Origin of the sequence: Caballeronia sp. INML2, assembly GCF_023631365.1 — a bacterium.
Lineage (GTDB): Bacteria > Pseudomonadota > Gammaproteobacteria > Burkholderiales > Burkholderiaceae > Caballeronia > Caballeronia turbans.
Genome location: NZ_JALQDH010000111.1, coordinates 225,047 through 280,730, shown reverse-complemented (window position 1 = coordinate 280,730; position 55,684 = coordinate 225,047). Strand labels below are relative to the sequence as shown.

At 65.0% G+C, this 55,684-nt stretch carries 45 protein-coding genes and 2 pseudogenes (1 of these 47 only partly in view); 7 read left to right on the top strand and 40 right to left on the bottom strand.

The window, feature by feature from the left end; all coding sequences use genetic code 11:
* Window positions 1-247: 247 nt before the first annotated feature.
* From NCT32_RS33760 to tssB, 17 genes are all read right to left on the bottom strand, one after another.
* Window positions 248-4,135 carry a type VI secretion protein IcmF/TssM N-terminal domain-containing protein gene (locus tag NCT32_RS33760; protein WP_250478493.1) on the bottom strand — a complete coding sequence of 1,296 codons (3,888 nt, stop codon included), beginning with the start codon at window positions 4,133-4,135 and terminating at the stop codon, window positions 248-250.
* Window positions 4,132-4,821: a DotU family type IV/VI secretion system protein gene (locus NCT32_RS33755; RefSeq protein ID WP_250478492.1), complete on the bottom strand. Its 690-nt coding sequence runs from the start codon at window positions 4,819-4,821 to the stop codon at window positions 4,132-4,134. The genes NCT32_RS33760 and NCT32_RS33755 overlap by 4 nt, the downstream gene beginning before the upstream one ends.
* A gap of 1 nt (window position 4,822) precedes the next feature.
* Entirely contained in the window at window positions 4,823-6,211 is a 1,389-nt protein-coding gene (tssK, locus tag NCT32_RS33750; RefSeq protein ID WP_250478491.1) for a type VI secretion system baseplate subunit TssK, read from the bottom strand.
* Window positions 6,212-6,229: 18 nt separating this feature from the next.
* Window positions 6,230-6,997 carry a type VI secretion system lipoprotein TssJ gene (tssJ, locus tag NCT32_RS33745; protein ID WP_250478490.1) on the bottom strand — a complete coding sequence of 256 codons (768 nt, stop codon included), beginning with the start codon at window positions 6,995-6,997 and terminating at the stop codon, window positions 6,230-6,232.
* Window positions 6,998-7,144: 147 nt separating this feature from the next.
* Window positions 7,145-7,927: a hypothetical protein gene (locus NCT32_RS33740; protein WP_250478489.1), complete on the bottom strand. Its 783-nt coding sequence runs from the start codon at window positions 7,925-7,927 to the stop codon at window positions 7,145-7,147.
* Between the two features lie 26 nt (window positions 7,928-7,953).
* Window positions 7,954-10,602, bottom strand: a complete 2,649-nt coding sequence (locus NCT32_RS33735) for a DUF2169 domain-containing protein (protein WP_250478488.1) — start codon at window positions 10,600-10,602, stop codon at window positions 7,954-7,956.
* Between the two features lie 12 nt (window positions 10,603-10,614).
* The gene (locus tag NCT32_RS33730) at window positions 10,615-13,371 is read right to left on the bottom strand and encodes a type VI secretion system Vgr family protein (RefSeq protein WP_250491312.1); all 2,757 of its coding nucleotides are present in this window, start codon (window positions 13,369-13,371) and stop codon (window positions 10,615-10,617) included.
* 31 nt (window positions 13,372-13,402) lie between these two features.
* Window positions 13,403-13,798, bottom strand: a complete 396-nt coding sequence (locus NCT32_RS33725) for a DUF4150 domain-containing protein (RefSeq protein ID WP_250478486.1) — start codon at window positions 13,796-13,798, stop codon at window positions 13,403-13,405.
* A 24-nt stretch (window positions 13,799-13,822) separates the two neighbouring features.
* Entirely contained in the window at window positions 13,823-14,497 is a 675-nt protein-coding gene (locus NCT32_RS33720; protein WP_250478485.1) for a DUF3540 domain-containing protein, read from the bottom strand.
* 33 nt (window positions 14,498-14,530) lie between these two features.
* Window positions 14,531-15,523: a pentapeptide repeat-containing protein gene (locus tag NCT32_RS33715; RefSeq protein WP_250478484.1), complete on the bottom strand. Its 993-nt coding sequence runs from the start codon at window positions 15,521-15,523 to the stop codon at window positions 14,531-14,533.
* Between the two features lie 99 nt (window positions 15,524-15,622).
* Entirely contained in the window at window positions 15,623-18,262 is a 2,640-nt protein-coding gene (gene tssH / locus NCT32_RS33710) for a type VI secretion system ATPase TssH (RefSeq protein WP_250478483.1), read from the bottom strand.
* Between the two features lie 42 nt (window positions 18,263-18,304).
* A complete protein-coding gene (gene tssG, locus NCT32_RS33705; protein WP_250478482.1) occupies window positions 18,305-19,288 on the bottom strand; it encodes a type VI secretion system baseplate subunit TssG in 984 nt (327 codons plus the stop codon).
* Entirely contained in the window at window positions 19,252-20,976 is a 1,725-nt protein-coding gene (gene tssF / locus NCT32_RS33700) for a type VI secretion system baseplate subunit TssF (RefSeq protein ID WP_250478481.1), read from the bottom strand. The genes tssG and tssF overlap by 37 nt, the downstream gene beginning before the upstream one ends.
* A gap of 49 nt (window positions 20,977-21,025) precedes the next feature.
* Complete coding sequence (gene tssE, locus NCT32_RS33695; protein WP_250478480.1) at window positions 21,026-21,439, bottom strand: type VI secretion system baseplate subunit TssE; 414 nt, start codon at window positions 21,437-21,439, stop codon at window positions 21,026-21,028.
* 21 nt (window positions 21,440-21,460) lie between these two features.
* Window positions 21,461-21,949 (bottom strand): Hcp family type VI secretion system effector, encoded by a 489-nt coding sequence (locus tag NCT32_RS33690; protein WP_250478479.1) that lies wholly within the window; start codon window positions 21,947-21,949, stop codon window positions 21,461-21,463.
* 202 nt (window positions 21,950-22,151) lie between these two features.
* Window positions 22,152-23,639, bottom strand: coding sequence for a type VI secretion system contractile sheath large subunit (gene tssC, locus NCT32_RS33685; RefSeq protein WP_250478478.1), 1,488 nt, complete (start codon window positions 23,637-23,639; stop codon window positions 22,152-22,154).
* A gap of 1 nt (window position 23,640) precedes the next feature.
* Window positions 23,641-24,135: a type VI secretion system contractile sheath small subunit gene (gene tssB, locus NCT32_RS33680; RefSeq protein ID WP_250478477.1), complete on the bottom strand. Its 495-nt coding sequence runs from the start codon at window positions 24,133-24,135 to the stop codon at window positions 23,641-23,643.
* A gap of 414 nt (window positions 24,136-24,549) precedes the next feature.
* On the opposite strand from tssB, the gene NCT32_RS33675 reads away from it, so the two are divergent.
* The 3 genes from NCT32_RS33675 to NCT32_RS33665 all read left to right on the top strand — a co-directional run bounded on the left by NCT32_RS33675 (window position 24,550) and on the right by NCT32_RS33665 (window position 26,195).
* Window positions 24,550-24,894 carry an STAS domain-containing protein gene (locus tag NCT32_RS33675; RefSeq protein WP_250478476.1) on the top strand — a complete coding sequence of 115 codons (345 nt, stop codon included), beginning with the start codon at window positions 24,550-24,552 and terminating at the stop codon, window positions 24,892-24,894.
* Window positions 24,895-25,021: 127 nt separating this feature from the next.
* Window positions 25,022-25,510: an Hcp family type VI secretion system effector gene (locus tag NCT32_RS33670; RefSeq protein WP_250478475.1), complete on the top strand. Its 489-nt coding sequence runs from the start codon at window positions 25,022-25,024 to the stop codon at window positions 25,508-25,510.
* A gap of 196 nt (window positions 25,511-25,706) precedes the next feature.
* Window positions 25,707-26,195, top strand: coding sequence for an Hcp family type VI secretion system effector (locus NCT32_RS33665; RefSeq protein WP_250478474.1), 489 nt, complete (start codon window positions 25,707-25,709; stop codon window positions 26,193-26,195).
* Between the two features lie 72 nt (window positions 26,196-26,267).
* On the opposite strand, the gene NCT32_RS33660 is transcribed toward NCT32_RS33665, so the two are convergent.
* From NCT32_RS33660 to NCT32_RS33615, 10 genes are all read right to left on the bottom strand, one after another.
* On the bottom strand, window positions 26,268-26,603 hold the full coding sequence (locus tag NCT32_RS33660) for an STAS domain-containing protein (RefSeq protein ID WP_250478473.1): 336 nt from the start codon (window positions 26,601-26,603) through the stop codon (window positions 26,268-26,270).
* A 28-nt stretch (window positions 26,604-26,631) separates the two neighbouring features.
* Window positions 26,632-27,060 (bottom strand): ATP-binding protein, encoded by a 429-nt coding sequence (locus tag NCT32_RS33655; RefSeq protein WP_250478472.1) that lies wholly within the window; start codon window positions 27,058-27,060, stop codon window positions 26,632-26,634.
* Window positions 27,057-29,060 carry a SpoIIE family protein phosphatase gene (locus tag NCT32_RS33650; protein WP_250478471.1) on the bottom strand — a complete coding sequence of 668 codons (2,004 nt, stop codon included), beginning with the start codon at window positions 29,058-29,060 and terminating at the stop codon, window positions 27,057-27,059. The genes NCT32_RS33655 and NCT32_RS33650 overlap by 4 nt, the downstream gene beginning before the upstream one ends.
* Before the next feature lie 154 nt (window positions 29,061-29,214).
* Window positions 29,215-31,899 carry a DUF2169 domain-containing protein gene (locus NCT32_RS33645; protein WP_250478470.1) on the bottom strand — a complete coding sequence of 895 codons (2,685 nt, stop codon included), beginning with the start codon at window positions 31,897-31,899 and terminating at the stop codon, window positions 29,215-29,217.
* Window positions 31,900-31,902: 3 nt separating this feature from the next.
* Window positions 31,903-34,725: a type VI secretion system tip protein TssI/VgrG gene (locus NCT32_RS33640; RefSeq protein WP_250478469.1), complete on the bottom strand. Its 2,823-nt coding sequence runs from the start codon at window positions 34,723-34,725 to the stop codon at window positions 31,903-31,905.
* A gap of 134 nt (window positions 34,726-34,859) precedes the next feature.
* The gene (locus tag NCT32_RS33635) at window positions 34,860-35,255 is read right to left on the bottom strand and encodes a DUF4150 domain-containing protein (protein ID WP_250478468.1); all 396 of its coding nucleotides are present in this window, start codon (window positions 35,253-35,255) and stop codon (window positions 34,860-34,862) included.
* Between the two features lie 10 nt (window positions 35,256-35,265).
* On the bottom strand, window positions 35,266-35,934 hold the full coding sequence (locus NCT32_RS33630) for a DUF3540 domain-containing protein (RefSeq protein ID WP_250478467.1): 669 nt from the start codon (window positions 35,932-35,934) through the stop codon (window positions 35,266-35,268).
* A gap of 64 nt (window positions 35,935-35,998) precedes the next feature.
* Complete coding sequence (locus NCT32_RS33625) at window positions 35,999-36,991, bottom strand: pentapeptide repeat-containing protein (protein WP_250478466.1); 993 nt, start codon at window positions 36,989-36,991, stop codon at window positions 35,999-36,001.
* A 154-nt stretch (window positions 36,992-37,145) separates the two neighbouring features.
* Window positions 37,146-38,093, bottom strand: a complete 948-nt coding sequence (locus tag NCT32_RS33620) for a hypothetical protein (protein ID WP_250478465.1) — start codon at window positions 38,091-38,093, stop codon at window positions 37,146-37,148.
* 182 nt (window positions 38,094-38,275) lie between these two features.
* Window positions 38,276-40,261: a hypothetical protein gene (locus NCT32_RS33615; protein ID WP_284502498.1), complete on the bottom strand. Its 1,986-nt coding sequence runs from the start codon at window positions 40,259-40,261 to the stop codon at window positions 38,276-38,278.
* 411 nt (window positions 40,262-40,672) lie between these two features.
* Here NCT32_RS33615 and NCT32_RS33610 point away from each other — a divergent pair.
* Window positions 40,673-40,960, top strand: a pseudogene (locus NCT32_RS33610) (dimethylsulfonioproprionate lyase family protein); the annotation flags it as partial.
* A 99-nt stretch (window positions 40,961-41,059) separates the two neighbouring features.
* Here NCT32_RS33610 and NCT32_RS33605 read toward each other — a convergent pair.
* From NCT32_RS33605 to NCT32_RS33575, 7 genes are all read right to left on the bottom strand, one after another.
* Window positions 41,060-42,865: a sigma-54-dependent Fis family transcriptional regulator gene (locus NCT32_RS33605; RefSeq protein WP_250478462.1), complete on the bottom strand. Its 1,806-nt coding sequence runs from the start codon at window positions 42,863-42,865 to the stop codon at window positions 41,060-41,062.
* Window positions 42,866-42,941: 76 nt separating this feature from the next.
* Window positions 42,942-44,075, bottom strand: a complete 1,134-nt coding sequence (locus NCT32_RS33600) for a branched-chain amino acid ABC transporter substrate-binding protein (RefSeq protein WP_250491310.1) — start codon at window positions 44,073-44,075, stop codon at window positions 42,942-42,944.
* Window positions 44,072-44,791, bottom strand: coding sequence for an HAD family hydrolase (locus tag NCT32_RS33595; protein WP_250478460.1), 720 nt, complete (start codon window positions 44,789-44,791; stop codon window positions 44,072-44,074). The genes NCT32_RS33600 and NCT32_RS33595 overlap by 4 nt, the downstream gene beginning before the upstream one ends.
* Entirely contained in the window at window positions 44,788-45,558 is a 771-nt protein-coding gene (locus tag NCT32_RS33590; protein ID WP_250478459.1) for an enoyl-CoA hydratase/isomerase family protein, read from the bottom strand. The genes NCT32_RS33595 and NCT32_RS33590 overlap by 4 nt, the downstream gene beginning before the upstream one ends.
* Window positions 45,555-46,898 carry a phenylacetate--CoA ligase family protein gene (locus tag NCT32_RS33585; protein ID WP_250491309.1) on the bottom strand — a complete coding sequence of 448 codons (1,344 nt, stop codon included), beginning with the start codon at window positions 46,896-46,898 and terminating at the stop codon, window positions 45,555-45,557. The genes NCT32_RS33590 and NCT32_RS33585 overlap by 4 nt, the downstream gene beginning before the upstream one ends.
* Window positions 46,899-46,924: 26 nt before the next feature.
* Complete coding sequence (locus tag NCT32_RS33580) at window positions 46,925-47,329, bottom strand: thioesterase family protein (RefSeq protein WP_250491308.1); 405 nt, start codon at window positions 47,327-47,329, stop codon at window positions 46,925-46,927.
* A 504-nt stretch (window positions 47,330-47,833) separates the two neighbouring features.
* Window positions 47,834-48,832 carry an NAD-dependent epimerase/dehydratase family protein gene (locus tag NCT32_RS33575; RefSeq protein ID WP_250478457.1) on the bottom strand — a complete coding sequence of 333 codons (999 nt, stop codon included), beginning with the start codon at window positions 48,830-48,832 and terminating at the stop codon, window positions 47,834-47,836.
* A 93-nt stretch (window positions 48,833-48,925) separates the two neighbouring features.
* On the opposite strand from NCT32_RS33575, the gene NCT32_RS33570 reads away from it, so the two are divergent.
* Both NCT32_RS33570 and NCT32_RS33565 read left to right on the top strand, forming a co-directional pair.
* Window positions 48,926-49,822: a LysR family transcriptional regulator gene (locus tag NCT32_RS33570; RefSeq protein WP_250478456.1), complete on the top strand. Its 897-nt coding sequence runs from the start codon at window positions 48,926-48,928 to the stop codon at window positions 49,820-49,822.
* Window positions 49,785-50,774, top strand: coding sequence for an MFS transporter (locus NCT32_RS33565; protein WP_250491307.1), 990 nt, complete (start codon window positions 49,785-49,787; stop codon window positions 50,772-50,774). The genes NCT32_RS33570 and NCT32_RS33565 overlap by 38 nt, the downstream gene beginning before the upstream one ends.
* 76 nt (window positions 50,775-50,850) lie before the next feature.
* Here the strand turns inward: NCT32_RS33565 and NCT32_RS33560 are convergent, their stop codons facing one another.
* Window positions 50,851-51,048: a CHC2 zinc finger domain-containing protein gene (locus tag NCT32_RS33560; protein ID WP_250491306.1), complete on the bottom strand. Its 198-nt coding sequence runs from the start codon at window positions 51,046-51,048 to the stop codon at window positions 50,851-50,853.
* Between the two features lie 129 nt (window positions 51,049-51,177).
* Between NCT32_RS33560 and NCT32_RS33555 the strand changes: the two genes are divergently transcribed.
* Window positions 51,178-51,492: a helix-turn-helix domain-containing protein gene (locus NCT32_RS33555; protein ID WP_250491305.1), complete on the top strand. Its 315-nt coding sequence runs from the start codon at window positions 51,178-51,180 to the stop codon at window positions 51,490-51,492.
* Here NCT32_RS33555 and NCT32_RS33550 read toward each other — a convergent pair.
* The 5 genes and pseudogenes from NCT32_RS33550 to NCT32_RS33530 form a co-directional block, all read right to left on the bottom strand.
* Window positions 51,489-51,713: pseudogene (locus NCT32_RS33550) on the bottom strand (transposase); the annotation flags it as partial. The gene NCT32_RS33555 and the pseudogene NCT32_RS33550 sit on opposite strands and share 4 nt — an antisense overlap.
* A gap of 225 nt (window positions 51,714-51,938) precedes the next feature.
* Entirely contained in the window at window positions 51,939-52,301 is a 363-nt protein-coding gene (locus tag NCT32_RS33545) for a hypothetical protein (protein ID WP_250491304.1), read from the bottom strand.
* The gene (locus tag NCT32_RS33540) at window positions 52,298-54,307 is read right to left on the bottom strand and encodes a type VI secretion system Vgr family protein (protein WP_250491314.1); all 2,010 of its coding nucleotides are present in this window, start codon (window positions 54,305-54,307) and stop codon (window positions 52,298-52,300) included. Before NCT32_RS33540 ends, NCT32_RS33545 begins: the two co-directional genes overlap by 4 nt.
* 222 nt (window positions 54,308-54,529) lie before the next feature.
* A complete protein-coding gene (locus NCT32_RS33535; RefSeq protein ID WP_250491303.1) occupies window positions 54,530-55,252 on the bottom strand; it encodes a hypothetical protein in 723 nt (240 codons plus the stop codon).
* 147 nt (window positions 55,253-55,399) lie between these two features.
* Window positions 55,400-55,684, bottom strand: partial view of an ImpA family type VI secretion system protein gene (locus NCT32_RS33530; protein WP_250491302.1) — the end only. The gene runs 774 nt beyond the window's last position; 285 of the gene's 1,059 nt are visible here — the last part of the coding sequence; its start codon lies off the right edge, out of view; its stop codon occupies window positions 55,400-55,402.

Genomic DNA, 55,684 nt, shown 5'->3' with positions numbered 1-55,684 from the left:
GCGACCGGGTCGTCAAATCCCGCCCTAAACGGTACACCGTTCGTTATCTAAGAAAAGACCTTAACTGAACGGCATTAGCGCGAGGCCGGTGTTTTTTTATGCCGATGCGCGGCTTGAAGCCCGATCATCCTCTTCGTGGATCCAGCACGCTGCCATCCTCGCGCGGCACGGTCGCCGGTAGCGGCGACATCCCTGCAAAGCGAGAACACCGGCGCGCCGCCGATGTTTCCTCACGCCAAACCCCGGCTCAAAGCCCCGTCATCATCATCGCCGATGTCTGACCGCGCCAGCACGCGCCGATCGTCGCCGGCACGCCCAGTTCGCCGAGGCTCACCGGATTGCCCGCCACCGTCGGCACGATCGCCGGCAGCGGCGGCATCCCCGGCGACATCACCGCGAGCTGGTCCGCGAGGCTCATCTGCTGACGCTGCGCCTGCGCATCCTGAATCTGCTGCTTCTGCTGCGCGGTCGTCTTCTGCAGCGCGTCGTACTGCTGAATCTTCTGCGCCGCGTCCGTGACCTGCTCGCCATTCGTCACCGAAAACATCACCGTCAGCGACGTCACGTCGAGCGTCCTGAGCGCCGTCTCGCTCGCCGGAAAATCGGCGGGAACAAACTGACGCTGGCCATCGGCGAAATCCTTCAGGAACGACGCGACGCCGAGCGGCCCCGCGTAATTGCGGTTCAGCGTCAGGTTGCCGATCTTGATCTGCAAGCGCACGTCGCCGCACTGCCCCGCCTGCCACGCGAAGCTCGTGCTAACCGGGAAGTTGTAGTTGTTCAGCGTCTGCACGCCCGTCGCGCATTGCACCGTGAGAATCGTCGCGTAGGGTTTGGCCTGCGCGCCGGCGTTGACGTTGGTCGGCTGCGCGGTGAGCGTCAGCGGCACCGTCACGGCGCGCGCGGCATCGGCCTGCGTCTTCGCCGCGGCGAGCGCGCGGTCGAGCTGATCGAGCTGCTGTTGCGCTTCGAGCTGCGCCTTCTGCGCTTCGAGCTGCTGCGCCTGCTTGTCGGCGGCGCTGCGCGCGCTCGCCTGCTGCTGCGCAAGCTGCCGGCCATACGCGCCGTTGAGCGTCGGCACGAACGCCGACGTGAACGGCACCCGGAAGCCCTGCGTCTCGATCACGTCGTAACGGTTCGCGTTGCGCGTGAGGAACGGTTTGGCCGGACCATCGGCGAAAGCCCAGACCGCGCCTTTCGCGCCGAAAAGCTGATCGATCGCCGCGCTCTTGTCGGTCGCGCCCTGCAACGGAAACACCACGCTCGATTCCCAGCCGCGCTGCAACTCGCACGACGCCTGCTGTTCGATATACGCCGACAGAAACTCGAACGGCCCGCGAATCAGACGCCACGTCAGCGCATCCGATGGCTCTCCGGTGCCGAGCAGCGTGCGCAACTGCGCAAGCGGCTGCAACGCGTTCATCATCTCCGACGGCTGCGGCTGGGCGCTCGTCGAGTACTGCTGATAATCCGCCGCGATCTGATAATCCTTGCCGCTGCCCGCGCTGCTGTCGAGCGCGAGCTTGTTCAGCGCGCCGAGATATTGCGTGAGCGCATCGACGGCGCCGAGGTTGTTCGTCACCGTCCGGCTGCCGAGTTGCGGCGAGCCGGACAGCACGTCCTTCAGCGCCGCGCCGCCGACCGCGTTGATCGCGCCCGCCACGCGCACCGCCTGATTCGCCGCGCCGGCGCGCGTCGCCTGCGCGCGCACCTGCTCGAATTGGCGCGCGAGCGTGATCCAGCCGGGCATCGGCGCATCGGCGGGTTCGCGGGCGAATTCCTCGTCGATGCGCGCAATCAGCCGGAAGTACGGACTCGCCGGCCCGCTCACGATGCCGAGCGCCGAGCGCCAACCCGCTTCGCCCGCATACGGCGCCGGACCTTTCGTGAAATCGTCGACGAAACTCTGCCACGCCGCGATGCGCTGCGTGCGATACCAGTCCTCGAACGCGGCGCGCTGCCGGTCGAACTGCGCCGTATCGCTGACCGACGCGCGAATCTGCGCGGCGAGAGAATCGAGCGCCTGCTTGCCCGCGACCGTGTAGACGGCGGGCACCGATGCGTCCGCCGTATTGGCGACGTTCGCGCCGACGACACTGCCACGCGCCGTGCGCAGACCCGCATCGGAGAGAATGGTCAATGGCTGCGCGTTGCCGCCCCAGAAATCCGCCGCCCGCGCCGCCGGAACCTCGCCGCCGTCCGGCACGAGGCCGACGAGCCAGGTCATCTGCGGATCGGCCGCGACAGCCTGATCGAGCAACGCGCGCTGGCTTTTCGCGCGCATCTGCAAGTAACCCGCATCCTTGGGCGACCAGACGAGATACGAAATGGCGAGCGGATTGAGCTGCGCGTTGAGCTGCGCGGGAAAGAGCGACGTGGCGACCGGCTGCGGCATCGCTTCGAGCGTTTCGCGATCCGCGCCGCCCATGCGCGCGCGCAGCAGCGCGATCGAGCGCGCAAGGTTCAGGAGTTGGCGCGCCTCTTCGGCCGGCTGGCCCGACTGCCCTGCCTGGCCGAACGCGCTCGCGAGTCCCGCCGATGCCGCCAGCGCCGTCTGCTGGCTCTGATCCGCCGCCGGCTGAATCGCCTGCCGATACTGCTGCACGAAGACGTCGTGCAGACGCGCTTCCAGCGCTTCCAGTCCCGCGCCGTTGCCGAGCAGCCCCGACATCCAGCGGCGGTCGTTCTGCGCGACCTGCATCAGCACTTCGTTGGAATACGAGAGCGCGTTGGCGTCGTGGAACAGGTTGCCGTTGAGCGCCGCCTTGTCGGGACGCGCGCTGCGCACGAGTTCGAGCGTCTGCTTGTTGCCCGCGAACGATACCGAAAGCAGGATCGCGAACACGGCCAGCAGCAGTATCCACGCGACGACGCCCACGCTCTGCGTGACGCGCCGCCAGTGATTCACGAGCATGGCGGGTTTCGCGGCGAGCCGGTCCTGCGGCAGGATGCGGCCGAAGAAATCATGCAGGAACACGCCCGCGGTATCGCTCGCGTGCGGCGGCGACGCGCTCAGCAGCGAACCCATCAGCGCCGACATTGCGCCGCCTTCCTGTTGTCCGCTGGAAAAGAAGATGCCGCGCAGAAGCGGCCGTTCGAGATACGGACTGTCGGCAAGACAGGTGCCGAGGAACATCGTGAGTCCGCCGCGCAACTGCGCCAGTTCGTTCGGGAACATCAGCAGTTCGGGCGACGGCTGCGTGTCGCGCGACAGCATCGCGAGGCGCAGCGCCTGCAAGCGTGCGCCGATCGAGTCGAACGCGCGCCCGACGAACGCGCGCTCGCCCGAATCGGCCGATTCGCTTTCGTCGGCGAGATAGCCCATCGCCTGATCGAGCGCATCGGCGGGCAGCGACTTCGCCCATTCCTCGAAGCCGTAGAGACGGTCGCACTTCGTGACCAGCACGTACACCGGAAAACGCTTGCCGAACATGCGGATCAACTGCTCGATACGCGCGCGCACGATGCGGCCTTCGTCGGCGAAAGTATCGGCGTGGGGCGACATCAGCCGCTCCGCGCTGACCGCGAGCACGAGCCCGTCGAGGCCTTCGCGCGGCCGATAGCGTCCGAGCAGGTCGAGCCCGACTTCCCATTCGCGGCGATCCTGCTCGATATCCTCGGCCTGCACATAGCGGCCCGCGCAATCGATGACCACGGCGCGGTCGAAATACCACCAGTCGCAATTGACCGTCTGGCCGATGCTCGCCTGCTGGCTGATCTTCTGAATCGGCGACGACAGCCGCGCGCGCGTGAGCGCCGTCGTCTTGCCCGTGCCCGATTGCCCGACGACCATGAACCACGGCAGCGCATAGAGCGGATCGCCCTTGGTGCGCAGATTCGACTGGCGCAGCGTGCCGATCGCGGCCTTCCACTTGCGCTTCAGCATCGCTTCCGGCGATACGGCGACCGGCTCCGCATGAAGCGCCCTGCTCTGCGCGGCGAGCCGGCTGCGCGAGCGCATCATCACGAACATGCGGCGCGCGAAGATGGCGAAGAAGTACAGCGCGAACACGCCGGCGAAAATCGCGAGCGCGATCCACAGCGGCCAGCCGAAATAGAGCACGACGCCCCAGCTGATCGCGGCGACCACGATCAGCGTCAACAGCCACAACAACACGATGCCGAGCGTTTTCATAGGTGGATCTGCGCAAGAAGCGTATCGACGGATTCCGCGACGACCGTGTGATACACGCCATACAGCGCCGCCAGCAGGAAAAGCGGCAGCAGGATCGCGGTCAGCTTGCCGCGCGTGAGCCGCGCCGTGAAGCGCGTGCGCACGGCGGGGCTGTTCGCATCGGCGTCGGCGCCGGCGACGGGATAGCCGTCGGGGAACAGAAACGCGCGCGCCGACGCGCCGAACTGGTCGGCATCGGGCAGCAGCATCGCGAGATTGGTGCGGCGGATGTCGGTGAGCGTCTTCTGGTTGCGGTCGTAGGCGTAGCGTCCGCCGAAGCCGAGCGCGAGACACAGATAGAACACCTCGCGCACCGCCAGTTGCGACGGCGTGAGCTGCGCGAGGCGGTCGTAGAACGCCACGCCCGCGTTGCTGACGTTGGCGTAGCGGCGTTGCAGCAGATGGCGCTGCCATTGTCCGGCGCCCGTCCATTGCGTCGTGAGCAGCAGTTCGTCGGCCCAGGCGCTGAAAGCGAACAGCGCTTCGTCGATGTCGGCCTGCGCGAAGCCCGCGTCGTGCGCGGAAAGCCGTGCGGCGGCGATCGCGCCGTCGAGTTGCGCGGTGAAGCTCGCGGCGTCGCCCGACGGTGCGCGCGAAAACGCCCGCACATGCGCGAAAAGCGGGATGAAGGTATCGGCGAGGCTCACGTTATCTCCGCAGCACGACGATTTCGGCGCGCAAGTCCTGCGGCGCGTCCGGCCATTGCAGCGCGATGTTTTCGTCGCGCTCGACGGCATCCCACAGATCGCTCACCTGCTCGATCCGGAAATAGTTCGACGACGCGCGCCGCGGCATACCCTGCGGCGCGTTCGGCAGATGAATCAGCTCAAGCCCCGGCAGCGCGTGCGCGACGAGACGCCGGACATCGGCGGCATTGGCGAGACGCGCGTCGTGCAGCGCGCCGTCGACGACTTGCGCGGCGGGCTGATCGGTGCGCAGCACGAGATAGAAGCGATTGCGGCGGTCGAAGAACGCGCGCGGCAATTCGCCCGCGAACATGCCGTCACGATAGTCGAGCACCGCGAGATGCTCTGGCCCGATGGCGATCTCGCCGAGCAGAAAGCCGATCAGCGCCTGCGCGCGCGAGAAGCAGTTGTAGAGATCGGTGTGATCGTAGGCGGGCAGGCCGGGCGTGCCGTCGGCGGCTTCGCCGAGCATGTCGAAGCGCTCGGAAAAGGCGCTCAGTTCGCCAACCAGCGCGCGCAGCTCGCCGTACACATGCCACGGATGCACGCCCGGCGTTTGCGTCAGATGCACGAGATTGGGCGCGGCGCGCGAGAGCGTGCGCATCGCGAGGAGCAGCATCATGTAGCCGGGATCGAACTCGGCTTTCTGCAATTCGCGCGGATTTTTGAATTCCTGCAGATGATGCGCGCGGCCGACGACATCGTCGCGAATCTCGCGCACGATGCGCAGCAGCGTGTCCGACCCGGCGAGCGCGTAACCCGGCGCGATGAAGCGCTCCGAGAGCGTCACCGTGTCGCCGATGCGCGCGAGCTGCGCGATCGGAATCAGATCGTACTGGCCGAGATTGGCCGTCTCGCCTTCGAAAAACACCTTCAGCACGTGCAGCAGCGTGTGCACGGGCGCTGCGGGACCATCCGAATGCAGATCGGGCACGTCCGCCGGGTTCTGCAGGCTCGCGTAGCGCGTCGGCGCGGCGGCGGCATCATCGGCGGAGGCGCACATCGTCACGTTGTTGCCTTCGGCGGCCAGCTTGCGCACGCCGAGATACACGGTCAGCGCGCGGCCCTCGCCGATGGACGCGGCATCGAACGAACGCGGCGCGAGCACCGCGTTGCCCGGAAACTCGACGTACGTCCGATCCGGAAACACCAGCTTCGCCGAGCGCACCTCGATCGTCTGGCTGGCGATGGCGCCCGTCGCGATATCGAGCGCGCCCGCGCCCCAGAAATGCGGCAAGCCGGTCTCGACGACAGGCTTGATGCGGAATTGTTCGTGCAGCGCCGCCAGTTGAAAATGCTGGGGCTGCATGAACATGCCCTGATACCAGTAAACGCCCTTGTTGTGGTCCATTTGATCGAAGTCGATGTGCTAGTTGCTGACTTTGCGCAGGGGCGTGTCTTGCGTGCTGGCCGCGCCGACGGCGCCGGTCGTCGCGCCGGCGCCGGAGGCCGCCGCCGCGCTGCCGCTGAGACGGATTTCCTTGCCGCCGCCGTCGAGTTGCTGCGCGCGCGCGAGCGTTGCGGCGTCGGGACCGCCCGGCTCTACTTCGGCGTTCAGGATGCCCTGCGCACCGAGGTTGAGCCGCACGACGAGCGATCCTGGCAGCTTGGTGTGCGTGCGAAAGATGAAACCGGTCGTCTTCGTGACGACGGGTACGTCGAACTGGCGCGCCGCGTTGGCCGTGGCGAACTGCGCATAGCCCGCGACGAGCCCGATCGAGCGCGTGTTCTGCGCACGATCCAGAATCAGATAGGAATGCTGGCCCGGCGCGACGACGTAGCGCGAGAACTGCGCGAAGGTCGGCGGCACCTTGCCGGTGGCCATCGTTTCGGCGAGCGCGTTCGGGTCGGCGGCGAGATTGCGGAAGGCTTGCGCGTCGGCGGTTTCGTAGATGCCGAGCAGCAGCGTGTGCGACTGGCCGTCGAACTGGTTGAGACCCGGATCGGCCGCGATCTCGAACAGCACCGAATCGGTGGCGTAGCTCCAGACGACATCCGCGAGCGGGTCTTTCGGCGGCGAACTGCCGCAGCCGCCCAAGGCGAGCGCGACGCCCGCGAGCGCCATCACACGGCGCATTCCGTTTGCGCTTTGTCCGCCGCTGCGTGCGGCATGCTTGCTGGTTACAGGTACAGCCATTGCCGGTGCCCCATTCGTTTGCCGTCGAGCGTTACTTGCTGCCGCACATTCTCCGGATATTGCCGCGCGCTCATACGGCGATAAAAGGCGACTTTCCGGCCTTATTCGGCGGCTTCGAGATGCTTGACGGGAGCGGAGGCAAGGGCATCACACCAGCGGCAAAATAGTCGCGCTGGCTTCGCTGTCTTCCGTGTAGGGCATGAAAAGAATCGATTCGGGCGTGCCTTTCACACGCGCGTAATAGGCGTCGTCCGGGCCGAGCCGGTTGCGCACCGCCCACGCGATGAATTCGCGCTCGCCGACCTTAAGCGTCAGACCTTCCTGCGCATACTCCAGCACGGTCTTTTCCGGCAGCTTGCCGCGCGGGCCGACCGCCTGAAAATCGATCGTCGCGCCGCCGCCGTGCACGCCGAACACGACGCCGCTCCACTCGCCCGCGCGCGGACCGAGCGCGAACCACTGGCCGAGCTGCTCCTCGCCGACCACTTCGACGCGGTAATCCAGCGCCTCGCCCGCCTTCGCCATGTTCGCGCGCGCGACGATCTTCGCCGGCCACGCCGCGTTGCTCTCGACCAGCACGGTCGCGTGACCGAGCATCGGCGGGACCTCGGCGATGTCCGTCATCCCCGACAGCGCCACCGGAAAGCCCGCGCCCCGCGACTCGCGCAGGCTCGCCGCGAACACCGACAGGCCGTAGCGCACCGAAGGTTTCGCGAGCGCGGCGTCGTCGGCGAGGATCAGCCAGAGGTCGGCGCGGGCGGCGTTCAGCGCGTCGAGTCCGGCGCGCCACGCGAGTTTTTCGGGTTCGTCGACCCAGAAATGGCCCTGCGTAGCGAGGCCGTAGCGCTTCAGCACCTGGGACAGCGCGGCGACGCGCGCGCCGGCCTTTTCCTTGTCGAACGCGGTGATCCAGACGGTTTTCGTGCTCATGCCGATAGTTCCTTTCGATGACTGCGTCAGACCGCGGGCGGCCTGAACGTCAGAAGAGTGCGGTCGATGTTCGAGCCTTCGACGCTCGCGAGCGTCGGCCGGGCGTCTTCGAAATCGACGCCATAAAGGTTCGCGCGCGTCAGAAAGGTGCCCTGAAGCGTGGCGAGCCGCAGCGAACCCTTGAACAGGTCGATGCCGCTCAAATCCGCGCCCGACAGATCGGCGCGCGAGAACTTCGCCCCTTTCGCCGATGCGCGCCGCAACGTCGCCGTGCGCGCCGCGGCGCGGCTCAGGTCGGCGTTGTCGAGGTTCGCTTCGTCGAGCGCGGCGGCGGTCAGTTGCACCCCTTCCCAGCTCGCGCCGGTAAGACGCGCGCGCGTCAGCCGCGCGCGTTCGAAGCAGGTTTGGGCGTCGGCGCGGGAAGGGCTCAGCTCGGCTTCGGCGAAGTTCGCTTCGGGCGCCTGCGTGCCCTGAAAGTCGGCGTGCGCGCAGCGTGCTTTCGCGAAGTTGCCGCGCGCGACCGTGCTGCGCTCGAAGCTCGCTTGCGTGAGGATCGCGGCGGCGAAGTTCGCGTCGTCGAGCGCGCAGCCGATGAACTGCGCCCGCGCCGCGTTGCAGTTCGATGCGTTCACGGCCGTCATCGACGCGCCGTCGAACTGTGCGCCGCTCACGTCGGCGTCTTCGAGTCGCGCGCCGGAAAAGTCGCCGCCGGTGAAATCGCCGTCGGTCAGCTGCGCGCCGCGTAAATTGGCGTTCGCGAAACAGCCTCCGCCGCCGCTCGTCTGCGCGAGCCGCGCGCGATGCAGGTCGGCATCGGTGAAATCGGTTTGCATCAGCAGCGCCTGGGAGAAGTCCGCGCCTTCCAGACGGCTTTTCGCGAACGACGTCTCGTGCAGCAGCGCGCCTGAGAAATCGGCGCCGCACAGATCGAGCGCGGAAAGATCGATGCCCGACAGATCGCAGCCCGCGAAGCTCGAACGCGCCGCGTGCATCGCGATGACGGTTTCGCGCGTGAGCAGGGCTTGCGCGGGCGGCGAGGACGGCTCGCCGACAGCCGGCAGCGGCAGCGATGGCGCGGCTGGCACGGCAAGCGCGGCGAGATCGAGTTCGGGCAGCGCGCCCGACGGCATCGGCTCGGCGGCGATCACGGCGAGGCCCGGCTGGTTCGCGGCCCACGCGCGGGCATCGTTTTCGGTGAGGCCGGCGCGCCTCAGCGCGGACTGCGTGTGCGCGTCGAGATCGCGCAGCAGCGACGGCAGCGCCGCGCCGTTGCCGCTCGCGGGCGACGGCGTGTCCATCCGCCGGAGGAACGGCGCGACATCGGCGCCGGTCAGGTTGTGCTTTTGCATCAGCGCACGCGTCGCGGCGTCGAGATCGTCGGCCATCTTGTCGACTTCGGCGAGCGTCGGCGCGGGCCCCGGCTGCGCGGACGGCATGAAGCGCGCGAGCTCCTGCTCGCCGATGCCGTGCTTCGCCATCAAGGCGCGCGTTTGCTGCTCCAGTTGCGCGGCCATCGCGTCGACCTCGGCCAGCGCGGGCGATGGCGCGGCGGCGGCCGCCGCGCCCGCTGGCGCGGACGACACCGGCGCGGCGGGCGCGGCGGACGTGGACTGTGCATCGGCTTGCATCGCCGCCAGTTCGCCGCCGTCCTCGACCAGCGCCTGAATGCGCGCGCGATAGTGCTCGAAGGACAGCGGCGCGGCGTCCATCGATTCCCACTCGGCCATCAGATGCGATACGTCGAGCGCGTCGGGATCGGCGACATCCGCGAGCGCGCGATACAGCACGATCCCGCGTTCGAGTTCCGGAAAGAGCCACACGGTTTCCGCGTGCGCCGCCACTTCGCGCAGCGTGCCCTGCCCCGGCTTGCCGGCGTGCACGAAGCAGCGCGCGCGCAGGCGCGGCAGGTTGCCCTTCAACATCGGCTGGCGGGCGTGCATACCCTGGATTTCGAACGCTTCGTCACCTTTTAGAAAGCCGTCGAGCCATTGATCCTGCGGCGCGCTCATGAAGTATTCGAGACGCGTATCGGCGGGCAGATGCGGCCAGTCGGTCGCGAGCCAGCGCTGGTCGCACTTGCCGAGATAGCGCTGACGCTGCGGCGCGTCGATCGCGAGTCCCCAGAAGCCCGCCGGCGCGACGCGCTGGCCGCGTTCAATAAGCCTCTGCCCCTCGCTCTCGACGTTCGGCAGCGGCCAGATTCCACGGCCATCGGGCCCGGCGACGGCCGCGCTGCCTTTGCCGCGCGGGTTGTCCGCGCAATCCGGCCCGCCGAACGCGGTTTCCGGCACGACCGGCATACGCGCATACGGCTTCGGCGCGCCCGGCATCCCGAGCGCGCCGAATTGCCGCTCGCCGCTCACGATGAGCGATTTCGCCAGCCCGCCGATACGCACCGCGATGCGCTGCTCGCTCACCTCGCGGCCTTGCGGCGCGTGCGCCGCGCCGTACACCTTGAACTCGGCGCGCGGCTTGGCGTTGCCTTCGTCGAGCAGGACATCGGCGCCGAGCGCATCGGGCACGGCCTGCCACATGTCGGCCTCGGGCAAGAGGTTCGCGAGATCGCTGCGGGCGAAATCGAAATAGCCCATCATCGCGACGGCCAGCAGATTGCGCCGGTTCAAGCGATACGCGCGATACATGAGCGCCAGCTCGGCGGGTTTGAAGACCTTCATCGCGTCAGTCCTTCAGCCCAGTTGCACCGGCTTGCCGCCGGCGTACAGCTTTACCCCCGCCGGCGTGCACTTCAGGCCCGACTGGTTCTGGAAGGCGAAGACCGCCTGGTCCGACTTGAAACCCAGGCCGCTCGTGCCGCCGGGCAATGCCATGCGGATCTTGTCGTTGGAGACGAGCAGCGTCGCTTCGCCCGCCGTCGTCTTGACCGAATCTTCCGAAATCGCGACGGACACCTTCTTGGCCGGGTCCGTCGCGAGCGTGAGCTGCGTCGGCTCGACCTTCACGCTCGCGTTGCCCGATACCGCTTGCACCGCCTGCGGCGATTCGATCTTCGCGCCCGCCGTCGACAGCGTCACGGTGCCTTTGCCGCCACCGGTCTTCTCGAACGACAGCACGCTCGATGTTTCCGTCATCGCCAGTTCGCCGGTGGCGGAGGTCGCCCACGTATGCTTGATCTGCGAGACCGAGGTATCGGCGGCGACGGCATCGACTTCCACCGCGAAGCCCAAGGCGTTCACCACCGGCGCCGGGCTCGCCGCGCCCGGCTTGCTCACCTTCATGACGATGCCGTTGCGGTCCATCTCCATCGTGCTCGCGTGCGTGTTCGTCGCTTTTTCGAGCGTCTCCGCGACACCGCTTGCATAGTGCTGCATCAATGCCTGCACCAGCACGTCCACCGCCGCCGAGCCGAGCGAATCGACCAGTGCCGCGTCGCGGTTCTCGTCGCTGCCGTACTCGGTTTCGCCGTCGCCGTTGGTCTTCAGCAATTTGGTGGCGACCGATGCCGCGATCGCGCTGTTCGCGGCCAGGGTCGCGAGAACCGCCGCTTTCACGCGCGTCTTCGTCTTGTCGATCAGCGTCGTATAGATCGGGGCCAGACCGCCCTGAAACTTGACCTTGTCGCTCGCCTTCTCGGTGACGGTCTTCTTGAGGCTCACCGATTCGGCGCAATCGTCGAGTTCGATGCTCCGGCCGAGCTTCCAGCTCACTTCCGCGCTCGCCGCAAAGCTGGTCGCTATGCCGATCGTGTAGTCGCTCGTAACGCCCGCCGCCAGCGAACTGTTGACGGACAGCGAAATATCGTTTTTCGCGCCGACGGTCAGCGAATTGTCGACGCCCGCGGTCATCGACTGCGAACTGCCCTTCGTCGCCACGAAAAAGCCGCTCGACGCCGCCGAGTAGCCGACCGTCATCCGGCTTTCCTGATACGGCGATTCGAGCGTGATCGATTGCTTGCCGCGCGTATCGTCGATGCTGACGACGTTGTCGCCCGCCGTGCGGATCAGGTTCTCCGCCGCGTTTTCGCTCGTGACGACGCTCTTGTTCGCCGAGTTCGGCACCGCGTTGGTGATGACGGGCTGGTCCGGATCGCCATCCGTGAAGGACAGCAGCACTTCCGCGCCCTTCAGCAACGGGAAATCCATGCCGTAGCCGCTGCCCGCGTAGGGCGAGGCCATGCGCACGCGCGCCGAGCCCTTGTTCGGATTCTTGTCGGTGAGATCGAACGGCAGTTGCACCTTGTACTGGCCGAATTCGTCGAGGTCGGCGTAGGTGGGATCGTCGCTTTCGGCGTCGATGGTCGCCGTCATCGTGCCGGGAATGCGCGGCTTTAGCGTCACGCGCTCGGCGCGGAACTGCACGTTCGAGGCGATCGCGCGAAAGCTGTTGCTGTATGTGGTTTCGCCGCCCGCGCCGGCATCGCCTTCGGCGCCGCGCGCGCCCGTCAGCAGCGCGCCGGCCTGCGAGCCGCGATGATGAATCTCCGTCAGCAGATATTCGGCGTTGAAATCGTCGCGATAATGCCCGGCGAGCTTCATGAACGCGCCCGCGCGCAGCCCGACCGCCGTGCCTTCGCCCGAATACACGCGCCCGGCGCAGAAGATTTCCTGCGCGCGCAAGGTCGCGTAACGCGCGCCTTCGGTTTCGTCACGGAAATTTTCGCCGTAGATCATCACCTGGCCGCGGCCCTGTTCCGACACGGTCGCCGTCGCCTTCAGCGCCACCGCCGCCTTGCGATGATTGAAGTCCTGCAACAGCACTTCCTTCGGCAGCGGCTTCGCGCGCAACATGAAGTTGCGCACCGCGTCGCGCGCGAGGCCGATGTTCATGCGATCGTCCGGCCGATACACCAGCGGCAGCAAGGCCGATGCGCTCTTGTCGAGCATCAGCGTATCGTCGACGACGACGAGCTTGTCCTGACCGCTCGCGTGATCGAAGCAGAAGTACATGCCTTCGTGCTCCATCCAGCGCGACAGAAACTCCAGATACGTTTCCTCGAACTGGCAGACGAAGCTGCGCGTGCGATACGTGCCGGTCAGCCTGAATTCGAAATCGTTGGTCGTGAGGCCGCCGTTCTTCAGCACGGTCTTGAGCGTATCGGCGATCGTCTGCTCGTCGAGATACACCTCGGAAATGCGCGACAGCGACAGGTTCCAGACGCGCGGCACCAGCACGGCGCGATAGAACACGTAATCGTCCGCGTGATGCATCTGCTCGAACTCGGCGAGGATGCCGTGATACGGCGTCGACGTGTCGCCGTCGGGGCCGTGGATGGTGAAGGTGGCCGGATGCGCGAGCATCGCGTCGAAATCGACCGAAGCATCGTCCGATACGAGCGTCAGCGTGAAGCGAAACGGCTGCGAGAGCGCCTCGAAGCCTTCCATCTCGACGACCTGAAACGCATAGGCGCTGCCCGTGCCCTTGCTGGCGGTCGTGCTGAAATCGAAGCGCCGGTTGGCGAGCACCTGGCTGGACAGCATCTCCATCATTTTCCCCTGTTCGTCGCGCGAAACCGCGCGCTCAACTCATGATCATCACGACGGGCTGGCTCGGCGCCAGCACGCTGCCGACGGTATTGCCGCCGTTCTGTCTGGTCGTGTCGCCGAGGCGCACCGCGAAATTGCCTTCGAACTTGACGACCTGGCTGCTCATCACGAACTCGGTTTCGCCCATCATCGAACCCGAGGCGACGCCGCCGTTCGCGCCCGCCTGATCGCCGTTCGACATCGGAATCTTCGACGCCTTCGTGAGCGCGGGCATCCCGCGCACCATCACTTTCAGCGTGGCCGGATTGCCCATCATCGGCATGGCGATGTTGGGGTACGGCACCGGCACCGGCGGCGCGGGCGGCGCGGGTGTGAGGCACGTGTCGGGCATACCCATGCATTGCCCGTTTTCCTTGGTCACGGCGAACATCGCTGGCTCCTTGTCGCGTGTGTGTCAACCGAGATCGATCTTTTCGCCGTCGATCTTCACGTGCCCTTGCGCGAGCACGCTGGCATCGCGGGCGGTCACGTGCAGGCGCTCTTGCGCCTTGATACGCACGCGCCCCGCGCGCGTTTCATCGACCTTTTCGATCCAGCGGAAGCTGTCGCGCGCCTTCTGCACGAGCCGTCCGACCGTCGATGTCACCTGCTTCGCCACGCTGCTGACGATGCCCAGGCGCGCATGAACCTCGCCGATCGACGCATCCAGACGATGCAGGCGCATCTCGCCGTGCAAGGCTTCCATGCCGATCGCGGGCGCTTGCATCGACACGGCGTCCGTCGCCTTCAGGTCGATGCGCGCCGCTTCTATCCGCACATCGCCGTGCGCCATATGCAGCGCGACGCCGCCCGGCAGCAGCAGTTGCGCGCTGTGCGCCGATGCGCGCGCCAGCAACGCGACGATGTACGCCGCCGCATTCACGCCGACCGCGCCGCCACGGCTGACGAGCACCGTGTCGCCGCAATCCGGCTCGATGAGGCAGCTATCGGCGCGCAGCGCGCGATCCACGGATGCATCGGCGGCGCTGACGAAGAACCATTTATCCGCGCGGCCCGTGACGGTCGCGTACGTGAAACCGGCGGCCTGCTCGTGTCCGGCGCGTGCGTGAGTTTGCAGACTGCTCTTCATTTCCTGACTCGATTGGCTCGTTAAGTAAGACGCTCAGGCGGCGCGCCACTGCTCGGCGCGCGCGAGCGCTTCGTCGGTCTTGCGCGCGGTCTTCAGATTCGCGCCGTCCCAGCGGGCGTTCGTCTGCCCGATCGCGTGGACGTTCGTGTTGCTCAAATCGGCGCGCGACAAATTCGCGTCCGATAAATCCGCGTGCGACAGATCGCATTCGATCAGCCGCGCCCCGATCAGCGATGCGCGCGGCCAGCGGCTCGAATGCAGCATCGATTGCGTCCACTGGCTCGCATCGGCGCGCGCCGCGCTGAAATCCGCGCCGCTCGCATCCGACATGACGAAGCTCGCGCCCGCCAGATCGGCTTGGGCGAGCCGCGCGCCGATCAACGCGGTGTACGTGCCGCGCACATCGGCGAGCGACGCGCCTTCGAGCCGCGCGTTCATGAGGCTCGTGCGATCGAGCGCCGCGCCGCGCAGATCGACGCCCGCGAGATCGGCGTCGTTGAGGATCGCCATCGTCAGGTCGCACGTTCGCAAATCCTGCTTCGTCAGCAGGCAGCCCGCGAAGAACACGTTGCAGAGCGTCGTCCCGGCGAAGACGGCGCTCGTGAAGTCCATGTTGATCGCCGTGAGGCGCGTGAGGTTCGCGCGCGAAAAATCGGTCTGCGTGAAGCTGCATTCGTGCATATCGGCGCGAACGAAGCCGGCCTGAACGAACGCGGTCCGCGTGAAATCGCAGGCCGCGAAATAAGCCATCTCGAAGTTCGCGGCCTGCGCCGTCGCGCCGCTCAGATTCGCCCGCGCGAACGACACGCCCGCCGCGCTCACGCCCGACAGATTCGCGCCCGACAGATCGCACGCTTCGAAATCCGCATCGGCGAGCGTCGCGCCGGCGAAGTTCGCGCCCGCGAGCTTCACGTTGCGAAAGCGGCACGCCGACAAATCCTGCCCGGACAGATCGATGCCGCAAAGATCGGCATCGTCGATCATCCTGTCGCCCGCCAGCGCCGCCGCCAACTGTTCCTTGCTCAAGCCGTTTCCTCTTGTCGTTCGTGCATTCTCGAAGCCAGTTTGCGGGCGCCCGGCTTCCATCGTGTTTCAGCCGGACGCCCGCGCGTTACCGATGTAACTTCAGCCCGGAAAACTCACGACGAAATCGCCTTCGTCGTTCACATCCAGCGCCACTTCCGGCAACGCCGCGCCTTCGCCCATGCGCGTGAGAATTTCCTGCGACATCAGCGGCAGCACCGTGCCACGCAGAATGAAGTCGATGTTGCGCGCGCCCGTCTCCACTTCCGTGCAGCGCGCGGCGATCTGCGCGACGACGGCATCGCTGTACGTGAAACGCATCTTGTTGTTATGCGCGACGCGCCGCACGATCTTGTCGAGCTTGAGACGCACGATGCCCGCGAGCGCATCGGTGGCGAGCGCGAAGTACGGAATCACCGTCATGCGCGCGAGCAGCGCGGGCTTGAAGTGGTTCGACAGAATCGGCCGCACGGCGGAAAGCAGCGTGGCGGCGTCGGGCTTGTCGTCGCCGGCGGTCATTTCGGTGATGACATCCGTCGCCAGATTCGACGTGAGGAAGATCACCGTGTTCGAGAAGTCGATCTCCTTGCCCTCGCCGTCCGACAACATGCCCTTGTCGAACACCTGATAAAACAGGTTCATCACGTCGAGATGCGCCTTTTCGACTTCATCGAGCAGCACGACCGAATACGGGCGCTGGCGCACCGCTTCGGTCAGCACGCCGCCTTCGCCATAGCCGACGTATCCCGGCGGCGAACCGATCAGGCGGCTCACGTTGTGCTTCTCCTGGAACTCGCTCATGTTGATGACGGTGGTCGACTTTTCGTCGCCGAACAGGATGTCCGCCACCGACAGCGCCGTCTCCGTCTTGCCGACGCCCGACGGCCCCGCGAGCAGGAACACGCCCATCGGCTGCTCGGGATCCTTCAGGCCGGATTTGGCGGTCTTCAGCACTTCGGCGATCTGATCCATCGCGTGATCCTGACCGCGGATGCGCGCCTTCAGCGTGTCGGCCATGCGCATTACGCTCTGCGCCTGATCGCGCAGCATCTTGCCTACGGGAATGCCGGTCCAGTCCGAAATCACGCGCGCGACCACGTCCGGATCGACGTCGATATGCACGAGCGGCTGGCTGCCCTGCGCCGTTTTGAACGTCTCGGCGGCGGCCGCGATGGCATCGGAGAGCGTTTGCAGCACATCAGCCGATGCGCCTTCGGCCTTCGCGCGATGCCGCGACGCACGCGCGTCGAGCAGCGCGCGCGCCGCTTCGCGCTGACGTTCCCAGACGGCGCGCAGGTCGTCCGCTTGCGCGCCGAGTTTCGGCAGTTCCGCGTCGATTTCGGCGAGACGCGCGAGATCGACGGGCTGCTGGTTGTCGGCATCGCGTTCGAGACCGTTCTTTTCGCGCTGCAACGCCTGAATGCGGCGCTCGGTGTTTTCGAGCACGTCGGGCTTCGCGCTTTGCAGGACCTTCACGCGCGCGCAGGCGGTGTCGAGCAGATCGACGGCCTTGTCCGGCAACTGACGGCCCGTGATATAGCGGCTGGACAACTCGGCCGCCGCGACGATCGCGTCGTCGCGCAGCACGACCTTGTGCACGTCCTCGTACTTCGCCTTCAGGCCGCGCAAGATGAGCACGGCGGTATCGAGATCCGGCTCGTCGAGCTTGACGAGCTGGAAGCGCCGCGCGAGCGCCGCGTCCTTTTCGAAATACTTCTTGTATTCGGCCCACGTCGTCGCCGCGATGGTGCGCAGCTCGCCGCGCGCGAGCGCCGGTTTCAGCAGGTTGGCGGCGTCGGAGGTGCCCGCCTGACCGCCCGCGCCGATCAGCGTGTGCGCTTCGTCGATGAACAGAATGATCGGTTTCGCCGATGCCTTCACTTCCGTAATCACGCCCTTCAGGCGGTTCTCGAACTCGCCCTTCACGCTCGCGCCCGCTTGCAGCAGGCCCATGTCGAGACCGAGGATGGTCACGTCCTTCAGCGAATCGGGCACATCGCCTTCGACCACGCGCAGCGCCAGTCCTTCGACGACCGCCGTCTTGCCGACGCCCGGATCGCCGACGCAGATCGGATTGTTCTTGCGGCGGCGCGCGAGGATATCGACCATCTGGCGGATTTCGGCATCGCGGCCGAACACCGGATCGAGCTTGCCCGCGCGCGCCTTCTCCGTGAAGTTTTCGCAGAAGCGCGCGATGGCGCTGCCGTCGCCGCTTGCCGCCGCCGATGCATCGCCCGCGCTCTCGCCGATCGCTTCGCGCGTGCCCGCTTCGACGGAGCCGCCGCAGACGCTATCGAACGAGCGGATCAGCGTTTCGCGGTTGAGCGCGCGCAGCGGCGCGGCGTAGTCGCCGGTCGCGTAATAGGTCGGGCGCGCGAGAAACGCGAGCAACGCCGCGCCGGAGCGGATGCGCGGCTCCTGCATATCCACCGATGCGATCAGCCACGCGTCCTGCAGCATTTCCAGCAGCAGCGGCGAGAACGCGGGACGGCCCGCGTTGCCCGTCTTCATCTGTTCGAGCGACAGGTTGATCGCGCGCTGCACCAGCGCCGCATCGACGTCGTGCTGGCGCAGCAGCAGCGCGATATCGGCCTGATGGTTTTCGAAGAGCTTGACGAGCAGATGCTCGACCGTGATCTCGTAATGACCGCGCGATACGCACAGCCCGACGCCGTCTTCGAGCGCCTGTTTGCAAAAGCCGTTGAGGCGGCCCACCAGGGGCTTCAGTTCGACCAGCAGCATGTTTGTGTTCCTCTTAGTCTTGCAGCAACGGCCAGCAAATGGTTAGAGAGAGTAGTGAACCCGGGTCGGCGACTTCGCCTCGCCGGGATTGAGCCAGGTGTCGAAACCGAGCCGCGACCACGCGCCGCGTCCCAGGCGCGCGGTGCCGGCGTCTTCGTGGCGCAGTTCCAGTTCGACATCGACGTCGAGCGGATCAGTCAAGTAGAAGCGCGTGAAAAAGCGCAGACGCGCGTGCGCGCTTCCGCCCGGCAGCATCTGATGAAACAGTTTTTGCGGCACGTCCGCGAATTCGATGCGAATCGCGCCTTCGTGATCGTCGATTTCAGCGCCGAGCCACGCGTCTTCGCCGAGGCGGCTTTGCTGCCGTCCCAGTTGCCAGCGCTGATCGGCGGGAATCGGCACCGCGCGCATCACGCCGCAGATCACCTTGACATCGGCGGGCGCGAAGGCGTCGGCGAGCAGGGTTTTCAGGCCGAGCGCCGAGCGCGGCCGCTGATTGAGCAGGCCCGCGTAGCGCAGCAGTTCGGCGCTGCCGGGCAAGAGATCGGCGCGCAGGTCCGGATCGTGCAGGCCGACGAACGCATACAGCTGATTGAGCGACGCCTCGTGCCGATCCTCGACGATGCGCTGCTCGACGCGGTACTTGGCCCACGCGTCGAAGAGCAGCGGATACATCGCGTAATGCACGACGTCGAGAAAGTCGCGCGTGACGTGATGGCCTTCGCGCTCTTCCTCGAAGAGATCTTCGGTGTAATAGGTCGGCAGCGGCGAGGCGACGCCGTACAGGCCGAAGAAGTTCGCCGTGATGCGATAGCCGCCCGACGGCATCGACTCGATACGGTCGATGTCGTTCTCTGGGAAGCCGAGCCCGAGCCGCGGGCGAACGCGCAGGTTTTCCTGATTCAGCCCCGTATGGCGGTCGTACAGGCGCAGCAGCCGGATCGCCTGGAAGTAGGAATACTTCTCACCGTTGGTGAGAAGCAGCGCCTTCACAGCATCGGCTGTTGTCCGAGTCTCGGCGGCCATTTGAATACGGTTCCGGAAAGCGTGTCTTCGAGTTCGACGCGCGTATAGGCATTGATGCCGGCGTAATCGCCGAGGAAGCGTTCGATCATGCAGCCGAACAGATACAGGTCGCCGATACCGGCGTAATGGTCCTCACGGCAACGAATGCGGATCAACTGGCCGCGCTGCATCCCGCCGCGCCCGACGAGACGCGACTCGCGCGTGGCCGTCACATCGACGATGCCTTCGATGCGGCGGCGATTCGACTGCTCCTGCCCTTGCCGTCCGTTGAACACGTACAGGCCGAGCATCTTGCGCAGGTTTTCCGCGCTCGCGAGCGACAGCAGATTCAGCGACACGTGCGATAGCAGGCACCACAGCAGTTCCTCGCCCGCGGGCGGGTCCTGCGCGGGCGTGATCGCGCGGATGTTGGTAAAGCTCATCTGATCGGGCGACGTGCTCGTCGGCACGTTGATGTCGCCCGGCTTGAGACCTTCGGGCAATGCGCGATTCGTGCACGTGACGCGGATCGACAGCGTTTCCGGCAGCGGCGTTTCGGAAGGCGGATAGTTGAGCGACAGATACACGTCGCTGCCGCGTTCGACGTTCGCGCTCTTCAACGTCGTGCGATAGCTCAGTTGCGCGCCGCGTCCGTCGTGGCGGAACATGCTGAACGGCTGATACACGCGCTCCTGCGCGCGGCCCTGCTGATAGCCGAGCACCTGGTCGACGGAATACACCTGAAAGTGCCGGCGATCGCGTCCTTCGGGATTCACGCGATATTCGGTCGCGCGATGATCGTGCGTGATCGGATCGGCGACATGCGAGAACACGTTGACCGCCGGGACCACGTTGAGCATCAAGCTGCCGGTGTCGAGTTCGGGCATCCAGCCATGCAGGCCGTCGAGCGTCATGACGATGCTGAAGCTCGAGCCGCTCGCATTCGCGGTCCAGCGCTCGAGCCCGGCGATATCGATGAAGAGAAACTTTTCCGGTTGCGTGAAGAATTCCTGGATCGTGCGATAACCGCTCGAAGCATGACTCGGATAGCCGATGAGACCCGCGTCGAAGCCGCTCGTGCGCAGGCTTTTCGCGCCGAGCGACAGGCGCTCGCCGCTGCCGCCGGAGATGCGCACGTCGGTCACGTGATTCATCAGCAGCAGAAGCAGTTTCGATGCATCGACATAGCCGCCGCTCAGGAACAGGCGGATCGAATCGCCGTTCCATTGCGCGATGCTCAGGCCGCCTTCCATTTCGAAGTCGATCATCAGCACCGGCGCCGTGCCCGCGTGACTCAGCAGATTGACCCCGGCGATGCGCAGCGGCTCGACGTCGAGATCGCAGCTCGTGCGAAAGCGGCACGCGGTGCCATCGACCGGTACGGAGGCGAGCTCGGTGCCCGCCGCGACCCGCGATGCGCCCGTACGCGGACCCTTCGCGGTGAAGCCGATCAGCGTCGAAGCCGGCACCGGCCGCAGATAATGCGGGAACAGCAGATTCGTGAGTTCCTGAACGAACTCGGGGAACTGGTCGTCGAGTTTCTGGCGCGTGAGGCCGTTGAGAAACGCGACGCCTTCGAGCAGACGCTCGACATCCGGATCGGCCGACGTGCCGGACAGCATCGGCGCGGTGGCGGGGTTCGCGAGCGCGAACTCACCGGCCAGGCCCTTCAGCTTGTTCAGCTCATCCTGATAGTATCGATTGAACATGCTTCACCGACTCGGCGGCACCCGGAAGAAAAAGGTTTTGACGATGCGATCAGCCGACGCTCACGCGGCCGTTCGCGCCCACGGTCGTCGAGATGCGCAGCGGAATTTCGCGGTCGTCCACTTCGAGCGAACCTTCGAGCGAGAAGCGGATGGACAGCACATCGGTTTCCTGACGATTGAGCGTGACGCGCGGTGACTTAATACGCGGTTCGTAGCGCACCACCATCCTGCGGATTTCTTCTTCGATCTCGCGCGTGGAACCCATCGCGGTGGTGCCGGCAAGGTTGGTGAAATCGGGCACGCCGAAAAGCGGATCGATCTGCACGCTGCCCTGCCGCGTGTTGAGCAGGCGGCTCAGGTGGCTCATCACCGAGTCGAGCAGAACGTCGACCTGGGTTTCGTTGGAGCGCTGCTCGCCCGCATTCCAGGTGGCGATGCGCTCCAGCAGCCGACGTTCTCTCACCTCGCCTCCTGCCTGCTACGTTCAGGACTTCGGCGCGAGCCAGGAATCTTCGGCTTCGATGCCATCCGGATCGAACGTCCACGTGATCTTCTCGTACGTGAACGAGATGTCTTCCATGTGGCCCATCTGCTTGTTCTCCGGCGACAGGCAGTTCGGCGTCCACGACTTCATGTTCGTCAGAATCGCGTTGGAGAGCTTCACGGTGTAGTACTTCTCCTCCGTGCCCTTGGGCGAAATGCGGTAGAACTCGAGCGTCACGTCCTTCATCTGCTCGCCCGACGTCAGCGCCTGGAACAGCTTCGGCGACGACTTGTCGATTTCCTTGGTGAGCGTCATCGGCAGATGCACGCGCTTGCCGGTGGGCAGGCCCGTTTGCGGGCTCTTCGGGATTTCGATGGTGTGATCGACGGCTTGCACGAGGATCTTTCCTTCGTGACCTTGAACCTTGGTCGAGCCTTCGATCTTGCCTTGGTTCTGGCCTTCGAGGGTGAGGTAGCACGGCATCGGCATGATATTTCCCCTAATGGGTAGCACTCTGTTTGGATGTCGGAGCGGCGCGATCTCTGATGAAGCGCCGCCTCCGGTTTTTTGCTCAGCTCTTGTTTGCGCTGCGCATGTTTCACATGTTGCAGAAGGCCCGTTACCGCCTGGTTTCAGTTCCTCCGCGCTGCGTTACAGATGAAACACGCCCTGCGCCACGACGCTTCAATGCTTATTTTTTGTCCAGCTTGCCGACGAGCGACAGCGTGAACGACGCGCCCATGTACTTGAAGTGCGGACGCACCTTCAGGTCCACGCGATACCAGCCCGGATCGCCTTCGACATCGGCCACGACGATCTCCGCCTGACGCAGCGGACGACGGCTGCGCACGCCTTCGGCGGGGTTGTCCATGTCCGCGACGTACTGGCGAATCCACGTATTGAGTTCGCTTTCGAGATCGACGCGCTCTTTCCATGTGCCGATGTTCTCGCGCTGGATCACCTTGATGTAATGCGCGAGGCGGCTCACGACGAACATGTACGGCAGTTGCGTGCTCAGCTTGTAGTTCAGCTCGGCGTCCTTGCCTTCCTTCGTGTTGCCGAAGAACTTCGGCTTTTGCGCCGAGTTCGCCGAGAAGAACGCGGCGTTGTCGCTGTTCTTGCGCATCGTCAGCGCAATGAAACCCTGCTCGGCAAGTTCGAACTCGCGACGCTCGGAGATGAGCACTTCGGTCGGAATCTTGTTCTGCAGCTCGCCCATAGATTCGTACGTGTACACCGGCAGATCGCCGACCGTGCCGCCGCCTTGCGGTCCGATCACGTTGGCGCACCAGCGGTAATCGGCGAAGCTCGACGTCAGGCGCGAAGCGAACGCGAACGCCGCGTTGCCCCACAGGAACTGGCTGTTGCCGCCCGAGACGTCTTCCTTGTAGTTGAACTTCTTGGCGGGCACGGTATCGGCGCCATACGGCACGCGCAGCAGGAAGTGCGGCAGCGTGAGGCCGACGTAACGCGCGTCTTCCGACTCGCGGAACGCGTTCCACTTGACGAACTGCGGACCTTCGAAGATCGACGACAAGTCCTTCAGGTTCGGCAACTGGTCATAGCTGTCGACGCCGAAGAAATGCGGACCGGCCGCGGCAATGAACGGCGCATGGCTCATCGCCGAGACGCTCGCCACGTTCTGCAGCAGCTTGACGTCCTGCGTGCCCGGGCCGAACTCGTAGTTCGCGACGATTGCGCCGAACGGCTGGCCGCCGAACTGGCCGTATTCGGCCGTGTAGAGATTCTTGTAGAGACCCGAGTTGGTGATGTCGGCGGCATCCTCGAAGTCTTCGAGAAGCTTGCCCTTGCTCACGCTCAGCAGTTGAATCTTGACGTTCTCGCGGAAGTTGGTGCGGTCCACGAGGAACTTGAGCGAGCGCCACGCCGATTCCATCTTCTGAAAGTCGGCGTGATGCAGGATCGCGTCGACCTGCGCGCACAGCTTCTGGTCGAGGTCAGCGATCATGCTGTCGACCGTTGCCTGCGTGATGCGCTCGACCGCGTTCTGCGGCTCCAGCAACTGGCCGATGAAGGCCTGAATGCCCTGGCGCGTGATCGAATACGCTTCGTCGCCCGGCTTGATGCGCGCCGACTCGATCAGCTGGTCGAGCAGCGAAATGCTCGCGTCCGCTTCCGGCGCGGCGGTGGCTGCCTGTTCTTTTTCCATGTCGCTCATGTCACTTTTCCTCGATGCCGAGTTCGCTCATCAGACGCGCGCGCACGCCTTCGTCTTCGATCAGTTCCTGAACCCGCTTGCGGAAATCGGGAATGTTGCCGAGCGGTCCCTTCAGTGCCTTCAGTGCATCGCGCAGGGCGATCATCTGACGCAGTTCGGGCACCTTCTCGACGATCGCGTCGGGCGAGAAATCGTCGACGGACTCGAACTTCAGGTTCATCGCGATCTTCGCTTCCGGGTCGGCGTTCGCTTCGAGGCGGTTCGGCACCGCGAGATCGAGCGAGAGCTTCTGGCCCTTGAGCACTTCGTTGAAGTTGTCCTTGTCGACGTTGACCGGCTTCATTTCCTCGATCGGCGTTTCGTCGTCGCGCAAGGTGAAGTCGCCGAGTACCAGCAATTTGAGCGGCAACTCGACTTCCGCCTTGGCATCTCCGGTGGCCGGACGATACACAATATTGACCCGCTCCTTCGGAGCCACTGAACCGTCAGATGCCATGCCTACCCCCTAACCCAATACCAAAAGTGTTGATGAAAAATCAGGCCGCTTTGTTAGCGTCGCAGCGCGGTGGCGCGTGAATGTCGCTTGAGTCGCACGATCGTTCGCGAAAGCTGGCGCATCGGCGTCATCGCGTGCTGCTGGCGACACGGAACGATCTCATGCCGTATCGCCGGTCATTGCCGCAAAGAGAACCGGGTTCGGGGTTCTATTCGTGCCTTAGGCATAAAACCCGCGTGATACGCTGACTTTCCTGTCGCTGAGGGCATTAACGACCGCGTTCGCAAATTCTTGAAGGCGTTTCGATGCTCAAGGATTTTTTATTTCTGCCGTCAACAATCGGAGCGTCATCGAACGACGCGACATGCCTCGACACAGGCAGGCCGCCATATCGCCCTTACGTGAGAAACCATTGTGGCAAACCAGTATGAAGTGCAGGGCGACGTGCTCATCGTGAGCCTCGAGGGCGCGCTGAACAGCACGAACGCGGCGCAGGTCGAAGCGGAAATCCAGCGCCAGCTCGATCAGGGCCTGAACCAGTTGCTTTTCGATCTGAGCGCGCTCGGCTATATCTCCAGCGCGGGACTGCGCGTCGTGCTGATCGCGGCGAAGCGTCTCAAGCAATCCGCCGGACGGCTCGTGCTCTGCGGTATGCACGACCAGATCCGCGAAGTCTTCGAGATCAGCGGATTTCTCAACATTCTCAACGTCACCGATACGCGGGCCTCCGCGCTCGAACGCTTCGACGAAGTGGCGTGAATCCCGCGTGTTTCATTCGTAACCTGGGCGCGTTTTTCTGAAACGCGGCGGTAACGGCGCGCACCCAGAATTCATCCCATGCACAGAACGAACTGCGCACAACCAACGAACAACTGGAGAACAAATCATGCCGATGCCCTGCTACCTCACGCTCGAAGGCCAGAACCAAGGCAAGATCGAAGGCTCGAACAAGGTTCGCGGTCACGAAGGAAAGATCCTCGTGCAAGCCGTCGATCACACCATCGAAATCCCGAAGAGCCCGCAGACGGGCCTGCCCACCGGCAAGCGCGTGCATGGCGCGATGACGCTGACCAAGGAAATCGACAAGTCGTCGCCGAAGCTGTTTCAGGCGCTGGCGTCGGGCGAGCAGATGAAGGACGTGACGCTCGAGTTCTATCGCATTTCGCCCAAGGGCACGGAAGAGAAGTACTACACCGTGAAGCTGTCGAACGCGATCCTCACGAACATGCAGTCGTGGACGCCGAACTGCCTGTCGCTCGAAAACAAGCAGATGGGTCACATGGAGAATCTGTCGTTCACGTACGAGAAGATCACCTGGACGTACGAACCCGACGGCATCGAAGCCGAGGATTCGTGGCTCGCGCCGAAGGCTTGAGCCGGATCGATCCATCGCGGTAAGCAAGGCCGCCTCGTCATCGAGGCGGCCTTTTTGTTTGCGGTTTCGAGCGCATGTTTCATCCGTAACCTGAGCCGGCTTTTCTGAAACTTCACCGTAACGGCTGACGCGCAGAATTCATCCCATGCACAGAACGAACTGCGCACAACCGACAAACAACCACTGGAGAAGAATCATGCCGATGCCCTGCTACCTCGCCCTCGAAGGCCAGAACCAAGGCAAGATCGAAGGCTCGACCAAGGTTCAAGGTCACGAAGGAAAGATCCTCGTGCAAGCCGTCGATCACACCATCGAAATCCCGAAGAGCCCGCAAACGGGCCTGCCCACCGGCAAGCGCGTGCATCTGCCGATGACGCTCACCAAGGAAATCGACAAGTCGTCGCCGAAGCTGTTCCAGGCGCTGACGTCGGGCGAGCAGATGAAGGACGTGACGCTCGAGTTCTACCGCATTTCGCCCAAGGGCACGGAGGAGAAGTACTACACCGTGAAGCTCTCCAACGCGATTCTGACGAACATGAAGTCGTGGACGCCGAACTGCCTGTCGCCGGAGAACAAGCAGATGGGCCACATGGAAGACATCTCGTTCACATACGAGAAGATCACGTGGACGTTCGATCCGGATGGCATCGAAGCCGAGGATTCCTGGCTCGCGCCGAAGGCTTGATCGAATGACCCGACGTGCAGGCCGCCTCACATGAGGCGGTCTTTTTTGTTTGCACGAGAAAAGGAAGAGCGATCAGGCGGTAAGCGCTGCCATCGCCGCCGCGCGATCGTGCACTATGCGAAACAGCGAATCGAAGCCGATCACCTGAAACACCTCGTGCACCTGCGGCAGCAAGCCGGCCAGCACCAGATCGTGTCCCGTGCCGCGGGCCGCCTTCGCCGCCTTCAGCAAGACGCGCAAGCCGGCGGAGCTCACATACTGCACGTCGCTCATGTCGAGCAGCACGCGGCGGCTCGCCTGCACGCGCTCCGGCAACACGTCCTCGAGCTGTTTCGACGTCGTGCTGTCGATGCGTCCTTCCACGGCGACCACCAGCACGTCGCCTTCGCGGGTTTCATTGATATTCATCGGGTTCCTCGGTAATTCATAACGCGCATCACGCAGCCGGCTGCGCGGCGATGCGCTTGCTGAAGTGCAGGCAATTGCGATCGTCGCGGCGCTCGTAGGTCACCGCATCCATGACCTTTCTGACCAGGAAGACGCCCAGACCGCCGATCGCGCGATCATCGACATCGCTTGTCACGTCAGGGTCCGGCAACTGGAGCGGATCGAAGGCGACGCCGTCGTCGCTGACCTCGGCGCGCACCGCGTCGGCCGCGATCGTCACGCGCACGCGAATCGGATCGTGCGCGGAGCCGTACGCGGCGATGTTCGAGATCACTTCGTCGAAAGCCATCGCGAAGCTCTGGAAGAGCGGCGGCGGCAGGCCGTGCGCGTCGAAGAGCGCCTCCAAGCGATCCACCAGGTCGCCGATATCCGGCGTCCGTGCGTCCAGTTGCGTGTCGAGCGTGCCGGTTGCGCTCATGATGTCGTCGGTCCGGAAGCCCCGTAATGAATCGCGAGGCAAGTGATGTCGTCGGATTGCGGCGCGCCATCGGCGAAACGATGCACGCTGTCGAAAAGGCGCTTCAGCAGCACTTCGACTTCCACGCCCTTCGCGTCGGCCAGATGCTGCGCGAGACGCAGTTCGCCGTATTCCTCGTCGGCGGGATTGAACGCTTCGGTCACGCCATCGGTGTACAGCAAAAGCGTCGTGCCGGCGTCGAGACGCATGTGTCCTTCCGCGAACGGCGTGCCTTCGATCACGCCCAGCGCCATGCCGCCCGTGCCCGGCAATTGCGATATCGAGCCGTCGGGCGCGATCACGTAAGGCGGATTATGGCCGCCATTCGCGTATTCGAGTTCGCCGGTCGCCGTGTCGAGAATGCCGTAGAACAGCGTGACGAACATCGTCGCCTCGTTGTCCTGCGCGAGCAGGTCGTTAGCGAGCGCGAGGCACGCGCCCGGACTCGCCGCGCTCGGCGCGATCGCGCGCAGCAGCGTGCGCGCCACCGCCATGAAAAGCGCGGCGGGCACGCCTTTGCCCGACACGTCCGCGATCACCACGCCGATCTTCTGATCGGACAGCCAGAAGTAATCGTAGAAGTCGCCGCCGACTTCGCGCGCCGGAACCATGCGCGCGAACATCTGCAAGTCGGGACGCGACGGAAAGCGCGTCGGCACGATCGACTGCTGCATACGCCGCGCGACGTCGAGTTCCTGCTGGATCGACACGAGCTTCGTATGCGCGTTGAAGACGTTCTGGATCGTCAGGAACCAGGGCCGCCACGCCTGCGGAATATCGGGAATCGACTTGACCGAGCCGCGGTCTTCGTCCTGGATGTAGCGCACGAGCTTCTGCGCGGGAAGAATCGCGTCGTTGTACGTCATGCGGCTCGCGATCATCAGCATGAGCGTGAGGCTCAGCACCAGCACGAGCACGCTCGGCACGCCGGTTTCGAGCGCCACGCGCTGCAGGTTCCAGCGCGGCAGCAGCAGCACGAGACGGAAAGGCGCATGGCCGATGCCGACCGCTTCGATGTAATAGTCGTCGAAGATCGTGAGACGGCCGTCGGCGTCGCGCAGCACGCGCTCGACGTCGCGGCGCAGCGCGGGCGGAAAGGCGTCGGCGGCCATCCGCACTTCCTGCGCGCCCGCGTGCACCAGTTCGGGATCGGCGAGCAACTGTCCGCGGTCGTTCACGATGAACATCCGCCCGAGTCCCGGCGGCCACGTACGCACGAACTGGTTGAGCCAGCCGAGCGTCAGATCGAGCGACACCGAGCCGCGAAACGCGCTGCCGTCGAACACGCCCGCCGATGCGGTCACCATCAAACCCTTGCCGGCTTCATCGACATAAACGGGCGTCCAGAACACCGAACGCTCGGGCCCCGGCGCGCGCTGCACTTCCGTAAAGAACTCCTGCTTCCTGAGGCTGTCGGCGTAAAAGTAATCCTTCGACGCCACCCACGGATAAATATTGATGAAGCGCCGCGCCGACGTGTAGTAGACCCACGTCGCGCCCGGCAGATTCGCCATGATCGTCTTGAACGGGCCGTTCAGGCTCAGCGCCATCTTGAGTTCGCGATCGAGCGCCCGCGTGCGCGGCCCGACGAGGCCTGTCAAGTTGCCCGCGTCGGCGGGCGTCCACGGCGCGGGCAGCGCATCGAGCTGAATGCTGTCCGGCTCCCTGCCGGGCCGGAGCGCGTCGAGCAATGCCGTATCGGGGGCGCCCTGCGGATGCAGCCGCAGCCACGTCTCGCCCTGAATGCGCATGGCGTTGACGGCGTCGGTGCTGCTGCGCACGAGCGCGTCGAGCGCGATCGCCTGCTCCTGCATCCGCTGGCTCACGCCGGAAGTCTGCGCTTGAAGCGTCATCCGGTATTGCAGATAGACGAGCGCGCACGCCACGACGAGCACGCCGACGAGCGCGATACGCATGACGCGGTTATAGCGGGCGAACAGTGCCGCCGTCAGATCGGACATACGTTGCTTGGGTTATCGGGCTGGCGTCGGCCATCGCCCTTCGGTTGTTCTCGTGCTTCCGGCCGATCGGAAACATCGGCAAGAGTGTAGCGAGCCGCCGCGCGTCCGATGCCTCGAAATAAGCGCCAAAGAGGCGAGTGTTCGGGGCTTCGCATCAGACGGCCGGCGGCCGGTACTTGAGGATCGTCCGCTCGATGTTCGAGCCTTCGACCATCGCGAGGGTCGGTTGCGTCTCGTCGAAATTGACGCCGTACAGATTCGCGTGCCGGAGCAGCGCGCCGTCGAGCCTCGCCTTGCGCAGCGAACCTTTGAACAGGTTGATCGCGGTCAGATCGGCGCCGCTGAGATCGGCCTTCGCGAACTTCGCGCCTGGCGCCAGCGCGCGCCGGAAGATCGCCGTCGCGGCTTGCGCGTTGCTGAAATCGGCATCGTCCAGCAACGCGCGCTCCAGATTCGCGCCGCGCAGTTGCGCGCCCTGCCAGTTCCCGCGGACGAGGTTCGCGCCCGCCAGTTGCGCGCCGTCGAAGCACGCCGACTGCGCGCGCGATGCGCCCAGGTTCGCGCCGGCGAACGTTGCCTGCCGCGCCTGTGCGCCGTGGAAGACCGTCTGCTCGCAGCGCGCGCCTTCGAAGTTGCCGCCGTTCAGCACGCTTTCGCGGAATGTCGCACGATCCAGTGCCGCGCCACGGAAGTTCGCGCCGGTCAGATCGCCGGCATCGAAGTGGGTTTCCTGCGCATGACATGCCGATGCATCCGCGCCCGCCATCTTCGCCTTGTTGAAGAGCGCGCGGCCGAGCCGTGCCGCGCCGAGCCGCGCGGCGCTGAAATCGGCCATCGAGAAATCGCCGCCCGTCAGGTTCGCGGCGCGCAGATCGGCGTCGGTGAACTTTGCGCCGCCGCCGCTCGTGTCCATCAGTTCGGCATCCTGCAAATCCGCGCCGCTGAAATCCGTCTCCCGGAGCAGCGCCTGGCTGAACTTCGCGCGTTGCAGCGCGCTCTTCGCGAACGAGGTCTTTTCGAGCAGCGCCGCCGAAAAATCCGCGCCGGACAAATCGAGCGCGGACAGATCGAGGCCGGACAGATCGTAGCCGGCGAGGCTCTCGCGCGCCGCGTGCCGCGCGATCACCTGCTCGCGCGTCAGTTGCGCCGTCGGCGGCTGCGGCAACGGCGGCGCGGACAAGTCGGGCGCGTCCGGCATGGCGGGTGTTGCCGGCAGCGCCGCCAGCGCCGCGAGCGCGGACGGATCGACGGAAGGCAGCGGCGTGCCGGGCTGCGGCAGCGCGGCGAGATCCGCGGTTGCCGGATTCGACGCCAGCCAGCCGTTCACCTCGCCCTCGCTCATGCCGGCCTGCTTCAGCATTTCGCGCGTGGCGTCCTGCATCCTCGCCGCCATCGACGGCAAGTCGGCGAGGTTCGGCTCCGGTCCCGGGTCGGCGGCCTTCAGAAGCGGCGCGAGGTCCGCGTCGCTCAGGCCGTGCGTCTGCATGAACGCACGCGTGCGCGCGTTCTGCGCCGCGGTCATGCGCTCGATTTCGGCGAGGCTCACCGGAGCCGGCGGCTCCTCGACCTTCAGGAACGGTTCGAGATCCTTCGCGGTCAGTCCGTGCCTGTTCATGAAGGCGTCGGTCTGACGGTTCAGGTCCGCGGTCATCGTCTGGACCTGAGCCAGTTCTTGCGCCGCTTCCTCTGTGATCGGCGCGGGCATCGCCGGGACGGACAGCGCGGCGGGCGCCGTTGCCGCCGCCGTGCTTGCGGCGATCGGCGCGGCCGGTTCGGCGGGCGTCGCGTCGGCGGCTTTGGTCAGGCTGGCCAGCAACTCGTCGCGATAATGCTCGAACGGCAACGGCGCCGATGCCATCGGTTCCCACGCGGCCAGCATGTGCGTGACGTCGCTCGCGTCGGAATCGGTGACGGCGGCGAGCGCGCGATACAGAACCATCCCGCATCCGAGCTCGGGAAACAGCCAGACCGTGTCCGCCCGCGCGTCGAGTTCGCGCACGACCGCTGAATCGGACGCCGCATCGGACGCCCGGCCGTACACGAAGCAGCGCGCGCGCAAGCCCGGCAACTGGCCGCGCAACAGCGGACGACGCGCATCCATGCCCTGAATCTCGAACGTCTCGTCGCCGGCGAAATAGCCGGACGCGCGCCATTGATCGGACGGCGCGCTCATGAAGAACTGCTCGCGCGTGTCGGCGGGCAGATGCGGCCAGTCGGTCGCGAGCCAGCGTTCATCGCACGCGCCGAGATACTGCTGGCGCTGCGGCGACATCGGATCGAACGCCCAGAAGCCCGCCGGGTCGGGACAATCGGCGCGGCCGAGCATCCGCCGCGTTTCGTATTCGACGTTCGGCAGCGCCAGACGCGCGCCGCCGTCCTGCCCGGGCGATACCCATCCCTTGCCGGACGGATTCGCCGTCCAGCCCGCCCCGCCGAACGCCGTCGCCGGGACGATCGGAATGCGCGCATACGGCGCTGGCCGCGAGGGCAATCCGCCGACGCCGAAGTGCCGCTCGCCGCTGACGACGAGCGTTTTCGCGAGCTCGCCCACACGCACGCTCACGCGCATCTGCTCGACCTCGCTGCCGAGCGGCGCGCAGGCCGCGCCGTAGACGAGATATTCGCCCGCCGGCTTCGGATAGCCCTGATCGAGCATTCCGTCGTTGCCGAGCGCCTGCTCGACCAGCGCCCAGACTTCGTTTTCCGGCACGAGACCGTCGATCCCGCCGGGCGCGTCGAAGCGGAAACACGCCATCAGGCTCAGCGCAAGCGAGTCGCGCCGCGCGAAACGGAAGGCGCGGTAGAGCAGCGCCATATCGAGCGATTTCAGGACTTTCATCGTTCAGCCCAACTGGATCAGTTTGCCGGTGCAGGCCACCCAGGAATCGGCGTACAGGAGCACCGTGGCGCCGCTCACGGTCGTCGATCCGAGGCCGCGCAGCACGGCCTTGCCCGCGGCGTTGATCTCGACATCGGCGGTTGCCTGCGCCGACACGGAAGCGCCGCTCAGGTTCGCCTTGCCGATAGCCTTGAGCGCCAGGTCTGCCGCCGCCTCGACGGTGACGGCCGGCGCCTTGATCGTCGTCGTGGCGACTCCGGTGATCGCGACATCGCTGCCGGTGGCGCCGAATTTCGCCGGCGTGGTCATCGCGATGCCCGCCGCGGACATCGACAGCTTCGCGAGCGAGCCCGCCGGCCCCACGGTCATGGCGACGCTCGCGTTCGCGCCGAGATCGGGCGTCGACATCGCGAGCTTCGCGCCCACGCCCGCGAGACCGACGCCGAGATTGACGCCCTTGTCGTCGAGCGTGACGTTGCTCACGTAGGCGGCTTCGGTGTTGAGCGTCGTGGCGAGCGATCGCGCCGCGTACTGCATGAAGCCATAGACGCCGAGCGCCTCGGCCCCGGCGAGCGCGTACTGCGCGTCCAGCAGCCCGGTCGTGTTGGGCGTCCACGCGCCGGCTTTCGCGCCGTCGCTCTGATACGCCTTGTAGGTCGAGGCGATCGCGAGCGCCGCCTGCGCGGCGAGCGCGGTGCTGGCCGCGATCTTGACGCCCGTCTTCACCGTGTTCACGGTCGCCGTGACGAGCGGCAACTGGCCGCCGGACAGCGTCACTTTCTCCACCGCGCGCTGGTTCTGCTTCTGATTGAGCGTGATGCCGGTCGAATCGTCGATGGTCAGCGACTGCACCGATGGCGACAGCCACGAGCCCGCGCCCGACGCGCCCGCCGCCGCGCCCATGAGACCGCCGATCGCCGCGCCGGCGACGGTATTGCCCGCAATCGACGATGCCCCGCCGCCCGATGTCGCGGCGAGCGCCCCGAGTCCCGCGCCGCCCGCCGCCGCCCCGGCGATCCCGCCCACCGCCGCCGCGTTGGGCAGCCCGGCGAACACGCCGTTCCACGTGACGCTCATGCCCGCCGACATCGCAAGCGTCGCGCCGAGCGTCGCATTGTTGTTGACGGCCGCCGACAGCGTCGTCGCCGCGCCGACCGTCAACGTGTTCTTGCCGCCGACGCTCGTCGCGTTGGTCGTGCCGAGCGTGACGGTTTCGCTGTTGCCCGCCGTGCTGCTCCAGATGCTGCCGCCGCCTTTCGGATCGATCGAGCCTATGCCGATCGTGCTGTTATGGAACGGCGAATGCAGCCACATGACTTCCTTGCCTTCGCTGTCGCCCATATGCAGCATGTTGCCGCCCGCCGTGCTGATGCGGTTCTCGTGCGCGCTCGCCTGTTCGACGACGCTTGGATTCTCCGAATTCGGCACCGCGCCGACGATCACGGGCCGGTCCGGATCGCCGTCGGTGAAGGACAGCAGCACCTCGGCGCCCTTGTGCAGCGGAAAGTGCATGCCGTGGTCGCTGCCCGCATAGGGCGTCGCCATGCGCACGCGCGCGGAGCCCTTGTTGGGATTCTTGTCGGTCAGATCGAACGGCAGTTGCACCTTGTACTGACCGAACTCGTCGAGCTCCGCGTACTGGCCCGAACCTTCGCTGTCGATGAACGCGGTCATCGTGCCGGCCACGCGCGGCTTGGACGTCGCGCGCTGCGGCCGGAACTGCACGTTCGCGGGAATCGCGCGAAAACTGTTGCGATACGACGTCTCGCCGCGCGCGCCACTGGCGCCGGCCAGCAGCGCGCCCGCCTGCGTGCCCCGGTGATGAATCTCCGTGATGAGATAGGTGTCGTTGAAATCCTGCCGGTAATGGCCCGCGAGCCGCGCGAAGTAGCCGCTGCGCAGCCCGACCGCCGTCGCCTCGCCCGAAAACACGCGGCCCTGGCAGACGAGCGCCTGCGCGCGCAGTTTCGCGTAGCGCCGGCCTTCGGTCTCGCCGCGAAAATTCTCGCCGTAGAGCATGACCTGGCCGAGCCCGTCGTCCGATACGGTTTCGACGATCTTCAGCGGCACCGCCGCCTTGCGATGATTGAACTCCTGCAGGATCACTTCCTTGGGCAAGGGCTTCTGGCGGCTCACGAAGTCGCGCACGGAGCGCCCGGAGACGCCGGTGTCCATCTCGTCGTCGGGACGATAGTCGACTTGCACCGCGTTCGCGTCGTGCATGATGCGGTCATCGACGACGATCAGTTGCCCGCCCGCGTCGTGATCGAAGTAGTAATACATGCCTTCGTTTTCGAGCCAGCGCGACACGAAATCAAGATGCGTCTCCTCGTACTGACAGACGAAGCTGCGCGGCCGGTACGCGCCGTTGCGCTCGAAATTGCCGCTCAGGCGGAAAGCGTAATCGCTGTCGGTGAACTGGCTGTCCTTCAGCACGCGCTCGAGCGTGGCGGGAATCGGCTGTTCGTCGAGATACACCTCGGAGATGCGATACAGCGACAGCCGCCATAGACGCGGCACCAGCACGGCGCGATAGAACACGTAGCCGTCCGCACGATGCAACTGGTCGAATTCGGCCAGCACGCCGTGATACGGCACGTTGTCGCGGCCATCGGGCGGATAGATGACGAACGTCGCGGGATGCCTGAGCATGGCGTCGAAATCGATCGACGCATCTTCCGACACGAGGGTCAGCGTGAAGCGGAAGGGCTGCGAGATCGCCTCGAAGCCTTCCATTTCGACGACGGCGAACTTGCCGGCATCGTGCGCGGCGGATCGGAAATCGAAGCGCCGATTCGCGAGTACGTTGTCAGACGGTGCATTCACAATGCTTTCCTCACAGGCTTTTTTGGGTTCGAACAGCCCCGCGGCGTCGCGCGCCGCTCGCTTGGTCGCGCCGCGCGTCCTTCACTGCCGCAGGTTCCGGGCGTTCGCATGGCCGTTTCATGTGTGCGCGAGCCTCAGCTCATTACCATGACGATCGCCTGGCTCGGCGCCACCACCGAGCCGACGATATTGCCGTCGTTGTGCTGCGTCATGTCGCCGAGCCGCACGGCGGGCGCGCCTTCGAGCATCACGCAGACGCTGCCGAGCGGGAAGGCGACCGGCCCCATCACCTGATTCGATACGACGCCGCCCGCCACGCCGGCCTGATCGCCGTCGCTCATGGAAATCTGCGATGCGGTCGTCAGCGCCGGCATCCCGCCGATCATCACCTTGGTCGTCGCCGGATTGCCGAGCATCGGCATCCCGATGTTCGGATAGGGAATCGGCACGGGCGGTGCGGGCGGCGCGGGCGTCTTGCAGACGTCGGGCGCGCCCATGCACTGCCCGGCCTGTTTGGTGACTGCGAACATGGTGTTCCCCTTAGCCGAGATCGATTTTTTCGCCGTCGATACGCACATGGCCCTCGGCCAGCACGCTCGCGTGCTGCGCGGTGATGTGCAGCCGCTCCTCGACCTGCATCCGCACGCGGCCGGCGCGCGTTTCGTCGACGTCTTCGGTCCAGCGGAAACTCGTGCGCGCCTTTTGCACCAGCCGCTCCACCGTCGATGTCATCTCCCGCGCGACCGTCCGCACGATGCCGAAGCGCGCCTGCGTCTCGCGAATCGACGCGTTCATCCGGTCGAAGGCGAGATCGCCGATCACGCCCTCCACGGCCACGCGCGGCGCACCGATGGCCACCTCCGACGTCGCGTTCATGCGGATGCGCGCGGCGTCGATCCGCAGCCCGCCTTGCGCCGCGTGCAGCGCGACGCCGCCCGGCAGCAGCAGATCGGCGCTGTCCGGGACCGCGCGCGCCAGCACCGCCAGCACGTAAGCCGCGACGTTTGCGCCGGCGCGGCAGACCAGCACGGAATCGCCGCAATCCGGCTCGACGAGGCAGCTATCCGCGCGCAGCGCGCGCTCCAGAGAGCCATCGGCTGCGCTCAGGAAGTACCACTGTCCCGCGCGCCCGGTCACGGTCGCGTAGACGAGACTGGCCGCTTCGTCGTTGCTCGCCCGCATCATCGGGACCAGATTGGTTTGCTTCATGGTTCGTTCCGCCTGTCGAGTCGTGTGTCGAGTCGTGTTTGCCGCGTCCGCTCTGCCGGGCGCGTCATCGGGCGCGCCACTCTTCGGCCTGCAACAGCAGGTCGTCCGTGGGACGCACGTTGCTCAGGTTCGCGCCGTCCCAGCGCGTGCGTTCCTGTTTCAGCGCGTGTGCGTTGGAGCCGCTCAAATCCGCGCGGGAGCCGTCCGCCTCGGAAAAATCCGCATGAGACAGCTCGCAGTTCACGAACCGCGCGGCTTTCAGCGATGCGCGCCGCCACGTCGCCTTCTTCAATACCGAGCGGTCCCAGTGCACGCCATCGGCGCGTGCGTCGGAAAAATCCGCCCCGCTCGCATCCGATAAATCGAAGCGCGCGCCCTGCAAGTCGGCCTGCGCGAGCCGCGCGCCGAGCAGCGCCGTGTACTGGCCTTTCACGCCGGCCAGCATTGCGCCGTCGAGTTGCGCATCGATGAAACTCGTGCGGTCCAGCGCGAGCCCGCCGAGATTCGCGCCTTGCAGTTGCGCGGCGTCGAGAATCGTCATGGTCAGGTCGCACGTCCGCAGATCATGGCCGCGAAGGTTCGCGCCCTTTAGATAAGCATTGCGCAACGACGCGCCCGCCAGCTTGGCGCTCGCGAGATCGGTGTTCATCGCGGTCCAGCGAACGAGCGTCGCGCGCGAGAAGTCCGTTCCGGCGAATACGCTGCCGTAGGCATCGGCGCGAATGAGCCGCGCCCCGGCGAACGAGCTCGCGTTGCAATCGCAGGCGTTGAAATGTGCGCCGGAAAAGTCCGCGTCCTGCGCATTCGCTGCGCGCAGATCGACGCGCGTGAATGTCGCGCCCGCGGCCTGCGCGCGCGTCAGATTCGCGCCGGACAGTGCGACCTTTTGGAATTCCGCGCCGGCGAGCATCGCGCCCGACAGATTCGCGCCCGCTAGCGAGACATTCGTGAAGCGGCTTCCGGACAAGTCCTGACCGGACAGATCAATGCCGCTCAGATCGATATCGGCGATCTGCCGGTCGCGGGCGAGCGCGTTCCTGAGCTGCTCCGGCGTCATGCTGCCTTTCTCCGCGTGCGGCGCGCTTTGCCTTGCCTGCCTGTTGCTTTCATCGCTTGCTCCGTCGTTGTTGCTTCTGCGTGAGTCTCGCGCGACGGTGCTACCGCCGTGTTGCAATGTCCGGCGGCTGCGTTACGGATGTAACCGGAGCCGTTCACGCGGCGACGCCCGGCACGATGTCCGCGCGTGCCGTCTCGTCCTGCCGTGCGCCGCCGTGGCCGAGAAACGCCAGGCGCTTTTGCAGCACGCTCGCGCTCGTCAGTTCCAGGATTTCGGAAAAGGCCATGCGCGTCATGGATTTGGGATCGGCCGTGCGCGCGCCCTGCTCCGCCATCAGCGTGGCGATGACCTCGCGGTAGTCCTCGATGCCCGCCACCATGATGTCGAACCAGCTCAGCCACGCGGCCTCGATGGTCTCGTCCTGCACGAGCAGCTTGCACAGACGTCCGATGCGCGTCGCCTGATCGAGCAGGATCACGTCGATCTCGCTTTCGTTCGCGCCGAGGCGCTCGCGCAGGCCGGCGTCCCATCGGACGCTGATTTCGGGAAGGAAGATGTAGCGCAAACCCTGCACGATGCCGATGCGGCTATCGGCCGAGGGAATCATCGTGAAACCGTCGATCGCCCAGCCTTCGCCGGGAAAGCCGACGATCTGGCGCACGAGTTCGACCGTATCCGCGATGCGCGTGGGCACCTTGAACATGACCGTGAGGCCGGGACGCGCGTTGTCGGTCCACTCGCCCGGCGGCAGCACGCGGCCGACGAAAGCATCGGTCTGCGCCGCGCCGTTCGCGAGCGAGAACACGCTCGCGGCGAGCCTTGCGGCGTCGAAGCCCGCTTCGGCTTTCACTTCGAGACCGACGGATAGTTCCTGACTCGATCCATACCGCCCGAGCACGGGGCGCAGCACGACTTCGCGCACGCGCGCGTCGCTCGTCAGCAGCGTGACCAGCGGCCCGACGAAATGCCTGAAACGCGCGCCGACCGGATAGACGACCGACGCCGGCATCGTGGGCGCGCCATGACCGCGCAGTCGCGCGAGTCCGCCAGCCGAAATCTGCTGTGTCAAGCCCACGAAATAATGATCCACAGCGTCGGCCATCGCCGTTCCTTGTTGTTGTGTCGCGCCGGTTCGAGTACGTCGCAGTGTAGCCATGCGCGGCGCGGCCAAAGCTCCGAGCAGAGCGCCAAAGAGGCGACTATTCGTGGCTTTGCCGCGCCGCGTGTTTTGCATCGCGCGTTGCATCGCGCTTGCTCGGCGCCGGCTGTTCGCTAACCTCGCGCTTATTTCGCGACACCGACCCGCTGGCAGCTCGCGAGCGCGCCGTTGCTGCCTTGCGTGTAGGCGAGGCGGTATCCGCCGTTCGCGAGACCGTGCTTCGACGCCAGTACGATCTGACCGAGCGTGCCCCTGGCGGCGGGACGCGCCATCGACGGCTGTTGCTCGATGATCAGATCCGCGAGTTGCGGATTCGCGCGCGCTTCGTCCGCGCCGATGATGCGCCGCACGTTCGACACGCTGCCGCGGTACCACCCGTAGAACGGCCGATACGCCGGCCCCGCGTAATGGCTGTCGATGATCATGTACGGATCGAGCGTCTTCAGCGCGTGCAGCACGTCGTTATCGTTGAGGATGTAGGCGAGATCGCCGCCGAGACGCGAACCCGGCTCGCCGATGTGCGCCGGATCGTAGCGCCAGCCTTCCGGCCCGTTGCGCAGCTCGGACCACTTCTTCCCCGTCCAGGTCACGACATGCGACAGCGCGATGGTGGAGGTTGCCGTCTCCGGAACCGTCACGTTGTTGACCTTCGGCGGCGCGACCGTGATGTACAGCAGATCGCCCGGCAGCAGGTGCTTCGACGTGTCGTCGAAGTTGCCGTGATTGATGTCGAGCAGCACGCCCGTCTGTTGCGGACCGGCCCATTTGGGCGTGCTCGCCGCGCCGGCGGGCGTCATGCACGCCTGCGTGGTGATGCCGGTTTCGACTTCGCGGTTGTCCGTGGTCAGTCCCGCGAAGTTGTAGACCCACGCGGTGAAGTCGGAGCAGTCCACGCCGTGCCATTGAATCTGCGCGGGCGGCAAGGCCTGCGCGCTCGCTTCGCCCTGGTGCTGAACGATCTGCGAGCCGTCGATGCCGCTGCGCTGCGCGGTGCAGGTCATGCCGTACTTCTGCGTCGAACTGCTCTTCTCGCCCGACGTGCTGCCCTTCGACGAATTGCGATACCTCGGATCGGCCGACGACGAATCGTCCGGCGGCAGCCAGCCCGGAACGTGGTGATGGCAATAGTTGACATTCTGATCGACCCAGTAATTTTCGACTGCGATCACGAGTTCGCGCTGGAACATGGCGATGTCCGTGCATCCGGCGGGCGGCTCGATCGCGCCGTACTGGCCGGCGAGCGGGCCCCAGCTGCTCGTCGTCTGGAAGGTCGACCAGTTGGTCTTCGTCATATTGCCGGTGAGCTTCGCCTGCACGTCGTTCCTGCGGCCTTCGAAGAGCGCGAGGTTGTCGTTCAGCAAGGCGATGCGGTCGCCGCACGTCGACGCGCTGCCCTTCGCCGTCTGGATCGCGCCCGGCATCACCGGCTCCAGTTGCGCGACCGACGTGATGCCCGAGCGGTTGCGCGGGTTCGACATGTGCATCGACGCGCCCGCCGTGATCGAGCAGTTGCCGCCGTCGGGCGCGCCGAGCGTGCCGTCGGCGGCGACATTGCCCGCGCCCGCGTGGCACGAAGTCAGCGTGTCGCCGTTGGCGGCCTGCGCGACGATGTCCTGCGTGCTCGCATCGATGGAACTGCCGTCGGTAGTGCGGCTTTCGGATTCCGCGCCGAGGGCGAGCGCCATCTTCGCGCCGTCCGTGACCGCCGACGCCGTGCCCATCGCGACGAGCGTCGGCGTCGTCTGCTGCACGTCGATATCGCCGGCGAACGCGTTCACGCGCGCCATCGCCGCGGCGATATGGCCCGCGACGAGGCCGCCCGCGGCGCGCGCATCGGCGACGACCGCGTTCGAGTACGCGGATACGACCATCTGCGACGGCGCGCTGAGATAGACCGCGTCGAGTTCGCCGGAGAGGCTCGTGGCCGTTCCATTCGCTTCCTCCTCGAAGCTGCCGCCCGTCACGCGCACGAGCAGCGGATAGCGCAGCGTGCCGCGCAGGCTGAACGTGCCGTCGCTATCGGTGGTGGCGACGGCGGCGGGTTTGTCGGACACCGTGCCGTCGGCGGAGATCTCGTGCGCGGTCACGGATGCGTTCGCAACCGGACCCATATACACGCCGCCCGACGTGGACGGCGTCGAGCCGCCGCACGCGGAAAGAAACAGGGAAAACGCCGCACCCGCCGCGACGGTGGAAAGAATGGGCTTCACGATGACCTTTTCGTTGGAATTTGCGCGCCGCAGGCACGGCGTGTGACATACGGATGCGGCTTCGCAAAGCCTTGCATCGACGTCGCCAGCGTAAGGGAAGCGTATGAAAGCCGATCCTGCGATCAGACTCGAAAAGCAGCGGCTTTTCGGGGAAATGGGCGCGGCGCGCGGCGAACAGGCTCCTCGACGCTCGCAAGACCGTCGACGTCTAGCTCCGCAAGCTGAACTGCAACATGTTCTTGGCGAGACCGATCCACGAACGGCAAAAAATCAGCATGGTCTTCCGAAGCACCTGGTCGCGGGGAAGCTCTTATGAATCGCCGTGCGGAGAACGTGGCGGCTTTCATCGCCATTGCGGAAAAGCTGTTTCAGTCGGAGAAACTGCCGGAAGGCGAATGCCGCGTCGCCGCGCGCGTGTTCGAGCGGCTGCAGACACCATCCGACGATGGCGTTCGGCCCCAGACGCGCTATCCCGCATGCGAGTGGCTCGACGCCACGCTTGCGCCCTTCATCGACGACGACACCGCCTACGTGCTCTTCACGCCCGGTGAACTCCGGCAGGACGACGGCGAATGGATCGATCCGGGCATGGGCGGCGGCATTCATAACGTTCGCAATAATCCGCATGCGATGCGAGCCGGTTCCGTGCCCTTTCTCGCCGTCTGGTCGCTGCTGACGAAAGACGGCGACTGGCGATCCTCAATCCGGCGCACGTATCGCCCTCTCAATACGAATCCCATGCCGCTTCATCTTCGCGTAGAGTGCGGGCTTCGACACCTGCAGCAGCTTCGCGCAGTTCGTCACATTGAAGCCGCACGCTTCGAGCGCGGCCTGTATCGCGATGCGTTCCGCTTCCTTCAGCGAAACCGGCGCGCCAAGATTGTCCGGCGACGCGCGGCCCGTCTGCGCGACAGGCGCACTGCCGAGAAGCGACGACACATCCGCGATACGCTCGCCCTCATTGAAATTGACGATCTTCTCGACGAGATTTTCGATCTCGCGCACATTGCCCGGCCAGTCGTGCGCTTCGAGTTGCCGCAATGCCTCTTCCGCGATCTCCGGCGTCGGCTTGTGCATGCGCGTGCAGTATCGATCGAGAAAGAATGCCGCCATTGCACGGATATCCTCGCGACGCTCGCGAAGCGGCGGAATCGTGATTTCGATCACGTTGCAGCGGTAGTACAAGTCTTCGCGGAAGGTCTTCGCGATCACCATCGACGCGAGATCACGATTGCTCGCGCAGATGATGCGCACATCGACGGGAATGCCGCGCGTATCGCCGATGCGCGTGACTTCGCGCTCTTGCAGCACGCGCAGCAGCTTCGCCTGCACGTCGATGGGCAGCTCCGATATCTCGTCGAGAAACACCGTGCCGCCATCGGCCGATTCGAACTTGCCCGGACGGCCGTCGCGCGCCGCTCCGGTGAAGCTGCCGGGCGCGTGGCCGAACAGCTCGCTTTCGATCAGCGCATGCGGCAACGCCGCGCAGTTGATCGCGATGAACGGCTGCGCGGCGCGCGCGCTCGCATTGTGGATCGCCTGAGCGAAGACTTCCTTGCCGACCCCGCTCTCGCCCGACAACAACACGTTCGATGCGCCGCGCGCCGCCTTCTTCGCGGCATCGACGGCGCGCTTCAGACCCGCGCTCGATCCGATCACGCTACCGAACGTGAAGCGGGCGTGATTGCCCGCGTAGCGCCCGGCCATCTTGCGCACGCGCCGCATCTCGCGAAACGTGTTGACGACCGACACCACTTCGCCGCAACGGTTCTTGATCGGAATGGCGGTGTCGAGCAGATGCAGATGCCGCGCCGGCGAATCGATGATCAGTTCGCGATCGACATAGCCCACGCCCGTGCGATAAATCGGTCCGACGATCGGCTCGAAATCGATCACTTCGTTGAGCGTCTTGCCGATGCTCGTCTTCGGATCGATGCCGAGGATGCGCCCCGCGACCGAATTGACGTGCCGCAGCACGTGGCCTTGCCCGATGACCATCAGACCGTCGCCGATATGATCGATGATCGCGCGCTGTTCCTCGACGAGCGTGTCATAGGCGGCGAGATCAAAGGCGCTGTGAAGCAGGACGTCGAGCGTCGCGCCGAGCAGCGCGATCCACGGAGCGGGCGTCGGATCATCTGATGAAGGCGAACGCAACGCGACGAGAAAGACCCGCCGCCCGTGCGCATCGACGCGCAGCGCGAACGCCTGCGCAACCGATGCAGCCGCGCCTTGCAACGAGAGCATCACGCACCGTCCATCCGATGTCGCCGTCGCCGCTTCCGCGAGGGCGGCGAGCCGATCCGACGGACACTGCGCGAGGAACGCATCGAGCGTGGCATCGGCGATATGCGCGGCGCCTTCGAGCACATGGCCGCCGCGATCCAGCGTGCAGATGCATGCCTTCGCTTCGCGCGCCGCGAGACGGCGCGCCAAGCGCCAGCGGGGAGACGCGAGCGCGCTCTCCAGCGTGGCGATGTCGGGATCGAGCGCAACGGTGGCCATGTCTGCCTGCGAACGGTCGGGCAACGGCTTCGAATATATCAGGACAAAATCCCGCCGCCCGGCGTCGCGTGGCGCATCAGTCCTTCTGCGCGATCGCGGTCAGCGCGCCGCCGTTCAGCCGATACACCGTGACCGGCGCATCGATCCAGTCACCGTTCGCATCGAACTTCACGGGGCCGAGGATGCTCGCGAACGACTGAACGCGCAACGTCTTCACGAATACTTCGGGTTTCGCTGATCCCGCCTTTTGCATCGCGTCGGCGACCACGAGCGTCGCTGCGTAGAACGCGGGCGCGTAAGTATCGACATCGGCGCCGAACGCGCTCTTGAACTTCGCGCGGAACGTCTTGCCGTCGGGCAGCGTGTCGAGCGGCGCACCGCCCTGCGCGCAGAACATGCGCTTGTCGGCGACGCCCGCCGAGAGCTTGTCGAACTCGGGCGAACAGATGCCGTCGCCGCCGACGAGCGTCGCGTTCACGCCGAGCTCGCCCATCTGCCGCGCGAGCGTCGCGGCTTGCGCGTAGTAGCCGCCGTAGAACACGACCTGCGGATTGCGCGACTTGATCTGCGTGAGGATCGCCTTGAAATCGGTTGACTTGTCGGTGCTGTATTCCCGCGCGACGACCTGCATGCCCTCCTTCTGCGCGGTCTTGATGAACACGTCGGCGACGCCCGTGCCGTATGCGGTCCGGTCATCGATCACGGCGGCGCGCTGCGCGCCGAGCACCTTCGATGCATAGACCGCCATGCGACCTCCCATCACGTTGTCGTTGGTGGCGAGGCGAAACACGTAGGGATAACCGAGATGCGTGAGATCCGGATTCGACGATGCGCCCGTAATCATCACGACATGCGCATCGTTATAGATACGCGCCGCCGGAATGCTCACGCCCGAGTTGTAATGGCCGATCACCGCCGAAACGCCATCGTCGACGAGCTTCTGCGCGACGTTCACGCCGACTTTCGGATCGCCCTGATCGTCCATCGAGATCAGCTCGAATTTCACGGGCTTGCCGGCGATCGTAAAGTCCGTCGCGTTCAGCTCGTCGATGGCGAGGCGCACGCCGCGCTCGTCGTCCTTGCCGCTTTGCGCCGCGCTGCCGGTGAGCGGTCCCGCCACGCCGATCTTGACCACTTGCTGCGCGTGTACAACGCTGCACAGCATCGCAGCGGATACGACGCACGCAATCGCCATGTTCATCGGTTTCATATCGTTTCCCCAGTCGCTGTGAATGACAGACTATCCAGAACGTCCCGTACCGGCGACAACGTGTCGAACTCGAAATCCGGACGCGGCTGCCACGCGCCGAGCGTATCGCCGCCGCGATTGATCCACGCCACCGCCATGCCGAGCGGCTTCGCGCCGTCGATATCGGCCCAGCTCGCGAGCGAGCAATGCAGCACCTCCTGCGCGGGCAGCGCGAGGCGGTCGAGCGCGAGCGAGAAGATCGCCTGCGACGGCTTGTACGCCTGCGCCATCTCCGCGGTCGTCACGTGCTCGAAGTAGCGCGTGAGCTGCGTGCGGCGCCACAGGTCGCTATCCATGTTCGTGATCGGCATGAGCGGATAGCGCGACGCGGCCCAGTCCAGAAACGGCGCCGCGTCCTCGTGCGCGGGCGATGCCTCGACGAGATGCGTGAGGAACACATCGGTCAGCGCATCCATCGTGTGGCCACGGCGCGCGCCGGGCCAGCGCGCATCCAGCACGGCCGCGAGCGCCTGCTGCGCGACATCGCGATAACGCGCGTACGCCTGGCCGCGGTAGAGCCGCACGTTGCGGATGTCCCAGTCGAGATAGATGTCGAACGGTGCGTCATTGGTTTCGACGGACAGCCGCCGCAGCACTTCCGTCATGCCGAGCGTGCCGCCGCGATCGACATCGACGAGCGTGCCGAAGTAATCGAAGGTCAGGGCTTTCGGGTTCATCGTGCATTCTCCTTGCGCGTCGCGAAGGCCTTCACGCGCTCGGCGGCGTCGGGGTCCGCGAAGGCCTCGATGGTCGCCGCGAATTCGAGTTCGAGGCTGCGCGAAAGCGTGTCCGTTAGTGCCGTGGTGACGGTCCGCTTGAGACGCGCAATCGACGTGTGCGACTTCCGCGCGATGCGCGCCGCCAGCGTCATCGCCGTGGCGAGCATCGCAGCGCGCGGCACGACGCGATTGACGAGCCCCATCGACAACAGCGACTGCGCGCTTTGCCGTTCGCCGAGCAGCCACAGTTCCATCGCGCGTTGATGGCCGACCGATTGCGGCAGCAGATGCGTGACGCCGCCCGTCACGAACTGGCCCCACTCCATTTCCGGAAAGAACGCGACGAGATCGTCCGACGCCACGACGATGTCGCAATTGAGCATCCACTCGAAACCGCCGCCGACCGCGAAGCCATGCACCGCACCGACGACCGGCTTCGCGTTGAACATCAAATCGCGCGTGATGCGCTGGATGCGCTCGATGTGACTACGAATGTTCGCATCGCTCGCGCTCTGCTCGCCGAATTCCTTGAGATCGTCGCCCGCGCAGAACGCGCGGCCTTCGCCCGTCAGCACGATCACGCGGCACGACGCGTCGTCGTTCGCGCGTTGCAACGCGTCGTGCAGATCGTCGAGCAGCGGCCCGCCGATCGCGTTCATGCGCTCGGGGCGCGCGAGCGTCACGATGCAAACGGGCCCATCCATGCTTGTCTTCACGTAGCTCATGCGGGCTCCTTGTCGATCCAGCGTGTCTTGCCTTCGGTGCGCGGAAAGTGTTCGAACGGGACCATGGTCACGGCCGCGCTCGCGCCGATGCGCTCGCGCACGGTCGTCTCGATGCGCAGCGCCGCATCCGGCCAGCGCTCGACGGGCAAGCCGTTCGCGGCCTCGACGGTCATCGCGATGCGGTCGTACGGACCCGGCCCTTTCAGCACGATGCGGAACATGCCCGACGCCCATTGCGGCAGCGCCTCGACCGCGAGCCGCACCGCGCCCGGAAACACGTTCACCCCGCGCACGTTGAACATGTCGTCGGTGCGGCCCGTCACACGAAAGCGCCACGCGCTGCGGCCGTCCGGACCAGGATCGGTGGCGGTCACCGTGACGACGTCGCGCGTCCGATAGCGCACGAGCGGCTGACATTGCTTGCGCAAGTGCGTGCAAACGAGCTCGCCTGTCGTGCCCGCTTCGATCGGCACACGCGCGAGCGTCTCGGGGTCAACGATCTCGGCGAACACCACGTCCGCCGCGTGATAAAGCAGATCGTGGGTCCAGTCGGTCTGTCCGCCAAGAATGCTCAGCACTTCCGATAGGCCGAAGTTCGCATTGCGCACCTTGAAGCCCCACTTCTCTTCCATCGCGGCGCGCAGTTCGGGATTGTCGAGACCCGCTTCGCCGCCGAAGAGACCGAGCTTCAGCCGGAGATCGCGCGGCGCGGGGCCGCGGGTCTCGCGCAACACCTGTTCGATCAGCGCGGGATAGGACGGCGTGCAGGAAATCGCGTTGATGCCGAGATTGAGGATCGAATCGATCAGGAGCCGCGTGTTGCCGACGCCGAACGGCACGACCGTCGCACCGGTGGCTTCGAGAATCGTGTGATCGGTGAAGCCGCCCGTCCACATGCAGTAGTTCAGGCAATGCACGACGCGATCGTCCGGACGGAGGCCCGCCGCCCACATCGAGCGCGCGCCGACGCGGGCGATGTCCGCAGCGTCGCGAGCGCTGTTGGCGAGAATCAGCGGCCGGCCGGTCGTGCCCGACGTGCGATGCAGCCGCGCGATGCCGGCTTCCGCGCACGCGGCGTAATTGCCGTACGGCGACGCGCCTTCCTGGCTCACGCGCAGCTCGTCCTTCTCGGTGAAAGGCATGTCCTGGAGCGTATCGAGCGTGATGTCGTCGCGGCCGGTCCAGTGCGCGAGCTTGGTCCGGTAGAACGCGGACATCGAGCGCAGATACGGCCAGTGCGATGCCCAGAGCGCGTCCTGCTGGCGGCGCACGTCGGCGGGCGGAAGCGTTTCGAACGCTTCGTCGAAAAAGACGCCGTGCGTCGGGGAATGATCAGCCATGTGCCTTCTCTCGTCGTGTGAGCGGGTCATTCGGTCCGGCGGCGTTTCGCGGCGCGCGCTTCGATCGCGCATCGCTCGACGATGGCGCGCGCGTGGCTCGCCGTGCCGACCGGGCCGCCGGCATCGGAAGCGACAATGTCGAACCAGTACAGCGAGCCTTCGAGGTCGCGGAAAGTCGCGGTCGCGAAGACTTCGGCGCCGAGCGGCGTGGGCGCGAGATGATTAAGATGCGTCGTCACGCCGACGGACAGTTGCCCTTCGCCGACAGCATCGCGCAGTGTTTCGGCGCACGCGCGCTCGATCAGCGACAGCAGCGCGGGCGTGGACAGCACGTCGGGGTAGCGCTCGCCCGTGCGTTGCGCGTGAGCAGACGCGAGATCCGCGGTCGTGACGGTATGGGTGAGCGTGGTGGCTCGGCCTCGTTCGATCATGTGCAGCTCCGGGTTGTCTGGAGCGCAATTAATGCAAGGGCCGGGCCAAATGCGTCAAGGCCCCGGCTGGCGGGGCTTTGCGGGTTTGCGGATGCCGCGGGTCGGCATGGTGGAAAGATTCTTAACGTTGCGATTCGAAACGGTCGTCGGATTGTTTTACGGTGATAGCTTCCCGTCATCGGCGTCAACACCACCCCGAACCACCAACGGAAAGCAAAAAGCCGCCTCGACGTTTTCGAAATTATTTTCAGCGCGATTCCTGATAATACGAATTGTCACGCATGGGGGTACGGCGGGAGGTGCAGTCGCACCCAATGGGGGAAGGTTCGGCCCGACCGAACTGAATCTGACTTTTTGCCGAATCTGCGCTACGTGAGCCTGGCGTCCTGCAATTCGCGGAGCCGCTCGCCAGCGCGCACTTCAGCAGTATTCAGGTCGCTCGAAGATTGATCCCGCGAGCTGCGCGAGGCCCGTCTCGCCGCGCCATCTGAACGGCCGCTCGCTCTACGATGTGAGCCTCGATATCGAAGCGTGAAGGTCAGTCGTGAGACATCCGAGGCCGATGAGCGTCTTTTCGACGGCCACGTCCAGCGGCGTATGCGGCTCGTGCCCGAGTGTGTGGACGAGCCGCGCGTTATTCAGATGCACGGGCGTCGTCCATAGATAGCGCATTTCCCGAAGCTCCCTGAACGTCACATTGAACGGCGCGGCGAGCGCAAGCAGCCACCACGGAAAGCCGCCGACAGAGGGCTCGCGTCCGATGCGGCGCGCGACTACACGACGAATCGCGTCGGCCAAGCCGGTGCCGTCCTCGTCCCAATGACCGCTCATGTGGAAGCGCGCGAACGCATCAAGCGAATGGCGGTGCGCAAGCAGTTTTACCATCGTGCGAGCCACATCGGGCAGATACGCCCATTGATGTCCGATGCCGCGCGCACCCGGATTGCTGATCTTCGTGACCGGCTTTCCGGGCTTCACGAGTCCTTGCGCGAGCCAGTTATTGCCCGCTCTTGGCCCGAAAAAGTCCCCCGCGCGCACTATCAGCACGCGCGCGCCTTCCTTGCTCGCGCGTTGCAGACGCGCTTCCATTTCCACGCGAATCGCGCCTTTCCTGGTGACGGGATGCTGCGACGCGTCTTCGTCGATGAACGGAAACGCGTCCGGCCCGAAGTTGTAGACCGTGCCCGGCAACACGATGGTAGCGCCCTGCGCCTTCGCGGCCGCGATGGTGTTGTCGATCATCGGCAGCACGAGTTCGGCCCAGCGCTTGTAGCCCGGCGGATTTACCGCGTGCACGATCACGGATACGCCCTGCGCCGCGCGCGTCACGTCGGCCGCGTTCATCGCATCGCCGTGAATCCATTCGATGCCGTCGCCCTTTGATGCCCCCGCGCCACGCCGCAGCCCGCGCACGCGCCAGCCCGCGTCGCGCAATTGCCGCGCCACTTCCCCGCCAATGCCGCCCGTCGCCCCAAGTATCAAAACCGTTTCGCCTTGCGCCATGTCACGCCCCCAAAGTTGTTGGCGGAGCCATTCTCCGCCCTTCGCGCGCACATTAAAATTGGCGAACTTCGTTTATCCGATATACAAAAACGTATGGCAGACGACATCGGCTGGGAGCTCTACCGAACGTTCCTCGCAGTGCTGCGCGAAGGCTCGCTGTCGGGTGCAGCGCGGGCGCTCGGCATCACGCAGCCGACGGCGGGGCGCCACGTTGAAGCGCTCGAACGGGCGCTGAAGGTGAGCTTATTCACGCGCTCACAGAACGGGCTTCAGCCAACCGACGTTGGGCTTGCATTACAGTCGCACGCCGAAGCGATGCAGAGCACGGCGGCATCGCTCAAGCGCGCGGCGAGCGGCCACACGGGCGACGATGGCGCGGGCGTGCAGGGCGTCGTGCGCGTATCCACGAGCGAAGTGGTCGGGGTCGAAGTGCTGCCGCCGGTCATCGCGGCGTTGCGCGAGCGGCATCCGCGATTGATCGTCGAACTCGTGCTGTCGAACCGCGTGCAGGACTTGCTGAGGCGCGAAGTGGATATTGCCGTGCGCATGGTGCGTCCGCGTCAGACGCAACTCGTCGCGCGGCGCGTCGGCGTGATCGACGTCGGGCTTCACGCGCGGCGCGACTATCTCGACCGTCACGGCACGCCGCGCAGCATGGCGGCGCTCGCAGAGCACGCCGTCATCGGCTACGACCAGCCAAACGCGTTCATTCGCGATGTGAGTCGCACGTTGCCGGGTTTTCGTCACGCGATGTTTTCGATGCGCGCCGATAGCGATCTTGCGCAACTCGCACTCATCCGCGCGGGCGCGGGAATCGGCGGATGTCATGTCGCGATTGCGCGCCGTGATGGTCTCGTACGCGTGCTGTCGAAGGCGTTCGCGCTCCAACTCGAAACCTGGGTGACGATGCACGAGAATCTGCGCGCGAGCCCGCGCTGCCGCGTTACCTTCGATGCCCTCGCTGACGCGCTCGAACAGTACGCGCGATAACGCCGCGACTGCCGCTCGGCACGGTGCTGACTGCCTGCGCGCACGGCTTTGTCGACATCTGCTGTATCGCGCCGCGACCGGCATCGGCGAGGCAATGCAACTGTCGGTGATCATCGCAATCGGCACCCGCTACTTCACCCGCTTCCGGTCAACTGCGGTGGGCGCGGTGAACTTCTCGTTCGGCGTCGGCGCGATCGTCGGCCCTATCGCAGGCAGCGGCTTGCTTGCGATGCGGCATACGTGGCGGTTTCCCATGGTCGTATTCGGCCTCCTCTGGGTGGTCGCGATCGTGCTGCTCGCTGTGGCGGTGCGCCCATGGTTCAGCGAAGTCCGGGCCGCGGAAGCGAGCCGCAATAGCGCGCAGATTTCCGCGGCGCCGACGCTGCTCAACCGCAACACCGCTCTGTTGACGGTGCTCAGCCTGATCGGCAGCCTGATCATCTATGAGTATCTCGGCATGTACCCAACGTTCCTGCGCGAGCATCTGGCCTTCACGCCGGCCGTTACCGGACACGTGATGAGCGCCTACGGAATCGGTGTGTTCGCATCGATTGCTGGCGGCTGGATCGGCGACTCCCTGTCGGCTCGCAAAATGCTCTCGGTGAGCTTTCTGATTGCCGCCGTGCTCGGCTACGGGTTGTTCTACTCCGCCACCAGCGTGGCTGCACAGGAAGCGTTGTCGTTCGTGTGGGGGCTCGTCGTCAGCGGAACCATTTATGTGAACCTCGCCGGTTATCACATTCGTTCGGTCAGCGGCCATTTGAACAACAAGGCGTCGGGCGTGTTCGTGTCAAGCCCGTACGGTTCGGCATCGATTGCCGGCTACACGATCGGATGGCTCGCCACGTCCGCGGATGGTCGGCGGCCGGCCTCGAACAGATTTCTTTGCTGGCTTGCGTCGGCGCACTCATTTCGCTCGGATTGCAGCCGTCGAAGATGGCATTGCCGGTAAGCCGAATGATGACAGCAGACGCGAAGTAGATCGTCTGCAGTTTTTGCAAATATGTTGCATCCTACATTTAGGATTGTTAAGTGAATACAGCTATAAAGAAATCGTTGGCGGCGGGCGTCACCACAAGGGACGGCGTGGAATCCTCGTGAAACGGGCAACGCCCGCGCCGATCCTTGCCCGACTTCGCCAGCTCCACGCCCTGCGCGCGCACCAACTGCTCCACCGACACCTCGGCCTTTAGCCGCTCAAGCTCTGCTTCCGCGATGCGCGCCATCCGTCCTCCGGCTAAAAACCTGTCAGGCACCATAAACTAGCTTTTTATGCTGCTATTTATGAACGCTTCACGCAAGCCGACCAAACAGGGGGACTTACCATGCCGCATCAAGTTTTAACGTGGTGGACCATGGATTTCCCCAAACGGCTCGCAGCCTTGCGCAAGCAACGCGGCCTCACTCAGCAAGCTTTGGCCGATCTGGTCGGCGTGCATCTGTCGCAGTTGAGGCGCTACGAAGGCGGAACGTCTCAGCCAACGCTCGAAGTCTTGCGTAGTCTCGCTATTGCCTTATCGGTAAGTGCGGATGTCCTGCTCTTTGATAAACAGGAGCGCGGCCCGGACGATGATTTCCGGCTGCGCTTCGAAGCGGTTTCGAAGCTCGACGCCAACGAACGCCAGATCATGAAGGGCGGTTTCAAGGATGAAGTGCAACAGCGGGTTTAGTGTTTAGAGTCGTGAGGCTGGCTTGCTGATGCAAGGGTCGCAGCAAAGACCTCGAATGGTGAATGAAAGGCGTGAGTCGCGCGTGGCCTGCTGTTCAGACTGTCGGCAATTGCATCGAGTTCGTCCTGACTGTAGACCGAGAGGTCCGTGCCTTTGGGCAGATACTGGCGCAGCAGCCCGTTGGTGTTCTCACAGGTGCCGCGTTGCCAGGGACTGTGAGGCGAGCGTGCATGTGACAGAAGAGCGCTATCTGGACGCTGCGCAATGTTACGCATGTGCCGCCAACCGCTTGCGCCCGATGAGGTATCGATGCGGCTGATCGAATCGAACGATAAAGAGAGCAAGAACGAGGATCGCGCGTCATGACGATGCTTGCTGTGAACCACCTGAGCCCGGTCGTGGGTATCGATGTGCATATGGTCACGCTGCCCAGCGGGCCGACGCCGTTACCGCATCCGCATGTGGGCATGGTGCTGGACCTGCGCGAGTACGTGAACGCGGCGATGTCGGTGATCGGCAGCATCGTATTCAGCTTCGTCGAGGAGCAGGCCGAGGCGCTCGTGCAGAAGTACGCGGACAAGATCGAAGACGTCATGCACAGCGATCTCGTCCAGTCGGGCCTGTCTGCGGTGAACGACGTCATGAACAATGATGTGGTCAAGGCGGGCATGGGCGCGATGAATGCGCTCAACGACGTGCAGGCGAAGGTGACCGACGCATTGGGCGGCAACGTTGGTCAGGGCGGGGGCGGGGCGCCCGTGCTGATCAACGGATTGCTGCGCGCGACCGCGGGCACGCACACGTTTCATGTGCCGGGACTGCACTTTCCACTGGGCGCCGGCTTTGCCGGTTCGGATGCGAAAGGACCCTCGGGCGACTCCGAATCGTTCATGGGCAGCCGTACGGTGCTGGTCAATGGCGATCCGCTGTCGTTTGTTGCATTGCCCGCGCTCAGTTGTTGGGTCGCGGGCATGGAGCCGATGGACCATAACAGCGCGCACACGAAGCGCACGTATATGTCCTTGCCCACCTCGGTCATGCTGCCGATCCCCGCCGGGCGGCCGGTGCTGGTGGGCGGGCCGCCCGTGATGAACATGATGGCCGTGGCCGCCGCGCTATTCAAGGCGTTTCGTGGCTCGAAGCTGCCCGACACAGCGGTGGTCTCGCTACCCTGAATCGTCTTCGTGCGGTTTGCCTTGACCGTGTGCGACTCGTTGTTCTTCACGGTCGTATTCATGTCCTTCTGGGCCAGCAGCATCACCTCCTCGGCACCCTGCTTGTCGTCGAAGCGAATGCCGTTGGCCGTCTCCGCGTTGCCCTTCATCGAACGCGACAACATCCCGCTTTGCGTCGCATTGCCCGGCAACTCCCACGGCGGCATGGACTCGGCGTTATACAAGCGCCCCACCACGATCGGCCGGTCCGGATCGCCGTTCTCGAAATCGACAATGACCTCGCTGCCGATGCGCGGAATATTCACCCCGCCGTAACCGCCGCCCGCCCACGGGTACGACACCCGCACCCAGCACGACGAACTTTGATCCTTCACGCCCGAGCGGTCCCAGTGAAAGCTCAGCTTCACCCGCCCGTATTGATCGGTCCAGATCTCCTGCCCTGCCGGACCCGTCACGATGGCCGTCTGAGGGCCGCTGGTGCGCGGCTTCGGATAGTCCTCGCGCGGTGGCCGGTACACCGTCGTCGCCGGCTGCACGACGAATGACGACGTGAATTGATACTGCCCTGCGCCGCTCGTCTGATGCGCTTCCGACGCGCTGATGGACGACGAAAGCACGAGATACTCCTGGTTGGCTGCTTCGTGCGGGAAACCGGAGAGCCGGAACGTCGTTCCGCAAACGATATCGCGCACATTGCCCGAGCCACTGGCTCGCTCGCCGCGCGCCCGCACCTCCTCCATGCGAATGCGCGCGAACTGCTCTCCATGAGATGGATCGGTGAAATCCCCCGGCCATTCATATCGCTCGAGATCGTTATGCGAGGTCTCCTGCGGCAATTCGTTTTGCTTGATCAGGGCCGCACTCGGCTTCTTGAAGTCGAAGTCATTCGTAGTCCAGCGTCCGGGCTGAAGACTTCCGTCGATGCGGAAATAGTCGATGTGCTCTTCGTCGATTCTGTGTCCCGGCGGGAAGTACGAAATCGTCTGATACGCGGCGCTTTCCACCGGCTTGTGCGCACCGAGCTGATCCACCAGAATCATCCGGTGAAAGCCGTCGCTATGCTCGAAAAACCAGTAGATGCCATGCTCGGCCATCAGTCGCTGGATGAAGCGGTAATCCGTCTCACCATACTGGACCTGATAGTCCAGCGCCGGATACTGTTCGCTGAGCCGCGTCTCGTAGGAATACATGTATTTGCCGAGCACCTGCTCGACGATCTCGACAACCGTCTTTCCCTGGAAGATCCGGTAATCCGACGCCTGATCGGCAAGCGAAACCCACGGCTCGAGCAGCAGCCGATAGTGGCTTTGCCGCCTGGTTTGCCCAACATAATGCGCTTTCGTGACGATGCCGCTGATCTCGCGCACGCCCGCCCCGATGTTGACCGCACCCGCCGCGCCCATCGCGCCAGGAACGAAGCTGCCCTTGCCCTCCAGCGCGATGCGTACAGTGAGTTCCTTGCCGATCATCGACTTGAGGTCGAGATTGGCTGCCGCCTGCTCCGGCAGCAGCGAATGGAGCGGCGTGCAGCAATCGATCGTATAGGTGTAGATCTTCGAAAGTGATTCTTCGCCGTGTATGGATCGCAAAAGCAAGGCAGGATCGCCCGTCGGTCCTGGAGGCAATGCGGCGCCGCTCATGGTCACGGTACGCGCGCCCGAACCGCCGCCCGTTGCGCTTGCGATGCCCGAGCGCGCCTTGGCCAAAAGATCCGCATCACCTTGCCTCGCAAGGGCGTTCAACGGTTCGGCGGAATGGTTCGCTTTAGACGCTACGTTATTCACGGTGACACATCCTCTTCAGTATTGGTTTGATCGGCGGACAGGTTCTCAACCGCACGCGTATGCTTTTCCTGCCGCTTGCTAGTTCAGAAAGCCCACCACGACACCCGGACCGGTGATCGTTGGAGCGTCGTTTCCTGCGTCGATCAGCATCAACGCGCGCGCCTGCCCGATCGCGTGTTCCGCCAGTCCTGACATGGCGGATGAAGACAGTCCCATCATCAGCTCCGCCGAATTGATTCCGAGCAGCATCACCGAGCGACGCGGGCCGGCAAGCACTTCGGTCTCTGCATCGCCATGCACAAAGACAACGGCCCCGCGCAGATCCGAGCGAAGCAATTCCGCACCGGTGAATGCGTGAGTCATGAAAATCGATCCGTTTCCCGCGGAGGCTTTCGTTCTCTCGTCGGCGCTGTTCTTCGTAAATTCCTTCGTTTCCCGGGCGATCGTCTTCAATGCGCGCGCACGCGCCTGCTTCTCGCCGTCAGAACTGTCGGCAGCTTGTGGAGGCGTCGCGCCGTCTCCTGGCGCGTGCGGTTCATTTGCGCGTTGCCCGGCGCTCACGGCTTTGGCGCCGTCGGACGACGTCGCACTCAGCGCTTCGACGTCGAAGCGATCCAGATCGGGCAGGCGCAGCTTCGGCAGCCTCAACGCGCGCGACTCGGCGAAGGAAACCTCTCGCGCCGTCCGACCGTAGTAGAACGACTCCGGCTTGCCTGTGGGGTCCAGCAGAGTAAGGGTGCCGCCGGCCATCAATATGATGTCCGCACGCGTATCGCTGGCATCGAAGCCGGGCTTGTACATCCATCGGCTCTCTCTTAGAAGGGACACGTGCTCACCTTTTCATTCGCGTTTGCTGAAGCTTGCCTCGCAATTCATGCAATTCAACCTTCTTATATATTCGTTATGCTTAATTTTCAGGACGACATTTCCGAACTATCGGTTCAACTCTCAGTTCTGTTGATCCCACTCAAGGAGCAATTCCGCCGGAATCGCCTTGACCACTTCCGCATAGCGCTTACCGACGAATTGTTCCGCGCGCCTCAGCAGCACGGGAATCGGACTGCTCGGCTCATGTGCTTCGAACCACTGACGCGCCTCGCGAATCGCTTGAACCACCGTCTCACGGTTCATGAGTGTTCCCTTTTGCGACAGCATGGGCGAAGCTTCACAGCCGCTCTCTTCTTCGATCGTTTCGTGCTCGCGTTCGTCGCTTGAAGCATCGACTATTGGCTC

Excerpts from the sequence above, each read along its gene's own strand:
- NCT32_RS33760 (WP_250478493.1), bottom strand. The coding sequence starts at position 4,135 with ATGAAAACGCTCGGCATCGTGTTGTTGTGGCTGTTGACGCTGATCGTG.
- tssK (WP_250478491.1), bottom strand. The coding sequence starts at position 6,211 with ATGGACCACAACAAGGGCGTTTACTGGTATCAGGGCATGTTCATGCAG.
- tssJ (WP_250478490.1), bottom strand. The coding sequence starts at position 6,997 with ATGGCTGTACCTGTAACCAGCAAGCATGCCGCACGCAGCGGCGGACAA.
- NCT32_RS33740 (WP_250478489.1), bottom strand. The coding sequence starts at position 7,927 with ATGAGCACGAAAACCGTCTGGATCACCGCGTTCGACAAGGAAAAGGCC.
- NCT32_RS33735 (WP_250478488.1), bottom strand. The coding sequence starts at position 10,602 with ATGAAGGTCTTCAAACCCGCCGAGCTGGCGCTCATGTATCGCGCGTAT.
- NCT32_RS33730 (WP_250491312.1), bottom strand. The coding sequence starts at position 13,371 with ATGATGGAGATGCTGTCCAGCCAGGTGCTCGCCAACCGGCGCTTCGAT.
- NCT32_RS33725 (WP_250478486.1), bottom strand. The coding sequence starts at position 13,798 with ATGTTCGCCGTGACCAAGGAAAACGGGCAATGCATGGGTATGCCCGAC.
- NCT32_RS33720 (WP_250478485.1), bottom strand. The coding sequence starts at position 14,497 with ATGAAGAGCAGTCTGCAAACTCACGCACGCGCCGGACACGAGCAGGCC.
- tssH (WP_250478483.1), bottom strand. The coding sequence starts at position 18,262 with ATGCTGCTGGTCGAACTGAAGCCCCTGGTGGGCCGCCTCAACGGCTTT.
- tssG (WP_250478482.1), bottom strand. The coding sequence starts at position 19,288 with ATGGCCGCCGAGACTCGGACAACAGCCGATGCTGTGAAGGCGCTGCTT.
- tssF (WP_250478481.1), bottom strand. The coding sequence starts at position 20,976 with ATGTTCAATCGATACTATCAGGATGAGCTGAACAAGCTGAAGGGCCTG.
- NCT32_RS33690 (WP_250478479.1), bottom strand. The coding sequence starts at position 21,949 with ATGCCGATGCCGTGCTACCTCACCCTCGAAGGCCAGAACCAAGGCAAG.
- tssC (WP_250478478.1), bottom strand. The coding sequence starts at position 23,639 with ATGAGCGACATGGAAAAAGAACAGGCAGCCACCGCCGCGCCGGAAGCG.
- tssB (WP_250478477.1), bottom strand. The coding sequence starts at position 24,135 with ATGGCATCTGACGGTTCAGTGGCTCCGAAGGAGCGGGTCAATATTGTG.
- NCT32_RS33670 (WP_250478475.1), top strand. The coding sequence starts at position 25,022 with ATGCCGATGCCCTGCTACCTCACGCTCGAAGGCCAGAACCAAGGCAAG.
- NCT32_RS33665 (WP_250478474.1), top strand. The coding sequence starts at position 25,707 with ATGCCGATGCCCTGCTACCTCGCCCTCGAAGGCCAGAACCAAGGCAAG.
- NCT32_RS33660 (WP_250478473.1), bottom strand. The coding sequence starts at position 26,603 with ATGAATATCAATGAAACCCGCGAAGGCGACGTGCTGGTGGTCGCCGTG.
- NCT32_RS33655 (WP_250478472.1), bottom strand. The coding sequence starts at position 27,060 with ATGAGCGCAACCGGCACGCTCGACACGCAACTGGACGCACGGACGCCG.
- NCT32_RS33650 (WP_250478471.1), bottom strand. The coding sequence starts at position 29,060 with ATGTCCGATCTGACGGCGGCACTGTTCGCCCGCTATAACCGCGTCATG.
- NCT32_RS33645 (WP_250478470.1), bottom strand. The coding sequence starts at position 31,899 with ATGAAAGTCCTGAAATCGCTCGATATGGCGCTGCTCTACCGCGCCTTC.
- NCT32_RS33635 (WP_250478468.1), bottom strand. The coding sequence starts at position 35,255 with ATGTTCGCAGTCACCAAACAGGCCGGGCAGTGCATGGGCGCGCCCGAC.
- NCT32_RS33630 (WP_250478467.1), bottom strand. The coding sequence starts at position 35,934 with ATGAAGCAAACCAATCTGGTCCCGATGATGCGGGCGAGCAACGACGAA.
- NCT32_RS33625 (WP_250478466.1), bottom strand. The coding sequence starts at position 36,991 with ATGACGCCGGAGCAGCTCAGGAACGCGCTCGCCCGCGACCGGCAGATC.
- NCT32_RS33620 (WP_250478465.1), bottom strand. The coding sequence starts at position 38,093 with ATGGCCGACGCTGTGGATCATTATTTCGTGGGCTTGACACAGCAGATT.
- NCT32_RS33615 (WP_284502498.1), bottom strand. The coding sequence starts at position 40,261 with ATGGGTCCGGTTGCGAACGCATCCGTGACCGCGCACGAGATCTCCGCC.
- NCT32_RS33605 (WP_250478462.1), bottom strand. The coding sequence starts at position 42,865 with ATGGCCACCGTTGCGCTCGATCCCGACATCGCCACGCTGGAGAGCGCG.
- NCT32_RS33600 (WP_250491310.1), bottom strand. The coding sequence starts at position 44,075 with ATGAAACCGATGAACATGGCGATTGCGTGCGTCGTATCCGCTGCGATG.
- NCT32_RS33595 (WP_250478460.1), bottom strand. The coding sequence starts at position 44,791 with ATGAACCCGAAAGCCCTGACCTTCGATTACTTCGGCACGCTCGTCGAT.
- NCT32_RS33590 (WP_250478459.1), bottom strand. The coding sequence starts at position 45,558 with ATGAGCTACGTGAAGACAAGCATGGATGGGCCCGTTTGCATCGTGACG.
- NCT32_RS33585 (WP_250491309.1), bottom strand. The coding sequence starts at position 46,898 with ATGGCTGATCATTCCCCGACGCACGGCGTCTTTTTCGACGAAGCGTTC.
- NCT32_RS33580 (WP_250491308.1), bottom strand. The coding sequence starts at position 47,329 with ATGATCGAACGAGGCCGAGCCACCACGCTCACCCATACCGTCACGACC.
- NCT32_RS33575 (WP_250478457.1), bottom strand. The coding sequence starts at position 48,832 with ATGGCGCAAGGCGAAACGGTTTTGATACTTGGGGCGACGGGCGGCATT.
- NCT32_RS33570 (WP_250478456.1), top strand. The coding sequence starts at position 48,926 with ATGGCAGACGACATCGGCTGGGAGCTCTACCGAACGTTCCTCGCAGTG.
- NCT32_RS33565 (WP_250491307.1), top strand. The coding sequence starts at position 49,785 with ATGCCCTCGCTGACGCGCTCGAACAGTACGCGCGATAACGCCGCGACT.
- NCT32_RS33560 (WP_250491306.1), bottom strand. The coding sequence starts at position 51,048 with ATGGCGCGCATCGCGGAAGCAGAGCTTGAGCGGCTAAAGGCCGAGGTG.
- NCT32_RS33555 (WP_250491305.1), top strand. The coding sequence starts at position 51,178 with ATGGATTTCCCCAAACGGCTCGCAGCCTTGCGCAAGCAACGCGGCCTC.
- NCT32_RS33545 (WP_250491304.1), bottom strand. The coding sequence starts at position 52,301 with ATGAAACGTGTGCGTGCCCGCGGTCGCGCGCAGCAATCCGTTGATCAG.
- NCT32_RS33540 (WP_250491314.1), bottom strand. The coding sequence starts at position 54,307 with ATGAGCGGCGCCGCATTGCCTCCAGGACCGACGGGCGATCCTGCCTTG.
- NCT32_RS33535 (WP_250491303.1), bottom strand. The coding sequence starts at position 55,252 with ATGTACAAGCCCGGCTTCGATGCCAGCGATACGCGTGCGGACATCATA.